Origin of the sequence: Rhodococcus sp. DK176, from assembly GCF_038447315.2 — a bacterium.
Taxonomy (GTDB): domain Bacteria; phylum Actinomycetota; class Actinomycetes; order Mycobacteriales; family Mycobacteriaceae; genus Rhodococcus_F; species Rhodococcus_F jostii_A.
In genome coordinates this window covers 4631324-4680000 of sequence record NZ_CP118321.2, presented here as the reverse complement: position 1 = coordinate 4680000, position 48677 = coordinate 4631324, and the positions used below count along the sequence as shown (strand labels likewise).

The 48677-nt window shown below is 67.7% G+C and carries 46 protein-coding genes and 2 tRNA genes (2 of these 48 running past the window's edge); 15 read left to right on the top strand and 33 right to left on the bottom strand.

Translation table 11 applies throughout. The annotated features are described in order from the left end of the window. The 6 genes from PSR88_RS22140 to PSR88_RS22115 all read right to left on the bottom strand — a co-directional run. Positions 1–357, bottom strand: the 5' portion of a protein-coding gene (locus PSR88_RS22140) for a DUF2752 domain-containing protein (protein WP_016884541.1). 81 nt of this gene lie to the left of the window's left edge; only the first 357 of its 438 coding nucleotides appear in the window; the start codon lies at positions 355–357; the stop codon falls past the left edge of the window. 114 nt (positions 358–471) lie between these two features. Further along, positions 472–544, bottom strand: a tRNA-Thr gene (locus PSR88_RS22135). Positions 545–575: 31 nt separating this feature from the next. Continuing rightward, on the bottom strand, positions 576–1790 hold the full coding sequence (locus PSR88_RS22130) for a DNA polymerase III subunit delta' (RefSeq protein ID WP_016884540.1): 1215 nt from the start codon (positions 1788–1790) through the stop codon (positions 576–578). 52 nt (positions 1791–1842) lie between these two features. After that, on the bottom strand, positions 1843–4764 hold the full coding sequence (gene topA, locus PSR88_RS22125) for a type I DNA topoisomerase (protein ID WP_016884539.1): 2922 nt from the start codon (positions 4762–4764) through the stop codon (positions 1843–1845). A gap of 137 nt (positions 4765–4901) precedes the next feature. Beyond that, complete coding sequence (locus tag PSR88_RS22120; RefSeq protein ID WP_009477425.1) at positions 4902–5486, bottom strand: hypothetical protein; 585 nt, start codon at positions 5484–5486, stop codon at positions 4902–4904. Between the two features lie 140 nt (positions 5487–5626). Then, entirely contained in the window at positions 5627–5830 is a 204-nt protein-coding gene (locus PSR88_RS22115; protein WP_005248460.1) for a cold-shock protein, read from the bottom strand. Between the two features lie 397 nt (positions 5831–6227). Here PSR88_RS22115 and PSR88_RS22110 point away from each other — a divergent pair, with 397 nt between their 5' ends. After that, positions 6228–8591, top strand: a complete 2364-nt coding sequence (locus PSR88_RS22110; protein ID WP_011596784.1) for a DEAD/DEAH box helicase — start codon at positions 6228–6230, stop codon at positions 8589–8591. 4 nt (positions 8592–8595) lie between these two features. Here the strand turns inward: PSR88_RS22110 and PSR88_RS22105 are convergent, their stop codons facing one another. Continuing rightward, positions 8596–9378, bottom strand: coding sequence for a 3-oxoadipate--succinyl-CoA transferase subunit B (locus PSR88_RS22105; RefSeq protein WP_009477423.1), 783 nt, complete (start codon positions 9376–9378; stop codon positions 8596–8598). Further along, positions 9375–10295 (bottom strand): CoA transferase subunit A, encoded by a 921-nt coding sequence (locus tag PSR88_RS22100; protein ID WP_016884538.1) that lies wholly within the window; start codon positions 10293–10295, stop codon positions 9375–9377. The genes PSR88_RS22105 and PSR88_RS22100 overlap by 4 nt, the downstream gene beginning before the upstream one ends. Positions 10296–10405: 110 nt before the next feature. Between PSR88_RS22100 and PSR88_RS22095 the strand changes: the two genes are divergently transcribed. Then, positions 10406–11302: a LysR family transcriptional regulator gene (locus PSR88_RS22095; RefSeq protein WP_016884537.1), complete on the top strand. Its 897-nt coding sequence runs from the start codon at positions 10406–10408 to the stop codon at positions 11300–11302. A gap of 9 nt (positions 11303–11311) precedes the next feature. On the opposite strand, the gene PSR88_RS22090 is transcribed toward PSR88_RS22095, so the two are convergent. The 8 genes from PSR88_RS22090 to ssd form a co-directional block, all read right to left on the bottom strand. Next, on the bottom strand, positions 11312–12721 hold the full coding sequence (locus PSR88_RS22090) for an MFS transporter (RefSeq protein ID WP_016884536.1): 1410 nt from the start codon (positions 12719–12721) through the stop codon (positions 11312–11314). 189 nt (positions 12722–12910) lie between these two features. Continuing rightward, positions 12911–13267, bottom strand: coding sequence for an Rv3654c family TadE-like protein (locus PSR88_RS22085; protein ID WP_009477418.1), 357 nt, complete (start codon positions 13265–13267; stop codon positions 12911–12913). Next, on the bottom strand, positions 13264–13638 hold the full coding sequence (locus PSR88_RS22080) for a TadE family type IV pilus minor pilin (RefSeq protein ID WP_011596779.1): 375 nt from the start codon (positions 13636–13638) through the stop codon (positions 13264–13266). Before PSR88_RS22080 ends, PSR88_RS22085 begins: the two co-directional genes overlap by 4 nt. Beyond that, positions 13638–13856, bottom strand: a complete 219-nt coding sequence (locus PSR88_RS22075; RefSeq protein WP_011596778.1) for a DUF4244 domain-containing protein — start codon at positions 13854–13856, stop codon at positions 13638–13640. The genes PSR88_RS22080 and PSR88_RS22075 overlap by 1 nt, the downstream gene beginning before the upstream one ends. A 57-nt stretch (positions 13857–13913) precedes the next feature. Then, positions 13914–14504 (bottom strand): type II secretion system F family protein, encoded by a 591-nt coding sequence (locus PSR88_RS22070; protein WP_011596777.1) that lies wholly within the window; start codon positions 14502–14504, stop codon positions 13914–13916. Then, positions 14501–15292, bottom strand: coding sequence for a type II secretion system F family protein (locus PSR88_RS22065; protein WP_011596776.1), 792 nt, complete (start codon positions 15290–15292; stop codon positions 14501–14503). The genes PSR88_RS22070 and PSR88_RS22065 overlap by 4 nt, the downstream gene beginning before the upstream one ends. Continuing rightward, complete coding sequence (locus PSR88_RS22060) at positions 15289–16491, bottom strand: TadA family conjugal transfer-associated ATPase (RefSeq protein ID WP_029539713.1); 1203 nt, start codon at positions 16489–16491, stop codon at positions 15289–15291. Before PSR88_RS22060 ends, PSR88_RS22065 begins: the two co-directional genes overlap by 4 nt. Continuing rightward, positions 16488–17573, bottom strand: a complete 1086-nt coding sequence (gene ssd / locus PSR88_RS22055; RefSeq protein WP_029539712.1) for a septum site-determining protein Ssd — start codon at positions 17571–17573, stop codon at positions 16488–16490. Before ssd ends, PSR88_RS22060 begins: the two co-directional genes overlap by 4 nt. Positions 17574–17954: 381 nt before the next feature. Between ssd and PSR88_RS22050 the strand changes: the two genes are divergently transcribed. Further along, positions 17955–18791 (top strand): HAD-IB family hydrolase, encoded by an 837-nt coding sequence (locus PSR88_RS22050; protein ID WP_009477389.1) that lies wholly within the window; start codon positions 17955–17957, stop codon positions 18789–18791. Between the two features lie 414 nt (positions 18792–19205). On the opposite strand, the gene PSR88_RS22045 is transcribed toward PSR88_RS22050, so the two are convergent. The 5 genes from PSR88_RS22045 to PSR88_RS22025 all read right to left on the bottom strand — a co-directional run bounded on the left by PSR88_RS22045 (position 19206) and on the right by PSR88_RS22025 (position 25363). Further along, the gene (locus PSR88_RS22045; RefSeq protein WP_009477388.1) at positions 19206–19955 is read right to left on the bottom strand and encodes a hypothetical protein; all 750 of its coding nucleotides are present in this window, start codon (positions 19953–19955) and stop codon (positions 19206–19208) included. 31 nt (positions 19956–19986) lie between these two features. Next, the gene (locus PSR88_RS22040) at positions 19987–21732 is read right to left on the bottom strand and encodes a dipeptide ABC transporter ATP-binding protein (protein WP_016884533.1); all 1746 of its coding nucleotides are present in this window, start codon (positions 21730–21732) and stop codon (positions 19987–19989) included. Then, the gene (locus PSR88_RS22035; protein ID WP_009477386.1) at positions 21729–22703 is read right to left on the bottom strand and encodes an ABC transporter permease; all 975 of its coding nucleotides are present in this window, start codon (positions 22701–22703) and stop codon (positions 21729–21731) included. Before PSR88_RS22035 ends, PSR88_RS22040 begins: the two co-directional genes overlap by 4 nt. Further along, entirely contained in the window at positions 22696–23622 is a 927-nt protein-coding gene (locus PSR88_RS22030; protein WP_009477385.1) for an ABC transporter permease, read from the bottom strand. The genes PSR88_RS22035 and PSR88_RS22030 overlap by 8 nt, the downstream gene beginning before the upstream one ends. Before the next feature lie 124 nt (positions 23623–23746). After that, the gene (locus PSR88_RS22025; RefSeq protein WP_011596770.1) at positions 23747–25363 is read right to left on the bottom strand and encodes an ABC transporter substrate-binding protein; all 1617 of its coding nucleotides are present in this window, start codon (positions 25361–25363) and stop codon (positions 23747–23749) included. Between the two features lie 316 nt (positions 25364–25679). Between PSR88_RS22025 and acs the strand changes: the two genes are divergently transcribed. Further along, the gene (gene acs, locus PSR88_RS22020) at positions 25680–27644 is read left to right on the top strand and encodes an acetate--CoA ligase (protein WP_016884532.1); all 1965 of its coding nucleotides are present in this window, start codon (positions 25680–25682) and stop codon (positions 27642–27644) included. 51 nt (positions 27645–27695) lie between these two features. Here acs and PSR88_RS22015 read toward each other — a convergent pair whose 3' ends face one another. Next, the gene (locus tag PSR88_RS22015) at positions 27696–29513 is read right to left on the bottom strand and encodes an adenylate/guanylate cyclase domain-containing protein (RefSeq protein WP_016884531.1); all 1818 of its coding nucleotides are present in this window, start codon (positions 29511–29513) and stop codon (positions 27696–27698) included. Positions 29514–29586: 73 nt separating this feature from the next. After that, positions 29587–30972, bottom strand: coding sequence for an MFS transporter (locus PSR88_RS22010; RefSeq protein ID WP_011596767.1), 1386 nt, complete (start codon positions 30970–30972; stop codon positions 29587–29589). Between the two features lie 176 nt (positions 30973–31148). Between PSR88_RS22010 and nhaA the strand changes: the two genes are divergently transcribed. The 3 genes from nhaA to PSR88_RS21995 are packed head-to-tail and all read left to right on the top strand — an operon-like array spanning position 31149 to position 33853. Then, positions 31149–32384: a Na+/H+ antiporter NhaA gene (gene nhaA / locus PSR88_RS22005; RefSeq protein WP_016884530.1), complete on the top strand. Its 1236-nt coding sequence runs from the start codon at positions 31149–31151 to the stop codon at positions 32382–32384. Further along, positions 32381–32905 carry a phage holin family protein gene (locus PSR88_RS22000; protein WP_009477378.1) on the top strand — a complete coding sequence of 175 codons (525 nt, stop codon included), beginning with the start codon at positions 32381–32383 and terminating at the stop codon, positions 32903–32905. The genes nhaA and PSR88_RS22000 overlap by 4 nt, the downstream gene beginning before the upstream one ends. 9 nt (positions 32906–32914) lie before the next feature. Then, positions 32915–33853 carry an alpha/beta fold hydrolase gene (locus tag PSR88_RS21995; protein ID WP_011596764.1) on the top strand — a complete coding sequence of 313 codons (939 nt, stop codon included), beginning with the start codon at positions 32915–32917 and terminating at the stop codon, positions 33851–33853. Positions 33854–33860: 7 nt separating this feature from the next. Here PSR88_RS21995 and marP read toward each other — a convergent pair whose 3' ends face one another. From marP to nth, 4 genes are read right to left on the bottom strand one after another with little or no spacing between them, the layout of a single operon-like run. After that, entirely contained in the window at positions 33861–35051 is a 1191-nt protein-coding gene (gene marP / locus PSR88_RS21990) for an acid resistance serine protease MarP (protein ID WP_016884528.1), read from the bottom strand. Then, on the bottom strand, positions 35048–35809 hold the full coding sequence (locus tag PSR88_RS21985; RefSeq protein ID WP_005256094.1) for an NUDIX hydrolase: 762 nt from the start codon (positions 35807–35809) through the stop codon (positions 35048–35050). The genes marP and PSR88_RS21985 overlap by 4 nt, the downstream gene beginning before the upstream one ends. Further along, on the bottom strand, positions 35806–36468 hold the full coding sequence (locus tag PSR88_RS21980; protein ID WP_016884527.1) for a TlpA family protein disulfide reductase: 663 nt from the start codon (positions 36466–36468) through the stop codon (positions 35806–35808). Before PSR88_RS21980 ends, PSR88_RS21985 begins: the two co-directional genes overlap by 4 nt. 12 nt (positions 36469–36480) lie before the next feature. Continuing rightward, a complete protein-coding gene (gene nth / locus PSR88_RS21975) occupies positions 36481–37326 on the bottom strand; it encodes an endonuclease III (protein WP_011596762.1) in 846 nt (281 codons plus the stop codon). 21 nt (positions 37327–37347) lie between these two features. Here nth and PSR88_RS21970 point away from each other — a divergent pair, with 21 nt between their 5' ends. Next, positions 37348–37620 (top strand): hypothetical protein, encoded by a 273-nt coding sequence (locus PSR88_RS21970; protein WP_005248489.1) that lies wholly within the window; start codon positions 37348–37350, stop codon positions 37618–37620. Positions 37621–37839: 219 nt separating this feature from the next. Continuing rightward, on the top strand, positions 37840–38514 hold the full coding sequence (locus tag PSR88_RS21965; RefSeq protein ID WP_005256089.1) for a Crp/Fnr family transcriptional regulator: 675 nt from the start codon (positions 37840–37842) through the stop codon (positions 38512–38514). A 64-nt stretch (positions 38515–38578) separates the two neighbouring features. Here the strand turns inward: PSR88_RS21965 and PSR88_RS21960 are convergent, their stop codons facing one another. From PSR88_RS21960 to PSR88_RS21950, 3 genes are read right to left on the bottom strand one after another with little or no spacing between them, the layout of a single operon-like run. Next, the gene (locus PSR88_RS21960; RefSeq protein WP_016884525.1) at positions 38579–39370 is read right to left on the bottom strand and encodes an MBL fold metallo-hydrolase; all 792 of its coding nucleotides are present in this window, start codon (positions 39368–39370) and stop codon (positions 38579–38581) included. Between the two features lie 4 nt (positions 39371–39374). Continuing rightward, the gene (locus PSR88_RS21955) at positions 39375–39851 is read right to left on the bottom strand and encodes a RidA family protein (protein ID WP_009477371.1); all 477 of its coding nucleotides are present in this window, start codon (positions 39849–39851) and stop codon (positions 39375–39377) included. 5 nt (positions 39852–39856) lie between these two features. Further along, on the bottom strand, positions 39857–40021 hold the full coding sequence (locus tag PSR88_RS21950) for a DUF4177 domain-containing protein (RefSeq protein WP_005248493.1): 165 nt from the start codon (positions 40019–40021) through the stop codon (positions 39857–39859). 55 nt (positions 40022–40076) lie between these two features. Here PSR88_RS21950 and PSR88_RS21945 point away from each other — a divergent pair, with 55 nt between their 5' ends. Then, positions 40077–41093 carry an ArsA-related P-loop ATPase gene (locus PSR88_RS21945; protein WP_016884524.1) on the top strand — a complete coding sequence of 339 codons (1017 nt, stop codon included), beginning with the start codon at positions 40077–40079 and terminating at the stop codon, positions 41091–41093. Then, positions 41090–42229, top strand: a complete 1140-nt coding sequence (locus PSR88_RS21940; RefSeq protein ID WP_011596758.1) for an ArsA family ATPase — start codon at positions 41090–41092, stop codon at positions 42227–42229. The genes PSR88_RS21945 and PSR88_RS21940 overlap by 4 nt, the downstream gene beginning before the upstream one ends. A gap of 68 nt (positions 42230–42297) precedes the next feature. On the opposite strand, the gene PSR88_RS21935 is transcribed toward PSR88_RS21940, so the two are convergent. Next, on the bottom strand, positions 42298–42621 hold the full coding sequence (locus tag PSR88_RS21935; RefSeq protein ID WP_005248496.1) for a WhiB family transcriptional regulator: 324 nt from the start codon (positions 42619–42621) through the stop codon (positions 42298–42300). A 258-nt stretch (positions 42622–42879) separates the two neighbouring features. On the opposite strand from PSR88_RS21935, the gene PSR88_RS21930 reads away from it, so the two are divergent. After that, complete coding sequence (locus tag PSR88_RS21930) at positions 42880–45225, top strand: penicillin-binding protein (protein ID WP_029539710.1); 2346 nt, start codon at positions 42880–42882, stop codon at positions 45223–45225. Positions 45226–45280: 55 nt separating this feature from the next. On the opposite strand, the gene PSR88_RS21925 is transcribed toward PSR88_RS21930, so the two are convergent. Then, positions 45281–45748, bottom strand: a complete 468-nt coding sequence (locus PSR88_RS21925; protein WP_005248498.1) for a GatB/YqeY domain-containing protein — start codon at positions 45746–45748, stop codon at positions 45281–45283. A 67-nt stretch (positions 45749–45815) separates the two neighbouring features. On the opposite strand from PSR88_RS21925, the gene PSR88_RS21920 reads away from it, so the two are divergent. From PSR88_RS21920 to PSR88_RS21910, 3 genes are all read left to right on the top strand, one after another. Beyond that, positions 45816–46787 (top strand): metallophosphoesterase, encoded by a 972-nt coding sequence (locus PSR88_RS21920; protein ID WP_016884522.1) that lies wholly within the window; start codon positions 45816–45818, stop codon positions 46785–46787. A gap of 54 nt (positions 46788–46841) precedes the next feature. Continuing rightward, positions 46842–46915, top strand: a tRNA-Pro gene (locus PSR88_RS21915). A 129-nt stretch (positions 46916–47044) separates the two neighbouring features. Continuing rightward, positions 47045–48055, top strand: a complete 1011-nt coding sequence (locus PSR88_RS21910; RefSeq protein WP_016884521.1) for an ABC transporter substrate-binding protein — start codon at positions 47045–47047, stop codon at positions 48053–48055. Between the two features lies 1 nt (position 48056). Here PSR88_RS21910 and PSR88_RS21905 read toward each other — a convergent pair whose 3' ends face one another. Beyond that, positions 48057–48677, bottom strand: the 3' portion of a protein-coding gene (locus tag PSR88_RS21905; protein WP_016884520.1) for a metal-dependent hydrolase. 183 nt of this gene lie beyond the right edge of the window; the window shows 621 of its 804 coding nt (coding positions 184–804); the start codon falls outside the window, past its right edge — the gene reads right to left on this strand; its stop codon occupies positions 48057–48059.

Genomic DNA, 48677 nt, shown 5'->3' with positions numbered 1-48677 from the left:
CACTCGCGGACCGAACACGATCGTGCGATCGCGTTGTCCTCGCCATCGGCGACGTGCCCATCCGATCAAGGCGAAGACCATCACCGCAATGAACGGGACGATCAGAACATTGCCGGCCACGGCGGCGCCGATGTCGAGGTTGGTGAGGTCGTGCACCGCCCTCAGCCCCCCACAGGCCGGGCACCACCATCCGGTCAGGGCATAGACCGGACAGAAGCCGTACGAACCCGGTTGATGCGGATCCCGGAAGTGGAGGATCGCGGCAGCGACAACGGCGCCGGCGGCCACAGCGGCGGGTGCACCGAGTGCGCGCAGACCGGCCGCCGGCGTCGTCGGAGTTTCGCTGTGGGTGTCCACGTGACCAGTCTTCACGATTCTTCCGGGCATACACATCGGCCACGGCGAACGTGTCCTGCCCCGGAGACAACTCTGGCCCTTCCCGACTGATCGGGAAGGGCCAGAGGACCGCTGAGCTGCCTGAGAGAATCGAACTCTCGACCTTTTCATTACGAGTGAAATGCTCTACCGACTGAGCTAAGGCAGCGGTGCCTTTCGGCGGTGGCGAGTCTAGCGCCTCAACCCCGAGTATGCGAAAACGGCTCCCTGAACGCGTCGCCGAGAGTGGCCACCATGGCGTCGACAGCCCACTGAGGCTTGACGTTGACGGTGATCGCCTCGCGGCACTCGAGGACGGCTTCGATGCACCTCAGAAGGCCTTCCGGGGTTGTTCGCGAGGCGAGGTCGGCGGCCCGATCCGCCATGTCCGGGTGGTTCGCGGCCGCGTTCGATTTCCATGCGACGGCGAGCGCGTCGCGGTAGAGACCGGCCAGATCGATCAGTGCACGGTCGAGTGCGTCACGGCCCGTGCGAGTGGCCCGGGACTTCTGGCGCTTCTCGAGATCCTTCAGCACGCCGGCCGAGCCTCGCAGGGCTCCGGCAGCACCCTTGCCGGTGCCGCCCGCCCCCAGCGCGGTGCGCAACTCCTCGGTCTCCTGCTCGTCCCTGGACGCGCTCATCTCCTTCGCCTCCGCGTCGGCGGAACGCACCAGATCCTCCGCGGCGGCGAACGCGGTGGCGGGCCGCAGCGCCGCGACGGCGAGATCCAGAGCATCCTTACGGCGCACCTTGGCATTGAGATCCGTCGCGAGACGTCGGGCGCGCCCGACGTGACCGCCGCTGATCGAGGCCGCCAGTTGCGCATCGGCGGGATCCAGGCCGTCCCGCTCGCGCAGGACCTTGGCGATGGAGTCGGCCGACGGGGTCACGAGATGGACGTGCCGGCAGCGCGACCGCAGCGTCACGGAGATGTCCTGCGGGTCGACAGAGGGCGCGCACAACAGGAACACGGTGCGATCCGGCGGCTCCTCCACCACTTTCAGGAGGGCGTTGGCCGCCCCCTCGGTGAGCCGGTCCGCGTCCTCGACGACCACGATTTGCCAGCGCCCGGTGCTCGGCCGTCGGGCGGCGGTCTGCACGATGGCGCGCATCTCCTTGACGCTGATGCTCAGCCCCTCGGGGACTACCTGCCGGACGTCGCCGTGGGTACCGGCCATCGCGGTGGTGCACGCGTGGCAGACGCCGCAGCCGGGAACGCCGTCGCTGGTGCATTGGAGTGCTGCGGCGAAACACTGCGCGGCCACCGACCTACCGGATCCGGGTGGGCCCGTGAACAGCCACGAATGCGTCATCGAGGAGCCCATCGCGCCGACTCCGCGACGGGCGGCGGTCGCCGCGGCCGTCAGCTCGGCCTCGACGTCCTCTTGGCCCACCAACCGGTCGAATACCGTCACCGCGCCAGCCTAACCGGCACATGCGACAGCACGACCGGCCCGAGGTACCGGCTCACGCCTTCTTGTCCGCTGCCTTCTTCGAGGCCGCCTTCTTGGCCGGCGCCTTCTTGGCGGCGGTCTTCTTTGCAGCCTTCTTGGCGGGCGCCTTCTTCGCGGCGGCCTTCTTCTTGACGGGACCGCGGGCACGCCGATCCGCCAGCAGTTCCGAAGCGCGGGCGTCGGTGATGGACTCCACCTCGTCGCCCTTGCGGAGGCTGGCGTTGGTTTCACCGTCGGTCACGTACGGCCCGAACCGGCCGTCCTTGATCACCATCGGCTTCTCGCTGACCGTGTCGACGCCCAGCTCACGCAGCGGCGGGGTGGCCGCAGCCTGACGTCCGCGGCGTTTGGGCTCCGCATAGATCTTCAGCGCCTCGTCGAGGGTCACCGTGAACATCTGGTCCTCGGTGGCGAGGGACCGCGAATCCGTCCCCTTCTTCAGGTACGGGCCGTAGCGGCCGTTCTGCGCGGTGATCTCTTCCTTGGACTCCGGATCGACACCCACGACGCGCGGCAGCGACAGCAGCTTCAGGGCGTCGTCGAGGGTCACCGTCGCCAGGTCCATCGACTTGAGCAGCGAACCCGTCCGCGGCTTCGGACCGGTGGCCTTCTTCGCCGCCGCCTTCTTCGCGGGCGCCTTCTTGGCAGCTGTCTTCGTCTTGGTCGTCCCGGCGCCGGATTCGTCCGTCACCGGCACCACTGCCGGTTCGGGCTCCGGTTCCGGCTCGGGAAGGATCTCGGTGACGTAGGGGCCGAAGCGGCCCTCCTTCGCGACGATCTCGTGGCCGGTGAGCGGGTCGACGCCCAGCTTGCGACCCTCCTGCGGCGTCGAGAAGAGCTTCTCCGCGTACTCCGGTGTCAGCTCGTCCGGCGGAAGGTCGTCGGGCAGGTTGGCCCGCTGGGAAATGAGGTCGCCCTCGGGGTCGTCCGGGTTCTGGACCATCCGCTCGAGGTACGGACCGAACCGTCCGACGCGGACGTGCACTTCCCGTCCCTCGGCGTCGTCGAAGAGCCTGATCGAGTTGACCTCGCGAGCGTCGATCTCCTCGAGGTTGACCCCGACCATCTTCTTCAGGCCGCCCTCACGGGCAACCGAACCCTCGGCGCCGTGATCGCCGCCGAAGTAGAAACTGCTCAACCAGTTGCCGCGCTGTTCCCGGCCACCGGCGATCGCGTCGAGATCGTCTTCCATCCCGGCGGTGAAGTCGAAGTCCACCAGCCGCCCGAAGTGCATCTCGAGGAGACCGATGACGGCGAACGCCACCCAGGACGGGACCAGCGCACTGCCGCGCTTGTAGACATATCCGCGATCGAGAATGGTCTTGATGATCGACGAGTAGGTGGACGGGCGGCCGATGCCCAGCTCTTCGAGGGTCTTGATCAGGCTCGCCTCGGTGTAGCGGGCGGGCGGGTTCGTGGTGTGGCCATCGGGATCGAGCTTGGTGGCGGTGACCGCCTGGCCCTCGACGAGCACCGGCAGGCGCGACTCGGCGTCGTCGGACTGGCCGCCGGCCTCCTCGTCGACGCTCTCCACGTAGGCCTTCAGGAATCCGGCGAACGTGATGGTGCGGCCCGACGAGGAGAAGGTGCATTCCTCGCCGGTGCCCGCGGTTCCGGTGATCCGCAAGGTGAGCGTCGTGCCCCGCGCGTCCGCCATCTGCGACGCCACGGTGCGCTGCCAGATCAGCTCGTACAGGCGGAACTCGTCGGTGTCGAGGCGGGAGTGCAGCTGACCAGGGGTCTGGAACACGTCACCGGCCGGGCGGATGGCCTCGTGCGCCTCCTGCGCGTTCTTGACCTTGCGCGTGTACTGGCGCGGTGTGTCGTGCACGTACTCGGCGCCGTACAACTCGGTGGCCTGCGCGCGGGCGGCAGCGATCGCCGACGACGACAAGGTCGTCGAGTCGGTACGCATGTAGGTGATGTAGCCGTTCTCGTACAGCCGCTGCGCGATGCGCATGGTCCGCTCGGACGTGAAGCGGAGCTTGCGGCCCGCCTCCTGCTGCAGCGTCGACGTCATGAACGGCGCGTACGGCTTGCGGGTGTACGGCTTGCTCTCGGCGGAGGAGACGGTGAGGTCGACACCGGCGAGGGACTCGGCCAGACGCTGCGCTCGCGCCTCGTCCAGAACCGTAACGGTGCTCGTCTTCAGCTGGCCATCGGCGCCGAAGTCGCGGCCGGTGGCGACCCGGGAGCCGTCGACGCTCACCAGACGCGCCCCGAAACTGCGGGGGCTGGCGTCGGCGCCGGCGTCGAGGGTGGCGGAGATGTCCCAGTAGGACGCCGAGCGGAACGCCATCCGCTCACGTTCCCGCTGCACGATGACACGGGTGGCGACGGACTGCACTCGGCCTGCCGACAGCCTCGGCATGACCTTCTTCCACAGCACGGGGCTGACCTCGTAGCCGTACAGACGGTCGAGGATGCGGCGGGTCTCCTGCGCGTCGACCAGGTCGTTGTCGAGTTCGCGGGTGTCCTCGGCCGCGGCGCGGATGGCCGGCTCGGTGATCTCGTGGAAGACCATCCGGCGAACCGGGATCTTCGGCTTGAGCGTCTCGAGGAGATGCCAGGCGATCGCTTCGCCCTCACGGTCGGGGTCGGTGGCGAGGAAGAGTTCGTCGGCGTCCTTGAGGAGGCTCTTCAGCTCCGTGACCTTGGACTTCTTCTCTGGACTGACCACGTAGAGGGGTTCGAAATCATGGTCGACGTTGACTCCGAGCCGCGCCCAGGATTCACCCTTGTACTTGGCCGGGACGTCTGCGGCTCCGCGCGGAAGGTCGCGGATGTGACCGACCGACGCCTCGACGACATAGTTCTTTCCGAGGTACGGGGCGATCTTGCGGGCCTTGGTCGGCGACTCGACGATCACGAGGCGGCGAGGCTGGCCGGACGCTCCCGCCGCACCCTGTGCACTGCCGTTGTCCCCTTTAGCCACCTGTAGCCCGAGCCTTCCTGAAGTCGATCGCTGCCACTCGGCAGTTGTGCAGACAAACCCTTTTATACCCGGTTCGCCTATTACTAGAGTGACATACCCGGAACCCATCCTCGCAGATCAGTACCGTGTGCGCGGCTCTACACGTGGGGCCAACCGGTACGGTCGTCCAAATTTCCGGGCGCCTCACCGATGCTCTCGACGAGTCTGCCGAGCCTACGCCGACCCGAGATTCGGAGCCCCGGACCGGAGCCACGGGTACCGATCAGCGTCGGCGCGATGCCCGCTCTCATCAATGCCTGAGCCAACGGCGCGTGGGTATCCGGGGCATGCGGATCGAGTCCGAGGACGAACCGCTCCCCCTCCGCTTCACTCCTGCCCGACGCGAGAGCCCACACCCTCAGCTGACGCCCCGACGGCACCCAGCCGGAGGGCACCGCCTTGACCGCCCCTCTCGTCCACTGGTCCGCGAGAGGCCGCAAGTCGACGACCGATGCGGTGCGGACCAGCGGGCTGCCCTCGTCGCTGCGCGTGATCTCGACCTCGAGTCCGGCCTGGGTGATCAACTCCGCAATCGCCTCCGCCCGCCACTGGGCGTCGACCACGATCGAGATGCGCGCACGCCCGGCCGATGTGACCACCTGACCCGTCGCGGCGAGAAGACCGCACAGATCGGTGACTGCCGGCGGCATCGCCTCCGCGGAGAAGAAGGAGAGCTGGCTCACTGAAGTACCCCCTTTGCCACGGCACCGTTGCCGTGAAAACGACTCGTCCCCCACCGCCTCAGGCGATGGGGGACGAATCAGACGCGGTCACGAAGACCCCGCCTATCTGATTTACGTGTTCACGAATGTGAACGGCAGAATCAGACTGCGCGAACGCCGGTAGCCTGGGGGCCCTTGGTGCCCTGGCCGACCTCGAACTCCACGCGCTGGTTCTCCTCGAGGGTGCGGAAGCCGCTGCCCTGGATCTCGGAGTAGTGAACGAAGACGTCAGCGGAGCCGTCTTCGGGTGCGATGAAGCCGAAGCCCTTTTCCGCGTTGAACCACTTCACAGTGCCCTGTGCCATGCTTTTCCTTCTCTTTCTAACCACCGGATTCGGCGGACAGCACATACAGTCCGCCGGGCCGGTTCCGACCGCTGTACTTCTAGATTTCCCCCTCAGGAAAAGCAGAGCACCGCGTTCGCAACATCGATCCTGCGAACGTTCACTCTTTCAAGCCTACGAACACAGAAGCTGCGACCAGTTGTAGTCAACCATGAACTCCGCGAACGCAACAGTCGAAATCCGAACAATTCACACAAAAAGTTGATCTTGTAGCGAACAGGCACGAAACAGCGGATTGGCGCGGGGGTCACGACACCCCGGGCGACAGCCCCGGAAAAGGACTCGTTATCATCAAATGCGCAGGTCGTGGCGGTGTGGAAGCTACTCGCCCGTACCCTACGACAGCCCGGAGACATCAGTGAGCACACCGTTTTCACCACGTGACGACAGTGGAAATACGGGCGAAACATACGGCCGGGCGCTGCTGAACCGAGTCCTCGAGGGTGTTCCCCGAGACGAAAACCCGCTCACTTTCGCCGCCGAAATGCCTGCCCGGACTTCTCAGCTGTCGGAATGGCCCGCGTGGGCGCACCCGAGCGTCGTCCGGGCCATGCAGGAGAACGGGATCCCCCGTCCCTGGACCCACCAGGCCACCGCCGCCGACCTGGCACATCACGGGACGAACGTCGTGGTGTCGACCGGCACCGCCTCGGGCAAGTCCCTGGCCTACCAGCTTCCGGTACTCACCACTCTGGCAACGGATCCGCGGGCGACCGCCCTCTACCTCTCGCCGACCAAGGCGCTGGGAGCAGACCAACTCCGGGCCGTGACCTCGCTCATCGACTCGGAAGTCCTGGACGCCGGGGACGACCTCCGGGGCGTGCGCCCGTGCATGTTCGACGGCGACACCCCACTCGAGGTGCGGCACTGGGCACGGGAGAACTCGCGGTGGCTCTTCACGAACCCCGACATGCTGCACATCTCCCTCCTCCGGACCCATCAGCGATGGGCGCACTTCTTCCGGAACCTGGCGTACGTGGTGATCGACGAATGCCACTCCTACCGTGGTGTCTTCGGCTCGAATGTCGCGCTCGTGCTGTTACGGCTCCGGCGCATCGCGGCACGGTACGGCGCCGAACCCGTCTTCGTCCTCGCGTCCGCCACGACAGCGGACCCTGGAGCGGCGGCGTCACGGCTGATCGGCGCGCCCTGCGCCGAGGTCGTGGAAGACGGTTCACCACACGGCCCCCGGACGGTCGCGCTGTGGGAACCCCCGCTCATGCGGGAGGTCACCGGGGAGAACGGAAGCCCCGTTCGACGGCCCGCGGGTTCGGAGGCCGCGCGCATCATGGCCGACCTGATGGTCGAGGGAGCCCGCACGCTCACCTTCGTGCGTTCCCGCCGGGGCGCGGAGCTGACTGCTATGGCGACCAAACGCCTACTCGGGGAGATCGATCCCGAACTCTCGTCGCGAGTCGCGTCGTATCGAGCCGGGTACCTCGCCGAGGACCGGCGTGAGCTCGAGACCGCACTCGCCGACGGCACGCTGCTGGGGGCGGCGACGACGAATGCGCTGGAACTCGGCGTCGACATCGCCGGCCTCGACGCCGTCGTGGTCGCCGGGTTCCCCGGCACGGTGGCGTCGTTCTGGCAACAGGGAGGCCGGTCCGGCCGACGCGGCGAAGGTTCGCTCGTAGTCCTGATCGCGCGTGACGACCCTCTCGACACCTACCTCGTCCACCACCCGTCCGCGCTGCTCGACAAACCCGTCGAGGCGACCGTCACGGACCCGAGCAATCCGTACGTCCTCGGACCGCAGTTGCTCTGCGCGGCAATGGAACTACCACTTTCCGACGCCGAGGCCGAGGCGTTCGGGGCGATCGACGTTCTCGGAAAGCTGGCCGAGCAGGGCCTGATCCGCCGGCGGGCACACGGCTGGTTCGTCACCGCCGGCACAAATCCTCATGGCGCAGTGGATATCCGGGGTGGAATCGGAACCCAGGTGGCAATTGTCGTGTCGGAATCCGGACGCATGCTCGGAACTGTCGACACGGGCCGCGCTCCCGCCACGGCACACCCCGGCGCCGTCCACATCCACCAGGGTGAGTCGTACGTCGTCGACGAACTCGACCTCGACCAGGGACTCGCCCTGGTGCACGCGGAGGACCCGGACTGGACGACGTCGGCCCGCGAGACCACCGAGATCACCGTCACCTCGGTACTCGAGCAGAAGCAGTTCGGCGACGTCGAGGTTGCGCTCGTCGAGGTGGAGGTGACCCATCAGGTGATCGGGTACCTGCGACGGCTGCCTTCGGGCGAGGTCCTCGACGCGGTCGAACTGGACATGCCGAAGCAGACCCTCCCCACCCGCGCGGTGATGTACACCGTTACCCCGGAACTTCTGGTGCGGGCGGGTGTTCCGGCCGAACGCGTGCCCGGTTCGCTCCACGCCGCCGAACATGCCGCGATCGGGCTCCTGCCTCTCGTCGCGGTGTGCGATCGAGGCGACATCGGCGGCGTCTCGACGGCGGTGCACGCCGATACCGGACTTCCGACGGTGTTCGTCTACGACGGTCATGCAGGCGGCGCCGGATTCGCCGACCGGGGTCACGCCGAACTCACTCGCTGGCTCGGCGCGACCCGTGAAGCGATCGAATCGTGCGAATGCACGTCAGGCTGCCCGTCGTGCGTGTATTCACCGAAGTGCGGAAACGGTAACGACCCCCTCGACAAGGACGGCGCGATCCGGGTCCTGACGGCGGTACTGGACTCACTCGGCTGACGGGTCAGCGCAGATACAGCCGAACCTTGTCGATCACATCGCGGAGCAGGTGAATCTCCTCGCCGGTCGGCGGGGCGGTGACGGTGAGATCGTCGGCGACCTTCAGTTCCCAGCCGGTCTGCGCTCGCACGTCGTCGACGGTGACCCCCTCGTGCACGCTGACCAGCTCGAGTTCGTCGAACGGACCCTGCCTCGACAGCACCCCCAGGTTCGTGAACACCTTCGTCACCCCTCGGCCTCGGGGCATGATTCCGTCACCTGCCTCCCGGGCCCGGACAGGGCTCGGGGACGTGCAGAAGTCCAGTTCCGCCGGGAAGGCGCTCGGGTCGTGTCTCCGCATCACCACGAAGATCTCGCCGGCGTTGGGCATGATCTCCACGGCGCCACCGGCACCGGGCAACCGGACCGTCGGCTTGTCCCAGTCGCCGATGATGCTGGTGTTGAGGCTGCCGTACCGGTCGATCTGGGCCGCACCGAGAAATCCGACGTCGACGTTGCCGCCCTGCAGCACGTAACCGAACAGTGCCGACATCGATACCACCGACTCCGCGCCCGACACGACGACCGAGTCGGCGATGCCCTCGGCCATCGCGGCGGGGTGCGCGCCGCACACTCCCGATTCGTAGATCAATTCGACGTCCGGGTTACTTGTCCTCTTGGCGAGATCGACGGCGAGAGTCGGCAAGCCGACGCCGGCGAAGACGCGCCCCTTCCCGGCGAGTTCGCGGGCGGCGACGGACACGATGATCTCCGTCGCCGAGATCGCTCCGAGTGGTGCTGTGCTCATTTCCGGCTCCCGTAGTCGACTGGTTCGGAGAATCGGGGCTCGACGGCGAGGTCGTTCCAGTAGTCGCCGCCGAGTTTGTCCAGGTACTCGGCGTGATTCGCGGTGCCGTGGATCCACTCCTTCAGCCACGCCTGCAGGAGGGCGGAGTCCTTGCTGATCGCGGTCCATCGCCGGTAGAACGCGCAGTCCCGGTCGTAGTACCCCTGCACGTAGGACGGATGCGCCCCGCGCGGACAGACCACGACGGCATCGATCGCGTGGGAGGGAATCAACGTGCGGCTGGGGTCGGAGCGGACGACCTCGTCGTCGACGATCTCCTCGACGACCACGATCGCCTTCCCCGCGGCGTACACCGCTTCCTGCTGAACCCCGGAGATACCCCAGATCTGCACGTTGCCGTGACGGTCGGCGCGCTGCGCGTGGACGATGGTGACGTCCGGGTTCAGCGGAGGCACGACGTACACGGTGCCCTCGCCGTAGGGATCGTCGACGAGTCGAATTCGCGGGTTGAGCCGCGGAAGGTCGCTTCCGGCATAGGAGCGCAGCGGAAAGAACGGGAGTCGTGCGGCGCCCGCCTGATAGCGGCAGACCATTCCGTAGTGGCTGTACTCCTCGACCTCGAGGGCCACCGGATCGTGGTGCTCGATTCGGCGTCGCAACTCGTGCAGCGATCCGGCCGAGCCGCTCGCGAAGAACGAGGCCACGAGCTTGGTGACACACCCGGCGGCCACGAGTTGATCCGACACGATGTCGGGCGTCATCCGGCACAGCGTGAGGTTCTGCCGCTTCTGCCGGATGATCTCGTGCGCAGCCGCGAAGGAGATGAGATGCGAGAAGCCCTCGAGGCACACGGTCATCCCGTCCTCGACATACGTTTCCATGGCTTCCGCCATGCTGACCACTTTGCTCATCGCCATGCCCTTCTCCGGAACGACGGGAGGCCGCCTCGGAACCTCTCCCACCGGATTACCGCCGTGTGAATCAATAGTGTTGACAAATCTGTTGCTGGAACTGCAATAGTTCTCCCGTGGAGATTTCTCAGATCACTGCCTTTCTCGCAGTTGCCGAGGAGTTGCATTTCGGCCGCGCCGCGCAGCGCCTGCACTCGGCCCAGCCGCCGCTGAGCCGAACGATTCGGCAACTGGAAAAACAGCTCGGAGCAACTCTTTTCGAAAGAAACACGCGGAACGTCCGGTTGACCTCCGCCGGTGAGGCACTGCTCGGCCCGGCGCGCGAAATCCTGGACGCCTGCCGGCTCGCGGAGATCGCCGTCGCCGCCGCCGGGCGCGGACAGGTCGGCCGGGTGCGCATCGGCTTCGCCGGAGTTTCGTCCCACCTGCTCATCGGACGGTGGGCGAAACTCGTCCGGCACACCCACCCGGGTATCGAATTCGTGCTGGACAGTTCCGCTTTCGCGAGCGAAGCGCTGAACAAGCTCCTCGACGGAACCCTCGACATCGGCCTGGTCCGGTGGATCTTCACCCCGCCGGGCATCGCGTCCCGCGTCATCCTCAACGAGGACTTCGTGGTGGCCCTGCCCACCGACCACCCGCTCGCAGGCAGGGACGGCGTTCGCATCGAGGAACTGTCCACCGAGCCCTGGGTGACGCTGCCCGCCGATCCCGGATCGGCGCTGCGGGACTCCCTGCAGAGGGCGGCCCACGACGCCGGTTTCACGCCCCGGATCGTGCAGAGCGCCCCGGACTCGATGGCGTTGATGGCGTTGGTGTCCGCGGAGGTCGGTTGCGCGTTGACCGTCTCCTCCGTGGCCGAGAACGTGAACAACCCCGATGTCGTGTTCCTGCCGCTGGTCGGCGGTCCCAGCACCCTGCAACTGCGGATCGCTTGGAGAGCGGACGACGACAACGCCGCGTTGCGGGAAGTCCTCCGGCTGTCCGAAGAGGCCTTGCCCACGCCGGAATGACCCCCGCGGTCAGGAGTGGGCTGTCGCACGGGCCTGCCTTGCATTCGGAGCGGTGTCCACCGCATCGTCCTCATCGATCTCGAGTTGCAGTTCGTCCGCGTCGGATTGCTCCGCGGTCGACAACCGGCGCGCGTCGAATCCGGTCCGGTTCAGCAGCAACAGCGTGCAGACCAAGGAGACGGCGGCATAGCCGGCCGACACGAACGCAACACCGACGATGTTTCCGGACGAGTTGAGCATCCACTGCGCCAGCACCGGGGTGCCGCCGCCGACGATCAGAGAACACAGCTGGTACGCCGCGGAAAGGCCGGTGTAGCGAATGTTGGCGGGGAAGGCCCGCGCGAGCACTCCGGCGATGGCGCCGTAGAACATCGAGTGTGGAATGGTCGCGAGGCACATTGCGACGACGGCAATCGCGAAGTTCTCGGTCCGGATCGCGAAGAACATGGCCGGCATCAGGACGAACTCGGGAATCACCATGATGCACATGGCTTTCCGCATGTCGATCCGCGACACCAGGACGGCGCCGAACGGCTGCACGATGAACTGGACCACGAGGGCGATGGCGATGGCGCCGAGGAACGTGCCCCGGTCGTAGCCGAGTTCGCTGGTGGCCCACGACAACGCGAAGGTGTTCTTGAAGTACGTCACCTGGGCCAGGGGCAGCGCGCCCGCACCGAGGAGGACGAGGACCCAATGCTTGCGCAGCACCTCACCGATCGGCAGTGCGACAGTCTTCTTGCGCTTCAGCACGGTCTTCATCGCATCCGACTCTTCGAGCCTGAGGCGGATGATCATGCCGACGATCACCAGGGCCGCGGAGATCAGGAACGGGATGCGCCACCCGTAGAGCACGAAAGCCGGGGTGGGCATGGCGGAGAGAAGGAAGAACGCCATCGTCGCCAGGAGGTTTCCGGCGGGCGACCCCTGTTGGGCGAACGCCGAGTACAGAATCCCCTTCCCCTTGGGTGCGTTCTCACTGGCGATCAGCACCGCCCCGCCCCACTCACCGCCTACTGCCACACCCTGGACGACCCGGAGGAACACCAGGGCGGCGGGCGCCCAGATCCCGATCTGCGCGTAGGAGGGCAGGAGTCCGATTCCGACGGTGGCGGTGCCCATCATCATGAGCGTGATGACCAGGGTGTTCTTTCGACCGATTTTGTCGCCGAGATGGCCGAAGACGATACCGCCGATCGGACGGGCGAGGAACCCCGCCCACAACGTGACGAACGCGAGCAGGGTGCCCATGCCTGCCGGGAGGGTGTCGGAGAAGAACACCTGACCGAAGACCAGTGCCGACGCGGTGCCGTAGATGTAGAAGTCGTACCACTCGATCGTGGTGCCGATGAACGAGGCAATGCCCGCCCTCCGCGCCTTTGTCTCGGCCTCGGTCCGCTTCGGTGGTGCCGTGGTCATGTAATGCCCTCTCTCGCCAAAGGGAGTGGTGTGGATGAAAACCAGCTCGCACCAGTGAGACTCGCATCACAGGATCGATGCCGTCCAATACTTCCTGAGCGGGGGATTATTGCGATTCCGGTCACAATCACCGAAACCTTGCACACGCTGGAGTGATGCGCCTCACCGGACCACCTCCTCGCTCCGACGTCACTCCGCGGGACCTGCCCTCGCGACCGCCCGGGCATCCCGGACACCCAGCGAGGACAGGAGCACCGGCGCGGTGACCGCGACCTCGACGTCCCAGTCGTCGATCTCACAGGACACGACTTCGGTGCGCATTCGCCCCGCCACCTCCCGCGCCGCGGCACACGCCGCCTCGGTGCCGCGGTCCAGCCCGACGGCCGCGGCGACGGCAGCCAGATCCGCAGCGGACTGCGCCCGGTGCCGCACCGACACCGCCGAGCCGACGTGCACCAACATCGCCGTGACCACCACCAGCGCCGCGAGCGCACAGCACGCCGTGACGGTCACGGAACCACGATCGTCGGTGATCACCGAACTCACCACCCTCCCCCGCCCCACCCCGGCACGGTGGGTTCGAGAGCCGCCACCGCCTCCGCGGAGATGTTCACGAGCGGGAGGAGTGGACTGCGTGCCCGCACGGTCGCGACGACGAACTCCCCCTCGGCCCGGACCGACACGTCGGCACCATCGGGTGCCACCTTCGCCGCCGTGGAGATCGCCGACTCGCGATCTCCACGGGCTGCGAGCCGTGCTGCCTCACGGGCCGAGTCGACGCACCGGACGTGCAGCGTCGCCGCGGTGATCGCGCCGACACACAGCACCACCACCGCCACGATCGACGCGATCGCGATGGCGGCCTCGACCGTCACGCCGCCGGCCTCCGACCGGCGCAGGTTCTCGGCAGCACTCATCACACCGCGGTGTTCAGCGCTTTGTCGATGATGTTCGTCAACGCCGTCACGATGCTGTCGCCGGTGACGACCGAATACAGAACGGCGCCGAAGGCCGCCGCCGCGATGGTGCCGATGGCGTACTCCGCCGTCGACATGCCGTCCTCGTCCGTCGCGAGCAGCGTCAAGCGAGCGATCAGTGCTCGAACTTCCGCCAAGGCCCGGATTCCGTGTCGCATGGTGTTCCCCCTTCAGAGTGTCCGGCGCAGCGGTTCTGCTCCGGAAGTGCCGATGTGTCACAACAGCCCGCCGTCCAGCACCCGCGAGGCCAGCCCGACGACGACCGGGATGATGCCGAGGCAGATGAATGCCGGCAGGAAGCACAGCCCGAGGGGGCCACTGATGAGCACGCCCGCTCGTTCGGCCGCCGCCGCCGCCAAGTGCTCGACTTGGATCCGGCCGTCGGCGGCGAGTTCCGTCATCGAACCCGCGAGCGACGATCCCGATGCGGCCGACCGGCGCGCCATGCGGGCGAGCGATTCGGTGGCCGGGTCCGACGCCGCCGCCTCCCACGCGGTCGCCGCATCCGCCCCCAGCGACAGCAGGTCCGCGGCGCGGCGCAACGATTCCGACAGCGGTGCCGGCGCCGTCCGCGACACGGCCTGCGCCGCAGTCGCGACGGGCAGTCCGGCGCGCAGACACGCTGCCAGGAGGTCGAAGGTCGCGGCGATCGCGAGCGGGTCCTCACGGCGCGCGGTGTCGTCGACCGCGGACGCCGCGTCACCCGGGCCGCGACCGCCGTTGCCGCGCACTCGCTGTACCGGCGAGCTGGGTGCGGGCAGCGCCAGCACGCCGCAGGCGAGGAGAAGTGCCGCGCACCAGATCATCCCGTCACGCGTCCGGTGATCCGGTCGGTCCACAACAGGCCCGCGCACACCAGCCCCGCACCGAGCAGCAACAGGATTCCGCCCACACCACCGCCGAACAGCACCGTCAGAGGGGCCGCCCCCATCATCTGGCCGAGACCGACACCCAGCAGCGGCAGCCCGGCGAGTACGGTCGCCGTCGCCCTCGCGCCGGCCAGGGAGGCCTCCGTTCGCTGACGGAAGCGATTGCGTCCCAACAGGTCCGTCCGTGCCGCCTCGAGCAGTTCCGCCAGCGCGAGACCGTGCGCATCGGCCACCGCCCAGATATCGGCGATCCGCCCCAACTCGGTACCGACGCGGGAGTCCGTGATCCGGAACCCGTCCGCGGCCGATCCTCCGAGCCGCGAGCGCGCCGACGCAGCCCGGAATGCCGCCGCCACACTGCCTGCCGACTCGTCGGCCGCCGTCTGGCATGCGGCAGCCGGATGAGCACCCACCCGAAGTTCCGCCGTCACCACCTCGAGACTCGACAGTACGACACGCAGATCGGCATCCTTCGCTTTCGCCGCCCTGCGTCGCGCCGATCTGAAACGCACAGTTGCGCAGACGATCGTCGCGGCGAGGACCGCGCAGAGCCCGCCCACTTCGTACACGATCGGAATGCCCGCGAGCGCCGCCGGAACCACCCAGGGCAGACGCAACCGGCGACGAGGACCCTCCCTGCCCGTCACCGCGAGCAACCGGGGCCGCGATCTCGCGGACGGCACCGCAAGCACCGCGCAGCCGAGGACCACCAGACCGGCGATCACGTCGGCACCACCGTCCCCGAGTCCACCGGTCCACGCCGAGAACACAAGTGGCGGAGACGGTCCGCCGCCGGACCCTCACCCGTGTCGTGATTCCAGGCAGGCACGATCGTGACGCGCCCGTGTTCGTCCCGAGTGACGACACCGATCTGCGTCAGCCGCCGCGCCCCGCTCGACGACCGGTGGACGTGCAGGACCACCTGCACGGCAGCGGCCAGTTGACTGTGCAGCGCCGCGCGGTCCATTCCACCCAGTGCCGCAAGCGCTTCGAGCCGCGCCGGAACCTCTTCGGGCGAGTTGGCGTGCACCGTTCCGGCACCGCCGTCGTGACCCGTGTTGAGCGCCGTCAGCAGGTCGACGACCTCGGCGCCGCGAACCTCGCCGACGACGATCCGGTCGGGTCGCATACGCAGCGATTGACGGACGAGGTCCCGGACGGTGACCTCACCCACGCCCTCGACGTTGGGTGCCCGGGCCACGAGCCGGACCACGTGCGGGTGCGTCGGCGCCAACTCCGCGGCATCCTCCACGCACACGATCCGTTCCGCCGGGTCCACCGCCCCCAGCAATGCGGCCAACAGCGTGGTCTTGCCTGCGCCGGTGCCGCCGGTGACCAGGAAGGCGAGCCGTGCCTGCACGATCGTCATCAGCAGGTCGTGGGCCGCCGCAGCCACGGCACCGCCCGCGACGAGCGCGCCGAGCCCCTGGGTGGCCGGGCGCAGCACCCGCAGCGACAGACAGGTGCCGCCCTGAGCCACGGGAGCGAGGACGGCATGCAGCCGCACACCGAACGAGCCGTTTCCGACGTCGCGTAGCCTTCCGTCGACCCACGGCTGAGCGTCGTCGAGGCGGCGCCCGGCAGACAGCGCGAGCCGCTGCGCGAGCCGGCGCACCGCCGCCTCGTCGGTGAACCGGACGGCTGCACGTTCGAGCCCGCGGCCTCGATCGACCCACACGCGGTCGGGCGCGGTGACGAGCAGGTCCGCTACTCCCGGTTCCGTCAGCAACGACTCGAGTGGGCCGGCGCCGGTGAGTTCGGTCATGAGCACCCGCAGCGCCCCGAGCAGATCGGTGTCGCCGAGCACGCCACCGGACTCGGTACGGATGGCAGCGGCGACCGTCGCCGGCGTCGGCTCGCCGGACGTGTGCGCGAGACGTTCGCGCACCCGGTCGAGGAGGTCTTGTGTGACGAGGGAACTCATGCCGCCCACTCCCGCGACCGCGGTCTGCTGCCGACCGTGTCGAGGACCGCCTCGGCCGCGGCGCCCAGCGGGGAGCGCCTGCCAGGCCTCAATCCGCCGTGTTCGAGCATTCCGGTGAGCGCGCGCTCGGCGCGCATCGACGCGATCAGCGGCAGGTCGAGAACCTCCGCGATGTCGGCGCCGCGGAGCCCACCGGGTGCGGGGCCGCGGACCACGAGTCCCTGGTTGGGGTTCCTCTCGGTGATCCACTGCGATACCTTTCCCGCGGCGATGCAGGCCCGGACGGTCGCGGGCACGACGAGGACCACCAGATCGGCGAGTTCGAGGACGGTTTCCGTGACCGGGCCGGGGAACCGCGACACGTCGCACACGACCAGATCGCCGGCATGACGGCCGGCATCGGTGACCGCACGGACCGCGGCCTCTGTCGGTCCGGCGCCGTGCCCCGTCCGGCTGCAGGCGAGCACCCGCAGCCGCTCGCCGCGGGCAGGGAGGGCGTCCCGGAGCGCGCCCGAGGAGATCCGGCCGCCCTCGATCGACAGACCCGACCATCGCAGTCCGGGCACGTCCTCGATGCCCAGCAGCACGTCGAGGCCGGACCCCCAAGAATCGGTGTCGAGCAGAAGGGCCGGCTGCGGCCGCGACGCCGCGGTGAGGGCTGTGGCCGCCGCCAGCGTGGAGGCGCCCGCACCGCCGCATCCGCCGACGACGGCGACGACGGTGCCGTCCGCGTCGGGACGCTGGGGTTGCTCGCCGAGCACGGCGACCAACGCGGACTCGTCCTCGGGTACCGCGAGCACGTGTTCTGCCCCGACCGCGGTCGCGATCCGCCACTCGTCGATGCCCGGCGGCCCGTCGCACAGCAGCACCACCCGCCGCCGGCGCGGGAGCCGGTTGCGGCACGCGGCGGCCGCTCGCGCGTCGAGCACGATGATCGGGGCGCTTCCCCAGACGTGCCGGGCGTCGGCGACGTCGACCTCGTTCAGCGCCCGGTCGGCCGCTGCCGCCACGCGCCTGATGCTGTGCAGCAATGCCGGGTCGTCGACCAGAACCAGCACTTCACCCCTGCCTTCTGCGTCCATGCAGCGAGCGTGCCCGCTGCCGGAGACTGCCGGAAGGGGCTCGGCTCGAACTGTGGACAACTTCGGCCCTGTGGATAGAAACTGGTACCAGCGCACCAATTTCAAGGGTTCGAGCCGAGGAGTGCGGCAGACCCGCCGCAGACAGAGGACGACCCTCGCCAGGGGGGGAGGAGGCGAGGGTCGTCAGTGTTCAGCCCCGGGGGGTCGGGCTGAACATCGCCCGGATCAAATCCGGACATCATCAATACTACACCTCCCCCGATCAGTATTTGCAAGTTCAACTGTTGAACGTTCCGTCGTGTCGATAGTGCCGAAAGACCCTTCCTCCGCCCCGTCATACGAGCCCCCACCCCACCCGAAGTCCGCATATCCTTGGAAATTGTGACCGCGAAGCCACAGAGAAGTGCCAAGACAGGTCGACACACCGAGACAGGTCGGGTTGCCGCATTCTTCGACCTCGACAAGACGATCATCGCGAAATCCAGCACCCTCGCGTTCAGCAGACCGTTCTTCGACCAGGGCCTGATCAACCGCCGATCGGTTCTCAAGAGCAGTTACGCGCAGTTCCTGTTCCTGCTGTCGGGCGCGGATCACGATCAGATGGAGCGGATGCGCGCCTACCTCACGAGCATGTGCGCGGGCTGGAACGTGGACCAGGTCCGGTCCGTCGTCGCCGAAACCCTCCACGACATCGTGGACCCTCTGGTGTTCGCGGAGGCCGCCGACCTCATCGCGGACCACAAGCTGCGGGGCCACGACGTCATCGTGGTGTCGGCGTCGGGCGAGGAGGTGGTGGCGCCGATCGCCGAAGCACTCGGGGCCACGCGCAGCACCGCCACCCGCATGGCGGTCGCGGACGGGCTCTACACCGGCGAGGTGGAGTTCTACTGCTACGGCGAAGGCAAAGTGGACGCGATGCGGCAACTGGCCGACGAATACCACTACGACCTGTCGGCATGTTACGCCTACTCCGACTCCGTGACCGATCTCCCGATGCTGACCGCGGTCGGCCACCCGACGGCGGTCAACCCGGACCGGGCTTTGCGGAAGGCCGCGGCCGGAAACGGTTGGCCCATATTGACTTTCTCCAATCCGGTCTCCCTCCGGGCACGCCTCCAGGCGCCGTCCGCGACCACCGTCGTGACCACAGCGGCGGTGAGCGTCGGGGCCCTGGTCGCGGGTGCGTTCACGTATGGAGTGTTGCGCCGCAAGCGCTGACCGCCGCAACCCGCGACACGGTCACAAACCGAATTTGATACTTGCTGTGAGGGGGGTCACGGGGTACAAAGGAGTTACGGAAGAACGGAAGGCCAAGGTCGACCCAGAAGAGAAGGATCGATCTCCCGACCAGGATTCCCAGCACGGGCACTAGGTACCCACGCGAAGCATAAGCCACTATAAGGGCAGAAGCGTTGTGGGCCTGCGAGACCCGAGTCTTCACCGGCAAGGACCCTGCACAGGTTGCAAGGACGACCCGAGGATATTCGGACTCTCGCCGAGGCCACCCACACAACCCACCTTTGCACGCTTGGTAACCGGTTGTCCGTGCTAACGGGCGGCGAAGTCGACACCAGTCGGCAGCGCCGCCCGTTTCACATATTCGGGAACTTGTTGCAGCGCAGGGTATTTCGGCTAACTCGCCGCGGCCTCCGCGATCGAGGTGGCCTCCCGGGCTCCGGCCTCCAGAGCGCCACAGCAGAGGACGACCCAGCTGCCGACACCCTCCGGCTCGCCCGACGCGAACGCGGCCGCCCCGTTGCGGTACGCCTGCTGCCGGCGCAACCAGCTGACCTCCGGGACCCCGAGATTGTGGGGATCGAGCCCGCTCGCCACGGAAACCAGGCGTGACGCGGCGCGCGCGACGATACCGTCGCCGACCCCGAACGGCTTCAGCGTCAACAATTCCCCGTGCACCACGGCCGCCAGAACCGGCGCGGGCGCAGCCGTTCCCCCCGTCACGAGCTGGGCGAGACCGTCGAGCCGCTCCGCGACGCCGGACCCGGCACGCGGCCTGCCGAGCAATTCCTGATCTTCCACGAGGTCGGCCGCGGCCAGCAGATGGAGCCGCGCGAGGGCCTGCAGCGGTGCCCGCTGCCAGGTGGACTGCAGAAGCGTGAGGGCGTCACCGTCGAGGGCCTGCCCGACCCGCAGCGCCCCCGACAGAATCGGGTCGCCTGCCTCGCCGGGAGCGGGTAACTCGGTACTGCCGCCGTCCAGTGACGCCGAGGCGCGGGCCGCGCGGACCGCCGCCTCGGCCGCCGTGGTCGGCCAGCCGCGCCGGTTGGTCTTGTGGCGGTGAACCGCACCGAGCGCGTCGCGCGCACGGTCCGCGGCTTCGCGGACGCCGGGAAGGTCGACGAGGGGCTGCAACGGGTCGCTCACGTACCGGAACGCTACCCGGCGCCGTCCAGCGTCAGGCGCCGAGCCGGATCGATCCGCCCGGAATCGCGTCCAGCAGCTTCCGCGTGTACTCCTCCTTCGGTGACGTGAAGATCTCATCCGTGGTCGCTTTCTCCACGATCGCGCCAGTGGACATGACGAGCACGTCGTCGGCGATCTGCCGCACCACCGCCAGGTCGTGGGTGATGAACAGGTACGTCAACCCCAGCTCCGCCTGCAGGTCGTTCAGCAGCGTCAGGATCTGGTCCTGGACCAGCACGTCGAGCGCCGACACCGCCTCGTCGCACACCACCATCTCCGGCTGCAGCGCCAGCGCCCGGGCGATCGCCACCCGCTGCCGCTGGCCACCGGACAGCTCGTTCGGGAACCTCCGCATCACCGACGCCGGCAGCGCCACCTTGTCCAGCAGGTCGCGGACCCGCGCTTCCCGCTCCGCCTTCGTCCCCACTTTGTGGGTGCGGAGGGGCTCCTCGACGGTGCGGAAGATCGAGTACATCGGGTCGAGCGTGCCGTACGGGTTCTGGAAGATCGGCTGCACCCGGCGACGGAACGCGAGCGTCTCCCGGCGGTCCAGCGTCGCGACGTCCTTGCCGTCGAACACGACATTCCCCGACGTCGGCGCGAGAAGCCCGAGGACCATCTGCGCGACCGTCGACTTGCCCGACCCCGACTCGCCGACGATGGCCGTTGTCGTTCCGCGCCGGACCGCGAAGGAGACGTCGTCGACCGCGGTGAAGTCGGTGGACTTCCGTAGCCCGTGCCGGATCTTGAACACCTTGGTCAGTCCGGTGGCGACGACCACGTCGTCGGTGGCGTTGCCGAACTCGACGCCGATCTCGCCGTGCTGTTCGGCCTCGCCCACCACCTCGAGGGCGTGCTCCCGGATGTCCGCCCGGGCCAGTGAAGAACTCCGGCGTTGCGACGCCAGCGACGGCGCCGCGGCCACCAGCTTCCGGGTGTACGGGTGGCGCGGCCGCTGCAGGATCTCCAGCGCCGGCCCCGCCTCGACCACCCGCCCCTTGCTCATGACGATCAGGTGCTCGGCCCGCTCGGCGGCCAGGCCGAGGTCGTGGGTGATGAGCAGGACCGCGGTACCCAGCTCGTTGGTGAGACCGTCCAGATGGTCGAGGATCTGGCGTTGGACCGTAACGTCGAGTGCCGACGTGGGCTCGTCCGCGATCAGCAGTTGCGGGCGGGCCGACAGCCCGATGGCGATGAGGGCGCGCTGGCGCATGCCGCCGGAGAACTCGTGCGGATACTGGCCCAGGCGGTCCTCGGCGTCGGCGAGTCCGGCCTCCTCGAGCAGCTCGGCGGCACGCGCCTTCGCGGCCTTGCCCTTCGCGATCCCGTTGGCTTCCAACGCCTCCTCGATCTGGAAGCCGACCTTCCACACCGGGTTGAGGTTGGACATCGGGTCCTGCGGGACGAGGCCGATCTTCTGACCGCGCAGCGCGACGAACTCGCGCTCGGACGCCTCCGCGAGGTCCTGCCCCTCGAACAGGATCCGGCCGCCGGTCACCTTTCCCGTTCCGGGCAGCAGGTTGATGATCGCGTGGGCGGTCGTGGACTTGCCCGAACCGGACTCGCCGACGATCGCCACCGTCTGCCCGGGATACACCGTGAGGCTGACACCGCGCACCGCGGGCACGAGCCCGGAATGGGACTGGAACGACACTTCCAGGTCCCGGATCTCGAGCAGCGGCACCTCGTCGGCCGAATTCTGCGGTCCGGCTGGTTCGTTCGTGGACACCGCGCTCACCTCTTCCTGGCCTTGGGATCGAGCGCGTCCCGCAGAGCGTCGCCCATCATGATGAAACCGAGCACCGTGATCGCCAGCGCGGTCGCCGGATAGAAGAGGATCGGCGACCCCTGACGCAGCGTGACCTGGGCGGTGCTGATGTCTCCGCCCCAGGAGATCTCGGTGGACGGCAGACCGATGCCGAGGAAAGACAGCGTCGCCTCGGCCACGATGTAGATGCCAAGCGAGATGGTCGCGATCACGATGATTGGGGCGAGGGAGTTGGGCAGCACGTGCCGGACGAGGGTGCGCATGTTCGACACCCCGAGCGCCCGCGACGCCATCACGTAGTCGTTGTTCTTCGCCGAGATCACTGCGCCGCGAGCGATTCTCGCCATCTGAGGCCAGCCGAACAGGGCGAGGACGACGATCAGCGTCCAGATGGTGCGGTTGGCGAACAGCTGCATCAGGACGATCGCGGCGAGGATGAGCGGGATGCCGAAGAAGATGTCGGCCACCCGGGACAGCAGCGAGTCGGCCCAGCCGCCGTAGTACCCGGCGACCGCACCGAACACCACGCCCACGACGAGCACGATCGACGTGACCCCGACACCCACCAGCACCGACGCCCGCGCCCCGTAGATCGTGCGGGAATAGATGTCGCAGCCCTGCTTGTCGAATCCGAACCAGTGCCCCGACGACGGCCCCTGCATGCTGAACGCGAGATCGCAGAACCTGGGATCGGTGCCGGTGAACAGACCGGGGAAAGCCGCAACGGCGATCACCACCACGATGATCACCGTGGCGACCAGGAACAGCGGACGTTTGCGGAGGTCCCGCCACGCATCCGACCACATGCTCGTCGGCGGCTGGTCGATGTGGACGGCGTCGGTCTCTCCCGGCGCCGCCACTTCTTCGGGTGCCACGAAATGCGCCTGCCGGGTCTTCCGGTCGCCCGTCCGAGGCGACTCGTTCTCCACTTTCTCAGACATAGCGAATCCTCGGGTCGAGCGCGGCGTACAGGAGGTCGACGAGCAGGTTGGCGAGCAGATAGATGACGATCAGCACCGTCACGAAGGACACCACCGTCGGCGCCTCACCGCGGGTGACCGCCTGATAGATCGTGCCGCCGACACCGTTGATGTTGAAGATGCCCTCCGTGACGATCGCGCCGCCCATCAGGGTGGCGAGGTCGGCGCCCAGGAACGTGACCACCGGGATCAGCGAGTTCCGCAGCACGTGCACCTGCACCACGCGGCGCCGCGAAAGGCCCTTGGCCGTGGCGGTTCTCACGTAGTCGGCGGTGAGGTTCTCGGCGACCGAAGTCCGGGTGAGCCGGAGTACATACGCGAACGACACCGACCCGAGGACGAACGCGGGCAGCAGCAGATTCTTGAAACTGGTGTTCCCCCCGACCGTCGGCGGCACCAGCCCCCATTTCACGCCGACGAAGAACTGGGCCAGGAAGCCGATGACGAAGATCGGGATCGCGATGATCACCAGGCTCACGAGGAGGACGGAACTGTCGAAGATGCCGCCCTTGCGGAGTCCGGCCCACAGGCCGAAGCCGACCCCGAAGATCCCCTCGATGGCGAGTGCCATCAGGGACAACTTGATGGTGATCGGGAATGCCTGCGCCAGAACCTCACTGACGGCGCGGCCGGAGAAGGACGTACCGAAGTCGAGGGTGAAGATGCCCTTCAGATACAGGAGGTACTGCGTCAGGAACGGCTCGTCGAGGTGGTATCGCTCACGGAGTTGGGCCGCCACCGCGGGGCTGAGTGCCTTGTCGCCGGCCAGCGCGGCGATGGGGTCTCCGGGCAGCAGGAACACCATCGCGTAGATCAGGAACGTGGCCCCGAGAAAAACGGGGATCATCTGGAGCAAACGGCGACCGACGTACCAGAGCATCGGATCACCTCCTATTCGTCGGGAGCAGTGACGTCAGGAATCCGTAGCCTCGGCTCGTACTCCCGAGCGGGGCCGCGAACTGACAGCTCGCGGCCCCACCCGTCGTCGAAGAATCTCCAGTGCGTCAGTTCTTCTCGATGTCGGAGTACATCGGAATGCCCTTCCAATCGATGACCACGTTCGACACGTTCTCCGACCAGCCGCTGGCGGCGTTGCGGTACCACGTGGGGACGGCGGGCAGGTCGCGCAGGAGAACTTCCTGCGCCTGATTCAGCAGTTCCTGGGCCTTGCCGGGATCGACCTCACCCGCGGAGGCGCGCAGGAGCCGGTCGAACTCGGGGTTCGAGTAGTCGCCGTCGTTGGAGCTGCCACCGGTCTGGTAGTTCTGCGCGAGGAAGCCGTACTGCTGCGGGTAGTCGCCCTGCCAGCCCGAACGGAACGCGCTGGGGATGGTGCGGTTGGTGGCCTCCGTGCGGATCTGCGCGAACGTGGGGTACTCCTTGCCCTTCGCGTCGATACCGAGGGTGTTGCGGATGTTGTTGGCGGTGGCATCGACCCATTCCTTGTGGCCGCCGTCGCCGTTGTACGCGATCTCGAAACTGCCCGACCACGGTGCGATGGCATCGGCCTGGGCCCACAGCCTCTTCGCCACCTCCGGGTCGTACTTCAGGTTGCCGTTGCCGACGAGCGAATCCGACCAGCCCTCGATGGCGGGGCTGGTGAAGTCGAGCGCGGGGGTGCGGGTGTTGTTGTAGATCTGCTGGGTGATCTGATCGCGGTTGATCGCCATCGAGATGGCCTGGCGGCGCAGCGTGCCCTCCTCACCGCTGAAGTGCGGCAGACGGCCCGGGATCGTGAACGTCTCGATGGTCGCGGACGGCTGGTTCACGGTGCGGCCCGGCAGGTCGGTCTCGAACGTGGTGACCGCGCTCGGCGGCACCTGGTCGAGGACGTCGACGTTGCCGGCGAGCAGATCCGTGTACGCCGTGTCGAGGCTGTTGTACATGACGAAGTCGACGCCGGCGTTCCTCGGCTTGCGGTTGCCGTTGTAGTCGGGGTTCACGACGGTGTCGATCCGGACGTTGTGCTGCCACGCTCCGGGGCCGGACATCATGTATGGGCCGTTGCCGATGGGATTCTCGCCGAACGCGGCCATGTCCTGGTACGCCACCGCAGGCAGCGGGTAGTAGGCCGCGAACCCGAGGCGGTCCGGGAAGGCCGACTCGGGCTGCTTCAGTTCGATCGTGAACGTGGAGTCGTCAACCACCTTCAGTCCCGACATGGTCTGCGCCGTCGGGTTCTCGGCGGCCACCTCGTCGTAGCCCTGGATCGGGTCGAAGAAGGACGCCTGGATCTGTGCATTCGTGGACAGCGCGCCGTAATTCCAGGCGTCGACGAACGAGGCCGCCGTGACCGGCGTGCCATCCGTGAACGTCCAGCCGTCCTTCAGCTTCACGGTGAAGTTCTTGCCGTCGGTCGTCTCGATCGACTCGGCAACCTCGTTGTTCACCCCGCCGTCCGCGTCGTAGGAGACGAGCCCTGCGAAGAGCGAATCGACGACGCGGCCACCCTGATTCTCGCTGGTATTGGTGGGAATCAACGGATTCTGCGGTTCACCTGCCCAGGCGTTGACGATTCCGCTACCACCCCCGCTCGTCGAATCTCCGGACGAGCAGGCGGACAGCATCCCTGCTGCCAGGCCGACCGCCAGAACGGCGGTTGCCACACGTGTGATGCGCAAAACGATCCTCCCAGATCTGCATGGTTCCGGGCAGCGGTTCCGGGCGCAGCCCGAATGATGGGATGACGATAAGTCAACGTTTCAATCTGTGTAGCCACGACGGGCGAAACTCGTGCAATCGGCACCTGATCGAAACATCGTCGGCGCAGGGGTCTCCACTCGTCGCACCCGATCGCCGTCCGTCGCGTCCAGTCGACCGATCGTCGCAGAATATGGGCATGCAACCCTGTGCAACGGTGCGCGCGGGAGACCATGTGACTACCCTCACACGTGCTAGAAGTGCCGAATTCGAGACTGGAAAGAAGGCCGGGCCACAATGACCAGTGCAGCACAGGCGAGCGGAGCGACGGAGAAGTCGGAACATTCTGATTCCGTCCCGCAGGTGTATCCCCCGAGCCCCGAGTTCACCGCCACGGCGAACGCCGGCCCCGACCTCCAGGCCGCCGCCGACGAAGACCGCCTCGCATTCTGGGCGAAGCAGGCCGAGCGCCTGCACTGGCACGCCCCCTTCTCCGAAGTCCTCGACTGGTCCGACGCCCCCGTCGCGAAGTGGTTCGTGAACGGACGGCTCAACGTCGCCTACAACTGCGTCGACCGCCACGTCCTCGCGGGCAACGGCGACCGCGTCGCCATCCACTTCGAGGGCGAACCGGGCGACACCCGCGACCTGACCTACAACGACCTGCTCGCCGAAGTCAGCAAGGCCGCCAACACCTTCACCGACCTCGGACTCGTCGCCGGCGACCGCGTCGCGATCTACATGCCGATGATCCCCGAGGCCATCGTCACCATGCTCGCCTGCGCCCGCCTCGGCCTGACCCACTCGGTGGTGTTCGCCGGCTTCTCCGCCAGCGCCCTGCGCTCACGCATCGACGACGCCGAAGCCAAGCTCGTCGTCACCGTCGACGGACAGTGGCGCCGCGGCCAGGCCGCACCCCTCAAGCCCGCCGTCGACGAGGCCGTCAACGGCGCCGAGTCCGTCAAGCACGTGCTCGTCGTCAAACGCACCGGCATCGACGTCGAGGTCACCGAGGGCCGTGACCTGTGGTGGCACGAGACCGTCGAGAAGGCGGAGGGCACCCATCAGGCGCAGCCGTTCGACTCCGAGCACCCGCTGTTCATCCTGTACACCTCCGGCACCACCGGAAAGCCCAAGGGCATCATCCACACCTCCGGCGGCTACCTCACCCAGGCGTCGTACACCCACCACAACGTCTTCGACCACAAGGCCGGCCAAGACGTGTACTGGTGCACCGCCGACATCGGCTGGGTCACCGGCCACAGCTACATCGTCTACGGGCCACTCTCGAACGGTGTCACCCAGGTGGTCTACGAGGGCACTCCGAACTCCCCCGACGAGCACCGCCACTTCCAGATCATCGAGAAGTACGGCGTCAGCATCTACTACACCGCACCCACCCTGGTGCGCACCTTCATGAAGTGGGGCAGGGACATTCCCGACGCCCACGACCTGACCTCGATCCGGCTCCTCGGCTCGGTCGGCGAACCGATCAACCCCGAGGCCTGGAAGTGGTTCCGCGAGGTGATCGGCGGAAACAAAGCCCCGATCGTCGACACCTGGTGGCAGACCGAGACCGGCGCGATCATGATCTCCCCACTCCCCGGGATCACCGCCACCAAACCCGGATCGGCGATGGCACCCCTGCCCGGTATCTCCGCGAAGATCGTCGACGACGACGCCAACGAACTCGGCGCCGGCGGCTCCGGCTACCTCGTGCTCGACAAGCCGTGGCCGGCGATGCTCCGCGGCATCTGGGGCGACATGGACCGCTACCGCGAAACCTACTGGTCCCGCTACCCCGAGCAGGGCTGGTACTTCGCCGGCGACGGCGCCAAGTACGACGAGGACGGCGCCCTGTGGGTGCTCGGCCGCGTCGACGACGTCATGAACGTCTCCGGACACCGCATCTCCACCTCCGAGGTCGAATCCGCCCTCGTCGGACACCACGGTGTCGCCGAGGCCGCCGTCGTCGGCGCCGCGGACGAGACCACCGGCCAGGGCATCGTCGCGTTCGTCATCCTCCGCGAGGGCGTGGAGAACACCGGCGACACCCTCATCGCCGAACTCAAGGCCGAAGTGTCCCGGGAGATCAGCCCGATCGCCAAGCCCCGCCAGATCACGATCGTCCCCGAACTCCCCAAGACGCGCTCCGGCAAGATCATGCGTCGCCTGCTCAAGGACATCGCCGAAGGCCGCGACCTCGGCGACACCTCCACGCTCGTCGACCCCAAGGTCTTCGACGCGATCCGCGGCAAGTAGGGCGCTCCGCGCCCCGTGAGTGGTTGACGAGTCCCTGCACTCCTCAACCACTCACGGGCGGCGAAGCCGCCACAGCGTCTGCTCCTCGCCGATACCCTTCAGACCGGTCGTGAAGACGTTGCACCCGTAGTCCGATTCCGCCAGCAGCGGCGCCACCTCCGGGTCGTCGTGAACGGCCCGGGACAGGACGATGTCGCCGCCCGCCGCACAACCCTGCACCCGCGCCGCCAAGTTGACGGTCGCGCCGAAGTAGTCGATCCGGCCGTCGTTGTCGATCATCACGGCGGGCCCCTGATGCAGCCCGACCTTCAACGCCACCGAGTCGTCGTCGCCGAGGTGCCCGCGACGGAAGTCGTCCCAGCCGGACTGCATCGTCGACGCCGCCGACCAGGCCTCCCTCGCATCGGCGAACGTCGCCATGACCGCGTCGCCCATCTGCTTCACGACACCGCCGTTCTCGCGCACCACGGCGTCACGCAGGTAGCGGAAATGGCTCTGCACGAACGCGAACGCCCGGACGTCCCCGATCCGCTCGTACAGGGCGGTCGAACCGCTCAGATCCGTGAACAGCACCGCCAGGTTCGCTATCCCGATCTCGTCGCCGGGCGCCACCCCCTGATCCGGGAACAGGTCCTGGAAACCGTCGAGCGACGTGACGAGCGCGCCGGTCGCCGCGGCGTCCTTCCACCGCTCCCGCTCGACCACCACCAGCGCTTCGCCGGGGAGCCGGTTGTCGACCTCCAGCCGTAAAGCGCCGTCGGTGTCGGGCGAACCATGCACCCGGAGTTCGCCGGGCCCGCACTCGACCCGCAGCGTTCCACCGGCAGGGCCGACCTCGCAGGCCACCGGGGTGCCCACCTGATAGCACCGGAGCCGCAGCCACCCCGGGTCGACTTCGAGCCGCTCGGACCGCTGCTCGCCCGGCTCGAGCCGCAGCTGCGCCACCGCCGACGGGGAATTCGCCGGACCACCGATGCAGTACCGGGCCCGCTCGGCCCGGCGGACGGCCGGGTTGACGTCGAAGCGGATCTCCACCGACCGTGCCAGGTCGGTGTCGAAGGCGATGTCGCACGTGTCGCAGTGGACGCGGCTCGCCAGCTGTCGAATCCGACCGGCGTCTTCGCGGACCGTCCGGCAGACCGGGCACAGCACGCTCCAGCTCAGGTCCAGCAGTCCGCAGTCCGCGGCGTGGAGGAAGACGTACAGCAGTTGCATCCGATCGACCCCCCAGCGGTCCGCCAGCTCGAACGGCCGCATGCCCGTCACCTCCAGGTCGGACGCGGTCCGCAGGTGGGATTCCAAGCGCCCGATCAGGTTCGGGTCATCGTGCGATCGAGACAGCTGTGCCGTGCGGAGTTCCAGTCGGCCGGCGTCGAGTTGCTCCGGCGGCGGCAGGGCGGGCACGGCATGCGTGTGCGGGTCGCGGATGTGGAGTTCTAACGCCCGCGCGAGCGCCACCGTCTTCCGGATGCCCGTGCGGGCCAGCAGGGTTCGTGCCGCAATCGCCCCGAACCAGGTCCGCGGGACGATCCGGGCGAACACCTCGACCTCGGTCCCGTCGGCGGCCGGGCGAAGCCGGACACCCGTGGAGACCTCCGCGAGCGGACCGCGGGCAAAGCGGCGAAGGACCTGATAGAAGCGGCCCTCGATCCACTCGAACGGGAATTCCTCGTACCGCACCCGCCGCCCGTACGAACGGGTCTCCGCCGAATAATGACCCTTGCGCCGACGGTCCAGCATCGGAGCGAAGTGCACCGGCGACAGATCGATGTTGCGGTTGAGCCGATCGGTATCGGCGAGGAACGACCACAGATCCTGCTTCGGCAGCCGGATCCGGGCCGTCCTGGACAGCAGCACGGCTTTCGCCATGCAAGAACTATAGGCCGCTGCGCGGCCCGTGCGTGGTTGACGAGTCCCTGGACTCGTCAACCACGCACGGGGGCTACGCCCCTACGTCGTCGAGCGACTGGTCGCGCGTCTCGCGCATGACGAGCAGCGCGACGAACGTGAGCGCGGCGGCGATCAGCAGGTAGATGCCGACCCAGCCGACGCCGTACGACGTGGCGAGCCAGGTGGCGATGAACGGCGCGACGGCGGCGCCGAGGATGCTGGCGGTGTTGTAGGCGATCCCCGAGCCCGTGTAGCGCACGTTGGTCGGGAACAGCTCGGGCAGAACGGCGCTCATCGGCCCGAACGTCATGCCCATCAACAACATTCCGATGGCCAGGAATACGAGCATGCGGGCGTTGCCCATGCCTTCCTGGTTCAGCATCACACCGAACGTGAGCCCGAAGACCATGATGAGCCCGGTGATCGTGAGCAGCGTGATGCGGCGGCCGAAGCGGTCGGCCAGCCATCCGGAGACGGGGACGGCGGCCGCGAAGAACAGGACCGCGATCAGCTGGAGGACGAGGAAGTCGGTGTAGTGGAAGCCGGCTCCGGTGCCGCCCTGGGCGGGGGTCTTGCCGGTGCCGTAGCTGAGCACCCAGGTGGTCATGATGTAGAAGAGTGTGTAGGTGGCGAGCATGACGAACGTGCCGATGATCAGCTGACGCCAGCTGGTCTTGAACACCTCGGCCAGCGGGGTCTTCACCTTCTCGCCCCGCGCGACCGCGCGGGCGAACACGGGCGTCTCCTCGAGCTTCAGCCGCACGTACAGGCCGATCATCACCATGATCGCGCTGAGCAGGAACGGGATACGCCAGCCCCACGTCAGGAACGCGCCGTCCAGGTCGGGACTGCTGTTGTCGTGGTCCAGGAACAGCGTGATGATCAGGAACAGACCATTGGCGAGGAAGAACCCGATGGGTGCGCCGAGCTGCGGCCACATGGCGGCCCAGGCCCGCTTGCCCTTCTGCGCGGTCTCGGTCGCGAGCAACGCCGCGCCACTCCACTCACCGCCCAGTCCCAGACCCTGGCAGAAACGCATCAACGCCAGCAGGGCGGGCGCGACGAGGCCGATCTGGTGGTACGTCGGCAGCAGTCCGATCACGAACGTGGCGATGCCCATGGTGAGGAGTGAGCCGACAAGCGTCGTCTTGCGTCCGATGCGGTCGCCGAAGTGGCCGAACAGGATCGAGCCGAGCGGCCGGGCGACGAAGGCGAGACCGAACGTGGCAAGCGATGCCAGCAAGGCGGTGGTGCCGTTTCCCTTGGGGAAGAACAGGTGTGGGAACACCGACACGGCCGCGGTGGCATAGATGTAGAAGTCGTAGAACTCGATGGATGTTCCCACCATGCTCGCGACGACGATCCGGCTTCTGGGTACGCCGGCGACGGTGGCCCCGCCGTCCGGATCTGGCTTCGACGTATCGACGGCACTGCTCACTCGACTTACTCCTGCACGATGCTATTTCAACTATTGGGACGAGAGTCCATTTCTTAGGAATTGAACACCTCGTGTCTTTCGCTTGGCAAATTGGATAAGCTCTTCTCGGTGCGCCGGGAAGTCTGGTCGGCAGAGCATTTGCCGTACCCGGACCACATCGAAAGCGAGCGTCCCCGGTGACCCAGCCTCTCCGCTCCGAACTCTCCCGCTACCTCCGCACCGAGACGGTCGGCGGTTCGATCCTGCTGATCGCCGCGGCGATCGCCCTCGTGTGGGCGAACTCCCCCGTCTCGGATTCGTACTTCGCACTGCGCGACTGGCAGATCGGCCCGCAGGCGCTCCACCTGAACCTGACGGTCGGGACGTGGGCGCAGGACGGGCTGCTGGCGGTCTTCTTCTTCGTCGCCGGCCTCGAACTGAAGCGGGAACTGGTGGTGGGCGAACTCGCCGATCGCAAACGCGCCCTCCTCCCGATCATCGCCGCCTGCGGCGGTGTGGTGGTGCCCGCGATCATCGCCGCGACGATCGGCGCCGGCACTCCCGGCATGGACCGGGGCTGGGCGATCCCGGTCGCCACCGACATCGCGTTCGCACTGGGAGTGCTGGCGCTGACCGGGTCTCGCATCCCGACGAGCGCCCGCGTGTTCCTGCTCAGCCTGGCCGTCGTCGACGACCTCCTCGCGATCGTGCTCATCGCGGTCCTGTTCACCAGCTCGATCGCCCTGCTGTGGCTTCTGGGCGCCATCGCGTGCCTGGCCGTCTACGCGTTCGCCCAGCACCGGCGCATCACCACCCCACTGCTCTACGTTCCACTCGCACTGCTGACCTGGTACTGCATGCACGACGCCGGAATCCACGCCACCCTCGCCGGTGTCGCTCTCGGCCTCCTCACCCGCGTCCGGCGCGACCCCGGCGAGCGCGAATCCCCGGCCTCCCGCCTCGAGCACCGCATCCAGCCGCTGTCGGCGGGCGTCTGCGTCCCGGTGTTCGCCCTGTTCGCGTCCGGCGTGGCCCTGAGCAGCGGGCTCCTCGGGCAGCTGTTCACCAACCCCATCTCGCAGTCCGTGATCGCGGGGCTCCTCGTCGGCAAGACCGTCGGCATCTTCGGCATCTCCTGGCTCGCGATCCGCCTGGGTATCGCGAAGAAGCCGCGAGCACTGGGGTTCCGGGACATGTTTGCCCTCTCAGTGCTCGGTGCGATCGGGTTCACCGTTAGCCTTCTCGTAGCGGATCTCGCGCTTGCGGGAATCGGTGACGGCAGCGAGGCCGAGATAGCTAAGGTCGCGGTGCTCGTGACATCGTTGACAGCGTCGCTGATCGGATCAGCGTTACTGTGGCGACGCGGTCGGGCCCATGCGGCCCGGAAGGATGACTCGGACGTGCAAGAGCTACCTGGAGGGGTCGACAAGTGAGCATCACTCACGGCAAGGGAGACAGCCCGCGATACACGGGAGACGGGGTGCCGAACACGGTGTCGTCGATCCCGCTCACGGACGTGGACGCTCAGACACCCGGCGAGGCGAGCCTCGGCACGCTGGTCAAGCATGCGACCGCACAGGTGTCCACCCTGTTCCGGGCCGAGGTCGAGCTCGCCAAGGCCGAGGTCACCGGTGAGGTCAAGAAGGGCCTGCAGGGCAGCCTGTTCTTCATCCTCGCGTTCACCGTGCTGCTGTTCAGCTCGTTTTTCTTCTTCTTCTTCCTCGCCGAACTCCTCGACGTGTGGATCGCCCGCTGGCTGGCGTTCCTGATCGTCTTCCTGATCATGGTCGTGGTGACGGCGCTCCTCGCGCTGCTCGGTTATCTGCGGGTACGCAAACTCCGCGCGCCCGAGAAGACCATCGACTCCCTGAAGCAGGCCAAGACGGTCCTTCCGACGTCGTATTCGGACGCGGAAGCCCATCTCGCGTCGTCCAGCGGACGTCACGCGCGGTAACTCGCTCCTGTGGCACCACCCGATCCGTCTACCGTCCGTTTCGACGGCCCCTGGATTCATCGCGACATCCACGCCAACGGAATCCGCTTCCACACCGTCGAGGTCGGCGCATCCGCACCGGATGCGCCGCTCGTCGTCCTGCTGCACGGATTCGCGGACTTCTGGTGGTCGTGGCGCCATCAGCTGACCGCGATGTCCGCGGAGGGATATCGGGCTGTCGCCGTCGACCTCCGCGGCTACGGCGATTCCGACAAACCGCCGCGCGGCTACGACGGGTGGACGCTGGCCGGCGACATCGCCGGTCTGATCCGCGCCATGGGTTACGGCGAGGCCACCCTCGTCGGGCACGCCGACGGCGGACTCGTCTGCTGGGCGACGGCCGTCCTCCACGCTCGCCTCGTCCGGTCGATCGCACTGGTCAGCTCGCCGCATCCCGTCGCGCTCAAGCAGGCCGTCCTCCACGACCGCTACCAGCGCAAGGCCCTGCTGCCCTCGTTCGTCTCCTGCCAGGTGCCGTGGCGTCCCGAACGTCGCCTCACCCGGGACAACGGATCGGAGGTCGAACGGTTGATCCGTGAGCGCTCCGGCCCCGCCTGGTCGGAGAACCCGGAGTTCGACGTCGTGATGTCACGGATGCGCTCGGCGATCCAGATTCCCGGGACCGCGCACTGCACCCTGGAGTACCAGCGGTGGGCGTTCCGCAGCCAGTTCCGTCCGGACGGCAGCCGGTTCATGGCGTCGATGGATCAGACGCTGCGGATCCCGGTGCTGCACCTCCACGGCGACCTCGACCCGTACGTGCTCGCGGACACCGTGCGCCGCAGCCACCGCTTCGCGCCCACCCAGCAGATGCAGACGGTGACCGGTGTCGGCCACTACGCGCACTGGGAAGCCCCGGAACGCGTCAACGCCGCCCTGCTGGACCTCGTCGCACCCCGCACGGTCTGACCGGCCGTCAGAGGATGCACGCCCCGGTGTCCACGGCGACGGACGCCCCGGACGCCGCCTGCAGCTGACGCGACACCTCGGCGGCGGTGAGCACGAACCCGGTGTCGCTGTTGTCGACGGCGGCGCCGAACACCACCCCGAGCACCCGGCCGTCGCTGTCGACGAGCGGGCCGCCCGAGTTGCCCTGCCGAATGGAACCGCGGACCGTGTACACCTCACGCTGGACCGTTCCCGCCCGGTAGATGTCGGGACCACTGAGGTCCAGGATCTCCCGGACACGCGCGGCGCTGGCCGTGTACGGCCCGCCGCCCGGGTAGCCGAGCACCAGGGCGTTGTCGCCGGTCTGCGCCGGCTCGGGCGCGAAGTTCAGGACGGGGGCGTCCAGTCCGGGCACCTCGAGCACCGCGACGTCGGCGGACGGGTCGAACAGCACGACCTCGGCGTCCATCGGCCCGTTCGCGGTGTCGACGGCGATGCCCGCCGTCCCCGCGACCACGTGGGCGTTGGTCATCACCCGGTCGGGGGCCACGACGAATCCGGATCCCTCGAGCGCCCGCTGGCAGCTCGGGGCTACACCCCGGATCCGCAGCACGCTCGATTGCAGCGAGGACGCGACGGGGCTCTGCAGGACGCTGGCGTCCGGCGGGTCGACGGTCGTGATGGGGGTGCGCCCGAACGGCCCGATGACGTCGGGAAGCCCGGACGTGTCGAGCAGGGCGGTGAACTCGGTGGGCAGTTGCCGCATCCAGGCGGGCGCGATGTTGTCGACCGTTTCGAGGACACTCGACCCGCGCACCGCCGCCGCCAGCTGAGGCTGGGACGAGGACGTGAGCGGGATCGCCAGCAGCCACGCCGCGACGAACACCGCGACGGCCTGCACGCAGGCGCCGATCACGCTGTCGACGGACCGCGCGACCGGACTGTGCATGCTTCCCCGCGCGGCCCGGCCGAGGACCATGCCCGCGACTTCGCCGACGATCACCAGCACCACGATCAGGGCGATACCGACCAGCACACGACCGCGGCCCTCGTCCACGTGCACCAGCACGTGCGGGGCGATCAGGATGCCCGCCACCGCACCGAGCACGACCCCGATGAAGGCCAGCACCGACGCCACCGCGCCCTGCCGCCAGCCCGACGTCGCGGCGACGAAGGCGATCAGCACGATCGCCAGGTCGATCCAGTGCGAGCCCGTCATCGCTCGGCCGCCGGCCGGCCGTGACCGTGGGTCAGATGGTCGTCGTCCAGATCGTTGTCGAGTTCGGCGAGGACGGTGTCGAGGTCGCGGATGTCGTGGCGGTCCCACTCCTGTTCCCAGCCGGAGACAGCGAACAGCGCGGCCAGGATGCCGGCCGTGAAACCCCACACGAGCATGCCGTCGACGGCGAACGCGGGCCCCTGGTATCCGGCCGGGTGACGCACCTGGAACCGGTTCCGCGGGTCGATCAGGGTGTGCACGGGCACCCGGGCGACACGTTCGGCCTCCGCGGGATCGACCACCCCGACTTCGCTGGGCTTCTCCCAGTACGCGAGGACGGGAGTGACGTCGAAACCGGACGGCGGGATGAAGATCTCCTCGAGCACGGCGAGCGGGCGGACACCGGACGGGTCGAGTCCCGTCTCCTCCTGCGCCTCGCGCAGAGCGGTGGCGATGGGCCCCTCGTCGCCGGGATCGCTGGCGCCGCCGGGGAATGCCACCTGGCCACTGTGCTGACGCATCGTGGACGCACGCTGCGTGAGCAGGATGTCGGCGTCGGCGGGCAGGCCTCCCGACATCAGCGGGTCCGCCTCGACGGGGCCGCCGAACAGCACGAGCACCGCCGCCTCACGGGTGGTTGCGCCGCGGGGTGCGCGACGATCGAGGACGGGGTTGATCTTGTGCGGGTCGGCCGGGGTCCGGTGCACGACCCGGCGCAGCCACGGCGGAACGGCGACACCGTCCACGGAGTTCGTCATGCCGCCACCCCCAGGTTCTGTTCGACGGCGTCCGCGATCTCGTCGACGCTGCGGAACGGCTGCGGCAGGACCTTGGCCACCGTGCCGTCGGGTCGGATCAGCACCGAGACGGGCAGGACGGGCGGGGCTCCGACCGCGGCGCGGACACGCCCGTCGGCGTCCTGCACACCGGGCAGGGTGACGGAGTAATCGATGAGCCGGGACAGCGCGCTGGCCTCGTTGGGATCGGTGTGCACCGTAAGCACGGTAACCGCGTCGCCTGCACGATCCGAAAACTGCTGCATATAGGGCAGCTCCTCGGCGCAGGGGCCGCACCAGTAGGCCCACAGGTTCAGCAGCGCCGGTTTACCACCGAGCGCGGCGGCCAGATCCACCTGGCTGCCGTCGCCCACGCATTCCAGCGTGATGCCGGACAGGACCGAACCCGGCGACGGCTCGGACGTGGCCGTCGCGGCCGGGCACGATGCCAGCCCCGCCTGCGTCCTCAGTGCCGCGAGCGCGTCGGGATCGGCGCTCACCGCTGTCGGCGTGCGACCACCCGAACCGAACCGATCCTGGTACGACGGCGTCTCCGCGTCGTCGCCCCGCGGCCAGATCGCGACGACGAGAGCCACCACGACCACGAGGGCGGCCAGACTCCACCGCGCTGCGCTAGACACTCGTATCTACCCTCACCTGCCGGCCAGACGCAGCAGATGCTCCGTCTCCGGTCCACGAACCAGTTCGGCGGCGACGTCCGGATCGATCGGACCGAGCCCGTACGACGGACAGTCCTTGGCGAGCACACACACCCCGCAGGCGGGCTTGCGGGCGTGGCAGACGCGCCTGCCGTGGAAGATCACCCGGTGCGAGAGCAGCGTCCACTCCTTGCGCTCGATCAGGGCGCCGATCGCGTGCTCGACCTTGACCGGGTCTTCCTCCTCGGTCCACTTCCAGCGTCGGACGAGCCTCCCGAAGTGGGTGTCGACGGTGATTCCGGGCACATCGAACGCGTTGCCGAGGATCACGTTGGCCGTCTTCCGGCCGATCCCGGGCAGCGTCACGAGGTCCTTCAGGTTGCCGGGGACCTCGCCGTCGAACCGTTCGAGCAGAGCCTGCCCGAGCCCGATCAGAGAATTCGTCTTGTTTCGGTAGAAACCCGTGGACCGGATGTACTCCTCGAGTTCGGTGCGTTCGGCCTCCGCGTACGCCTTGGCGTCGGGATAGCGGGCGAACAGCGCCGGCGTCACCATGTTCACCCGCACGTCAGTGCACTGCGCGGAGAGGATGGTCGCGACGGCGAGGTCGAGTGGGGTGGTGAAGTCGAGCTCGCAGTAGACGTGCGGGAACGCCTCGGCGAGCCGCCGGTTCATTCTCCGGGCGCGCCGGACGAGTCCGAGCCGGGTTTCGTCCTGCTTCGCGGCCCGCGAACGGGTGCGTCCACGCACTTCGGAGCCGTCGCTGGGGGTCGCATGCACGGGATCAACTCTACGGATACCCGACCGATCCGAATCGCCGCTGTGTCGCTTCTGAGACATTTGCAGTGTTTACTTCCCGGTATGCAAGGTCTCGCTGTGGTCCTCTTCCCAGTGCTGCTGATGCTGTTTGCGCTGGCAATGGAGCGGGTGGAGTTCAGACTCCGCCGGCTCACGGTTCGTCAGCAAGAGGTGGAAGAGTTCCTCGACCAGGCAAGTCACGACGAAGTGGCCACCCTGGCCCACGAAGGTTTTCCCCACGCATTGGCACGCTTCCATCGACGGCGCAAGGGTCGGTCGGGCTTCGAATCCGACGACGCCGCCGTCACCGAAGTGGGCTCGCGGCGCGCCAGCTGAGCGCTGGGAAGCCCCCGAAACAGCACACCGCAGGCCGCTTCCCCCGGTTAACTTTTGCGACTTCCGTGGTATCGGTCACTCAGACCGAGCCGTCTCAACGTAGACTTCAGAGCCGTACCTGTTGCACAGCGACACGCCGCGGATCACCGGGGCATCGTCGACATGCAGCAAATCGCGCACAATATGCATACAGACGAACAATATTCCCAAGGAGCGCACGTGGACGACGTCCTGGCAAGAGCCGGCATCTTCCAAGGAGTCGAGCCCTCAGCGGTAGCGGCGCTGACCAAGCAGCTGCAGCCTGTCGACTTCCCCCGCGGACATGTCATCTTCAACGAAGGTGAGCCCGGTGACCGCCTGTACATCATCGTTTCGGGCAAGGTGAAGATCGGCCGCCGCTCGCCGGACGGCCGTGAGAACCTGCTGACGATCATGGGCCCGTCCGACATGTTCGGTGAGCTGTCCATCTTCGACCCGGGCCCGCGTACGTCCACCGCCACGACGGTCACCGAGGTCCGCGCGGTCAGCATGGACCGCGAAGCGCTCAAGGCATGGATCGACCACCGCCCCGAGATCGCCGAACAGCTCCTGCGGGTGCTCGCGCGCCGTCTGCGTCGTACCAACAACAACCTGGCCGACCTCATCTTCACGGACGTCCCCGGTCGTGTCGCCAAGGCGCTGTTGCAGCTCGCGCAGCGGTTCGGCACCCAGGAGGCGGGCTCGCTCCGCGTCACGCACGACCTCACGCAGGAAGAGATCGCCCAGCTCGTCGGCGCTTCCCGTGAGACCGTCAACAAGGCGCTCGCCGACTTCGCGCACCGCGGATGGCTGCGCCTCGAAGGCAAGAGCGTGCTGATCTCCGACTCCGAGCGCCTGGCACGTCGCGCGCGGTAGTTCCCGCACCTACGACTGCGGCCACCCCCTCCTATCGAGGGGGTGGCCGCAGTCGTTTCAGTGGTTAGTCGTGGCTGCGCAGGTAGGCGAGCTGCACGTTGACGGACTTCTCCGCCACCGGCCACAACTTGGGGTCGACGTCGGAGTAGACGTGCTCGACCACCTCGCGGACGGTGGGTGTGCCCCCGAGCGCCTCGATCGCGGCCCGCACCTGGTCGAGTCGCTCCTCGCGATGATCGAGGTACTGCTGCGCGACGACGTTCAGTTCGGGCAGTTCGGGTCCGTGGCCGGGCATGACCCGGTGTCCGGTTCCGAGGTCCAGCAGGCGGCGTAGCGACGACAGGTAGTCGCCGAGGTCGCCGTCCGTGTCGTCGAGCACGGTGGTGCCGCGGCCGAGGATCGTGTCGCCGGTGAAGACGGTGCCCTCGCCTTCGACGGTGAAGGACACCGAATCCTTCGTGTGCCCGGGCGTGGCGATCACCGTGAGGGTGAGTCCCGCGACGTCGATGGTTTCGCCGTCCACGAGGGTTTCGCCGCCGCCGCGGAGAAATTCGGGGTCCACCGAACGCACGGGCGCGCCGGTGAGTTCGAAGAACCGCTGCACTCCCCCGGTGTGGTCGAAATGACGGTGAGTGATCAGCGTCAGCACGACCGGTCCGAGCGCCGCAACGCGGGCGAGATGCTCCTCGTCGGCGTCACCCGGGTCGACCACCACACACTCGTCCCGGCCCGGCGCACGCAGAATCCACGTGTTGGTTCCGTCGAGCGTCATCATGCCGGGATTGTTCTCGAGCATCACCGAGACGATCGGGGTGACCTCCCGCACCTGGGCGTAGGCCGGATGGGCAAGAGTCATGGCACTACGACTCCGGCTGCACTTCGGCGATCAGCTCCACCTCGACGGGGGCGCCGAGCGGCAATTCCGCGACGCCGACAGCCGAACGTGCGTGGGCACCCGCGTCGCCGAACACCTCGCCGAGGAATTCCGAAGCGCCGTTCACAACACCGGGCTGACCGGTGAATCCCTCGGCGGACGCGACGAATCCGACGACCTTCACGATCCGCACCACCGAGTCGATGCCCACGAGCGCGTCGACCGCCGCCAGCGCGTTGAGTGCGCACGCCCGGGCCGCGGCCTTGGCGTCTTCGTCCGACACGCCGGCGCCGAGCTTGCCCGCGATCGTCAGCTTGCCCTCGACGATCGGCAGCTGCCCCGACGTGTAGACGTAGTTGCCGGTGCGCACGGCGGGCACGTAGGCGGCCACCGGCGGAACGACGGACGGCAGCGTGATGCCGAGTTCGGCGAGGCGGGCGGACCAGTTCTGTGTCTCTGCCACGGCCGTCAGCCCTTCGGACGCTTCAGGTACGCGACGTGCTGCTCACCGGTGGGCCCGGGCAGAACCGTCACCAGTTCCCAGCCGTCGGTGCCCCACTGGTCGAGGATCTGCTTGGTCGCATGTGTGAGCAGCGGAACGGTGGCGTACTCCCAGGAAGTCAATTCACTCATGCCGGTGAGCCTATCCCCCGCACATCCCGGCTCCCAGACTTATAGGCTCGACCCCGTGGTTGCATCCCCAGACCAGCTCACCCCGACGTGGCCCGAGAAGGCCGCGCAGGCCCGGCTGCACTTCGTCTCCGGAAAGGGCGGCACCGGAAAGTCCACGGTGGCCGCCGCGTTGGCTCTCGCGCTGGCCGAGGGTGGGCGTCGCGTGCTGCTGGTGGAAGTCGAGGGCAGGCAGGGGATCGCCCAGCTCTTCGACGTGCCCCCGCTGCCGCCGCAGGAGACGAAAGTCGCGGCCGCCGAGGGTGGCGGGGAGGTCATGGCCCTGGCCATCGACATCGAGACCGCCTTCCTCGAATACCTCGAGATGTTCTACAACCTCGGTTTCGCCGGCCGCGCGATGCGCAAGTTCGGCGCCATCGAGTTCGCGACCACCATCGCACCCGGGCTTCGGGACGTGCTGCTGACCGGCAAGATCAAGGAATGTGTCGTCCGCACCGACAAGTCCGGCAAGCGGGTGTACGACGCCGTCGTCGTCGACGCCCCGCCGACCGGGCGGATCGGCAACTTCCTCGACGTGACGAAGGCGATGGCGGACCTCGCGAAAGGCGGGCCGGTGCGTTCGCAGAGTGAGGGCGTGGTGCGCCTGCTGCACTCCGACGAGACCGTCGTCCACCTCGTGACGCTGCTCGAGGCGCTTCCGGTGCAGGAGACCACCGACGCCGCAGAGGAACTGGCCCGCGCCGACCTGCGGCTGGGCACCATCGTGGTCAACCGCACCAGCCCGCAGTTCCTGCCTGCCGAGACGCTGGCCGACGCCGCGAAGGGCCGCATCGACGCCGAGGTCATCCGGGCCGGACTGCAGAAGAGCGGGATCACCCTCGACGAACACGATTTCGCCGGTTTGCTCACCGAGACGATCGAGCACGCGTCGGTCCTCGAAGCGCAGGAGGAGAGTGCCGGAGCACTCAGCGAAGTGGACGGGGCGCGACTGCATCTGCCGTCCCTCGCCGACGGTGTCGACCTGGGCGGGCTCTACGAACTCGCCGAATATCTGACGGAACAGGGTGTCCGATGACCCAGACAACTGAACACGAGCGTCGCCGCACCGCCTCCGCTCTCGATGTCGCGGGGATTCTGGAGAACAGGGCCACGCGGATCGTCGTGTGCTGTGGCGCCGGTGGCGTCGGCAAGACCACCACGGCCGCGTCGCTGGCACTGCGCGCGGCGGAGCAGGGGCGAAAGGTGGTCGTGCTGACCATCGACCCGGCGCGCCGGCTCGCGCAGGCGCTCGGCGTCGCGGAACTCGACAACACGCCGCAACCCGTCCAACTCGGACCGGACGCGACGGGCGAACTGCACGCCATGATGCTCAACATGCGTCGCACGTTCGACGAGATGGTGATCGAGCACTCCACACCGGAGAAGGCGGAGCAGATTCTCGCGAACCCCTTCTATCAGACCGTCGCCACCTCGTTCTCGGGAACGCAGGAGTACATGGCGATGGAGAAGCTGGGGCAGCTCGCCTCCAGCGACAAGTGGGACCTGGTGATCGTCGACACCCCGCCGTCCCGCAACGCCCTGGACTTCCTCGACGCGCCCCAGCGTCTGGGCGCATTCCTCGACGGTCGCATGATCCGGCTGCTCACCGCGCCGGGTCGAGGTCTCACCCGGCTCGTCACCGGTGCGATGGGCCTGGCCCTGCGCGGCGTCTCCACCATCGTGGGCAGTCAGATGCTGTCGGACGCCTCGAGTTTCGTGCAGTCACTGGACTCGATGTTCGGTGGTTTCCGGGAAAGAGCCACGCGCACTTACGAATTGCTCCGGCAGCCGGGCACGAAGTTCCTGGTGATCGCGGCGGCGGAGCCGGATGCACTGCGGGAGGCGGCGTTCTTCGTCGACCGGCTCGCGGGCGACGAGATGCCGCTCGCGGGCCTCGTCCTGAATCGGACGCACCCCACTCTCAGTTCCCTGTCGGCCGATCATGCGGTCACTGCCGCCGACCAACTCGGGGACCAAGACCCCCTCACCGCCGCTGTGCTGCGGATCCACGCCCATCGGGCGGTGATCGCCAAGCGTGAGGTCCAATTGCTGAGCCGGTTCACGGCCGCCCACCCTCGGGTGCCGATCGTCGGCGTGCCCTCGCTGCCGTTCGAGGTGTCGGACCTCGAGGCCTTGAGAGCGGTAGGTGACCAGCTCACCCGCACGAGCTGATCAGCTCGCTGCCGGAGAACCGGTCACCCGCCTGTGTCTTACCTGTTCTGCGAATCAGATCCCGAACGTCAGACAGCGGACTGGTGCTGCCGCTGAGCTTCGAAGAAATCGGACCATGATTCCACCTCGGGGTGCTGCTTGAGCAACGCCCGGCGCTGACGTTCCGTCATGCCACCCCACACGCCGAACTCGACACGATTGTCGAGAGCATCGGCTCCGCACTGCATCAGTACCGGGCAATGCCGGCAAATGGTTGCGGCCTTGCGCTGTGCTGCGCCGCGTACAAAGAGTTGATCGGGATCGACTTCCCGGCAACGGGCCTGGGTGACCCAGGCGATTCGCGCTTCTGCTTGCTCGACGTCCAGACGGCTGGTTGGGGTGGTCATGTGCATTCGTTTCCCCTCTTCGAGTCTGCGCAACCCAGCACCTAGCACGCCGAGGCTGCACCACATAAGCGATGGAGTGTTATCTCCATCACACTGTTCCAACAATTTAGGTAAAGAAACCGCAACGCGCAAGACGAAGAACACGCTTTTTTGGTACGCCCGTCCATACCCCGTGCTCAGGGCTTTTTCCTGGCCGAATTCTGCGCCCAACCAGCGCACCCACAGACCCCACGTAGTCTGTAGATCGTGTCGATTGCAAAAACAGTGGGGAAGCTCGCAGGATCCTCCGCCTTGGCAGGAGTGCTCCTCGCCGGCGTGATGTTTCCGCTCGCCGGAGGGTTCGGTTACGCCTCCAACAGGGCGGCTGACACCGTCGACAACGTGTCCGCCGAACTGGTCGAAGGAACGGTTCCCGCGGTCTCGACGATGGTCGACTCGGCGGGCAATCCCATCGCGTGGCTGTACGACCAGCGGCGCTTCGAAGTGCCCAGCGAGAAGATCTCCAACGAGATGAAGCTCGCCATCGTCTCCGTCGAGGACCGCCGGTTCCCCGAGCACAAGGGCGTCGACTGGCAGGGCACGATGCGCGCTTTCCTGACCAACACCACGAGCGGTGAGGTGCAGCAGGGCGCGTCCACCCTCGACCAGCAGTATGTGAAGAACTACCAGCTGCTCGTCGTGGCCAAGACCGACGCCGAACGCCGCGCCGCGATCGAGACGACGCCCGCCCGCAAGATCCGCGAGATCCGGATGGCGCTGACGCTCGACAAGGAACTCACCAAGGACGAGATCCTCACTCGCTATCTCAACCTGGTTCCGTTCGGCAACGCCTCGTTCGGCATCCAGGACGCCGCACAGACCTACTTCGGCATCGACGCCTCCGAACTGAACACTCAGCAGTCCGCGATGCTCGCGGGCATGGTGCAGTCGAGTTCGGCGCTGAACCCGTACACGAACCCCGAGGGCGTCCTCGAACGACGCAACGTGGTTCTCGACACGATGATCTCGAACATTCCCGAGCGTGCCGCCGAACTCCGGCAGCTCAAGGACACACCCCTCGGCGTGCTGCCCGAACCCAACCGGCTGCCCCGCGGGTGCATCGCCGCCGGCGACCGCGGCTTCTTCTGCGACTACGCCCTGCAGTATCTGGCCAACGCCGGCATCAGCCGCGAGCAGATCGACAAGGGCGGCTACCTGATCAAGACCACGCTCGACCCCGCGGTCCAGGCGTCGACCAAGGCGGCGCTCAACGCGAACGCCAGCCCGGAACTCGACGGCATCGCGAACGTCATGAACGTGGTCCAGCCCGGCCAGGATTCGCACCGGATCCTCGCGATGGGCAGTAGCCGCACCTACGGCCTCGACGCGAACGCCAACGAGACCGTGCAGGCGCAGCCGTACTCACTGGCCGGTCACGGCGCCGGGTCGATCTTCAAGATCTTCACGACTGCCGCCGCCATGGAGAAGGGCCTCGGCACGAACGCCATCCTGGACGTGCCCGGGCGGTTCGAGGCCAGGGGCATGGGTAGCGGTGGTGCTCGAGGCTGCCCCGCGGCCACGTACTGCGTCGAGAACGCAGGCAAGTACCCCGCGGCACTGTCGGTGACGGACGCGCTGGCACAGTCGCCCAACACCGCGTTCGTCAAGCTGATCCAGGCGACCGGAGTCGCCCCCACCGTCGACATGGCGGTGCGGTTGGGTCTTCGCTCGTACACCCAGCCCGGCACCTCGGGATTCGACGACCGCAGCATGGCCGACTTCCAGAAGGATCAGAACCTGGGGTCGTTCACCCTCGGGCCCACATGGATCAATCCCCTGGAACTGTCGAATGTCGCGGCGACGCTCGCCTCGCACGGCAAGTGGTGCCCGCCCACCCCCATCGACTCGGTCTTCGACCGTGAAGGCAAGCCTGTCTCGGTCACCCAGCAGGCCTGCGAGCAGGTGGTCGAACCCGGTCTCGCCGACACCCTCACCAACGCCATGAGCAAGGACGACAAGCCCGGCGGCACGTCCGCCGGGGCGGCGGGCAGCGTCGGCTGGACGCTGCCGATGGCAGGCAAGACGGGTACCACCGAATCCCACATGTCCTCGGGCTTCCTCGGATTCACCAACAACTTCGCCGCCGCCGTCTACGTGTTCGGCGACTCGCCGACGCCGGGTGAGATCTGCTCGGCCCCGCTGCGGCCGTGTGGCGACGGCAACCTGTTCGGTGGAAACGAACCGGCGCGGACCTGGTACGCGGCGATGAACCCCATCGCCAACAACTTCGGGCCGACGACGCTGCCTCCGGTCGACCAGAAGTACGCGCGGGGATCGCAGAACGGTCAGGTTCCGGACGTCACCGGGCTGAGCCAGTCGGCCGCCACGTCCCGTCTGCAGGGAGCGGGGTTCACCGTGAACGCAGTCACCACCGCGTCGCAGGCGGCCAAGGGGACGGTCACGAGCGCATCGCCGTCCGGTTCGGCCATTCCGGGGTCGACCATCACGATCTACGTCAGCGACGGATCGGTGAAGGCCGCTCCCCCGCAGGCGCCGGCTCAGGGGATCCCCGTTCCGCCCATCCAGCTGCCCGGCCTGCCGCCGATCCAGCTGCCGCCCATACCCCGGTGACCGCAGGTGAGTGGGAAAGTGTGTCGACGCACGCTTTCCCACTCACCTCGGGGAGTCAGAGGCGGGACTTCACCGCGTGCGAGAGCCGCGAACCGTCCGCCTTGCCGCCCGCGAGTGCGCCGGCGGCCTTCATGACCTGACCCATCTGACGCATGCCGGGACGCTCACCGATTTCCTCGGCCACCTGAGCGATCGCGGTGTCCACGACGTCGACCAGTTCCGCGTCGGTCAGCGGCGTCGGGAGGTACTCGTCGATGATCTGCGCCTCGGCCCGCTCCTGCGCCGCCAGCTCACCTCGACCGTTCTCGGTGTAGATCTCGGCGGACTCGCCGCGCTTCTTCGACTCCTTCGCGAGGACCTTCAGCACCTCGTCGTCGGTGAGTTCGCGGGCTTCCTTGCCGGAGACCTCTTCGGTCTGCACGGCGGCCATCAGCATGCGGATGGTGGCGGTGCGCAGCGAATCCTTGGCCTTCATGGCGGCCGTCATGTCGGAGCGCAGTCTTGCTTTCAGTGAATCTGGCATGGGCGAAACGCTACGCGCCCCGATTCGTCCACTGCATCTCGATTGCGCTCATCAGTATCCTGGAAGAGTGTCTGACGAGTTCCGTGCCAACCTGACCCGCGCCGCCCTGGGTACAGCGGGTGCCGCCGCCCTCGGCATCGGCTACGCCTCGCTCATCGAGCGCAATGCGTTCGCGCTGCGTGAGGTCACGATGCCGGTACTCGAACCCGGGTCGTCGACGCTCCGCGTGCTGCACATCAGCGACCTGCACATGATGCCCGGACAGCGGCTGAAACAGAACTGGCTGCGGGAACTGGACAACCTCGACCCCGACCTCGTCGTGAACACCGGCGACAACCTGTCGCACCAGCGCGCCGTGCCCGCAGTGGTCCAGGCGCTCGGAAATCTGCTCGCCCGCCCCGGACTGTTCGTCTTCGGCAGCAACGACTACTTCGCGCCCAAGCCGAAGAACCCGCTCAAGTACTTCCGCAAGGACCACAAGCGTGTCCTCGGCGAGCCGCTGCCGTGGGGCGACCTGCGGGCCGCGTTCACCGAGCGCGGCTGGTTCGACGTCACGCACGTCCGCCGCGACCTCGAGGTGTCGGGTGTCCGGATCGCGTCGGCCGGTGTCGACGATCCGCACCTCAAGCGCGATCGGTACGACACGATCGCCGGTCCGCCCAATCCGCTGGCCGATCTCCGACTGGGCATCACCCACTCGCCCGAGCCCCGGGTGCTCGACCGGTTCGCGGACGACGGCTACGACCTCGTCCTGGCGGGCCACACGCACGGCGGTCAGTTGTGCCTGCCGTTCTACGGCGCGCTGGTCACCAACTGCGACATCGACCGTTCGCGGGTGAAGGGTCCGTCCAAGTGGGGTGCGCACACCCGGCTGCACGTGTCCGCGGGGATCGGGACGTCCCCGTGGGCGCCCGCCCGCTTCTGCTGCCGCCCCGAGGCGACGCTCCTGACGTTGGTTCCGGCTCAGCGCGGCGGCGCGGACGCCGACGCCGCGCGGGGTCGCACCGAGTCGTCGGAGAGCACCGTTATACGCAACTGACCAGGGGATTTAATGGTCACCGGCTGGGTAATGTAAGCTAGCCGAGGTTCAACACGGGGTGTGGCGCAGCTTGGTAGCGCGCTTCGTTCGGGACGAAGAGGTCGTGGGTTCAAATCCCGCCACCCCGACAGTGTGAGACACCGAGAAGAGGCCCTGACCGGTTCGCCGGTCAGGGCCTCTTCTGCATGGCGGAGGCGTTGTCCGATTGCCCGGGACCCCGCGAGCACCCGCCCAAAACCTCAGGCTAGCCTCACCTCATGTCTTCGAGGCTCTACGTACGCGCCGGGCTGGTTGCCCTGGCCACCGTCTTTCTCGCCGCCTGCGGCACCACCGACACCGGGTCGTCCGCCGGCAACGCCGACGTCGCCACCGGCGGCCGTCTGTTCGCCACGGCGGACGCCGAGACCGCCAAGCTCGGCACCGACGCCGAACCGGGCGCCTTCCCCCGGACCATCACCCACGCGCTCGGCGAGACCGTCATCGAGAAGAAGCCCGAACGGGTGATCGTCCTCGACGGCGGTGAGCTGGACGACGTGCTCTCCCTGGGCATCACGCCCGTCGGACTGGCCAGCCCCGAGAGCGCCGCCGGCCAGCCGTCCTACCTCGCCGACAAGCTGGCCGGGGTGCCGGACGTCGGGACCACCAACAACCTGAATCTCGAGGCGATCTCCGCGCTGCAGCCCGATCTGATCCTGGGCAGCAAGCTGCGCGCCGACAAGCTGTACCCGCAGCTGTCGTCCATCGCACCGACCGTGTTCGGCATCCGCCCCGGTTTCCCGTGGAAGGAGAACTTCCTGCTGGTCGCCGACGCCCTCGGTGAGGAGACCAAGGCGGAGGAGGTACTCAACGCCTATCAGACCCGCGCCGACGAGGTCCAGGAGACCATCACGGGCGAGCCGACGATCTCGCTGGTCCGGTTCATGTCCGGCAAGATCCGCCTGTACGGCAACCTGTCGTTCATCGGTGTCATCCTGAAAGACGTCGGACTTCCGCGTCCGACGGTGCAGAACGTCGACGAACTCGCCGTCGAGGTGAGCCAGGAGACGATCGGTGAGGCGAACGCCGACCGGATCTTCTACTCCAGCTACGGCGCGCCCGAGTCCACCGACGAGTCGACCGTGGTCGGCGGCCCGCTGTGGAATCAGATGCAGGCGGTGAAGGACGGCAAGGCCGTCCACGTGAGCGACGAGACCTGGTTCCTCGCGCTGGGACCCACCGGGGCGATGCTCGTCCTCGACGACCTCGAGAACATGCTCGCGACCGCCTGAGTCACTGTGGGGCAGGCATGAATGCGTCGTAGATTGCCTGCGGCGCACCGTCGATGGCCCAGATGACCATGAGTCCGACGGCCACCGTCAGGGCGGGCCCGAGCACGACCTTCTCGAAGGGCCCGCCCGCCCGGATGGACAGGAACGACGGGAGCCGGAATTCCCACCACCGTTCCTTGCCGAGTGTGAGGAACGGGGCGAGGAAGGGGACGCCTTCCTTGGTGATGGCGTCGCCGAGGCAGTGGGTGGCGCAGCCGAGGGCCACCGCAACTCCGAGTCCGGTGGAACCGGCCTCGGTGGGATACGACTGCCAGGTGAGCGCGGACAGCACCGCGGCGACCGCCGAAACCGCCAGCCAGCCTTTTTCTTTGGCCAGCTCCCCGGCCAGCCCGCGGAGCGCGAGCCCGAGGCAGACGAACAGCGTCGCGATGATGGCCGGCTTGCCGAACTGGACGACCAGCGCGGACACCCCGGCCCCGATACCGGCGGCGAACAGGGCCGTGTGGGTGAGCGTGCGGTGCCCGCCACGCCGCTTGCCGTCGCGTTTGCCCTTGGTGACGGTGTAGAAAGCCAGCGACACCGCATCGACGCCCTTCGCGACGACGCTGCTGACCGGACCGAA

Excerpts from the sequence above, each read along its gene's own strand:
- PSR88_RS22115 (WP_005248460.1), bottom strand. The coding sequence starts at position 5,830 with ATGGCACAGGGCACTGTGAAGTGGTTCAACGCGGAAAAGGGCTTCGGC.
- PSR88_RS22105 (WP_009477423.1), bottom strand. The coding sequence starts at position 9,378 with ATGAGCACAGCACCACTCGGAGCGATCTCGGCGACGGAGATCATCGTG.
- PSR88_RS22100 (WP_016884538.1), bottom strand. The coding sequence starts at position 10,295 with ATGGCGATGAGCAAAGTGGTCAGCATGGCGGAAGCCATGGAAACGTAT.
- PSR88_RS22090 (WP_016884536.1), bottom strand. The coding sequence starts at position 12,721 with ATGACCACGGCACCACCGAAGCGGACCGAGGCCGAGACAAAGGCGCGG.
- PSR88_RS22080 (WP_011596779.1), bottom strand. The coding sequence starts at position 13,638 with ATGAGTGCTGCCGAGAACCTGCGCCGGTCGGAGGCCGGCGGCGTGACG.
- PSR88_RS22075 (WP_011596778.1), bottom strand. The coding sequence starts at position 13,856 with ATGCGACACGGAATCCGGGCCTTGGCGGAAGTTCGAGCACTGATCGCT.
- PSR88_RS22070 (WP_011596777.1), bottom strand. The coding sequence starts at position 14,504 with ATGATCTGGTGCGCGGCACTTCTCCTCGCCTGCGGCGTGCTGGCGCTG.
- PSR88_RS22060 (WP_029539713.1), bottom strand. The coding sequence starts at position 16,491 with ATGAGTTCCCTCGTCACACAAGACCTCCTCGACCGGGTGCGCGAACGT.
- ssd (WP_029539712.1), bottom strand. The coding sequence starts at position 17,573 with ATGGACGCAGAAGGCAGGGGTGAAGTGCTGGTTCTGGTCGACGACCCG.
- PSR88_RS22035 (WP_009477386.1), bottom strand. The coding sequence starts at position 22,703 with ATGTCTGAGAAAGTGGAGAACGAGTCGCCTCGGACGGGCGACCGGAAG.
- PSR88_RS22030 (WP_009477385.1), bottom strand. The coding sequence starts at position 23,622 with ATGCTCTGGTACGTCGGTCGCCGTTTGCTCCAGATGATCCCCGTTTTT.
- acs (WP_016884532.1), top strand. The coding sequence starts at position 25,680 with ATGACCAGTGCAGCACAGGCGAGCGGAGCGACGGAGAAGTCGGAACAT.
- PSR88_RS22015 (WP_016884531.1), bottom strand. The coding sequence starts at position 29,513 with ATGGCGAAAGCCGTGCTGCTGTCCAGGACGGCCCGGATCCGGCTGCCG.
- marP (WP_016884528.1), bottom strand. The coding sequence starts at position 35,051 with ATGACGGGCTCGCACTGGATCGACCTGGCGATCGTGCTGATCGCCTTC.
- PSR88_RS21985 (WP_005256094.1), bottom strand. The coding sequence starts at position 35,809 with ATGACGAACTCCGTGGACGGTGTCGCCGTTCCGCCGTGGCTGCGCCGG.
- nth (WP_011596762.1), bottom strand. The coding sequence starts at position 37,326 with ATGTCTCAGAAGCGACACAGCGGCGATTCGGATCGGTCGGGTATCCGT.
- PSR88_RS21970 (WP_005248489.1), top strand. The coding sequence starts at position 37,348 with ATGCAAGGTCTCGCTGTGGTCCTCTTCCCAGTGCTGCTGATGCTGTTT.
- PSR88_RS21960 (WP_016884525.1), bottom strand. The coding sequence starts at position 39,370 with ATGACTCTTGCCCATCCGGCCTACGCCCAGGTGCGGGAGGTCACCCCG.
- PSR88_RS21950 (WP_005248493.1), bottom strand. The coding sequence starts at position 40,021 with ATGAGTGAATTGACTTCCTGGGAGTACGCCACCGTTCCGCTGCTCACA.
- PSR88_RS21940 (WP_011596758.1), top strand. The coding sequence starts at position 41,090 with ATGACCCAGACAACTGAACACGAGCGTCGCCGCACCGCCTCCGCTCTC.
- PSR88_RS21935 (WP_005248496.1), bottom strand. The coding sequence starts at position 42,621 with ATGCACATGACCACCCCAACCAGCCGTCTGGACGTCGAGCAAGCAGAA.
- PSR88_RS21925 (WP_005248498.1), bottom strand. The coding sequence starts at position 45,748 with ATGCCAGATTCACTGAAAGCAAGACTGCGCTCCGACATGACGGCCGCC.
- PSR88_RS21910 (WP_016884521.1), top strand. The coding sequence starts at position 47,045 with ATGTCTTCGAGGCTCTACGTACGCGCCGGGCTGGTTGCCCTGGCCACC.